Origin of the sequence: Pseudomonas sp. NPDC089918 (assembly GCF_050280605.1) — a bacterium.
Taxonomy (GTDB): domain Bacteria; phylum Pseudomonadota; class Gammaproteobacteria; order Pseudomonadales; family Pseudomonadaceae; genus Aquipseudomonas.
Genome location: NZ_JBNNVP010000001.1, coordinates 1 through 51,687, shown reverse-complemented (window position 1 = coordinate 51,687; position 51,687 = coordinate 1). Strand labels below are relative to the sequence as shown.

The 51,687-nt window shown below is 59.9% G+C and carries 40 protein-coding genes and 1 pseudogene; 19 read left to right on the top strand and 22 right to left on the bottom strand.

What is annotated here, in order from left to right; genetic code table 11:
• Nucleotides 1-176 precede the first annotated feature (176 nt).
• The gene (locus ACQKPC_RS00205; RefSeq protein ID WP_007896907.1) at nt 177-842 is read left to right on the top strand and encodes a LexA family protein; all 666 of its coding nucleotides are present in this window, start codon (nt 177-179) and stop codon (nt 840-842) included.
• Nucleotides 843-881: 39 nt separating this feature from the next.
• On the opposite strand, the gene ACQKPC_RS00200 is transcribed toward ACQKPC_RS00205, so the two are convergent.
• The 4 genes from ACQKPC_RS00200 to ACQKPC_RS00185 all read right to left on the bottom strand — a co-directional run bounded on the left by ACQKPC_RS00200 (nt 882) and on the right by ACQKPC_RS00185 (nt 6,561).
• On the bottom strand, nt 882-2,837 hold the full coding sequence (locus ACQKPC_RS00200) for an acetyl/propionyl/methylcrotonyl-CoA carboxylase subunit alpha (RefSeq protein ID WP_427622703.1): 1,956 nt from the start codon (nt 2,835-2,837) through the stop codon (nt 882-884).
• Nucleotides 2,837-3,652 (bottom strand): gamma-carboxygeranoyl-CoA hydratase, encoded by an 816-nt coding sequence (locus ACQKPC_RS00195; protein ID WP_063343081.1) that lies wholly within the window; start codon nt 3,650-3,652, stop codon nt 2,837-2,839. Before ACQKPC_RS00195 ends, ACQKPC_RS00200 begins: the two co-directional genes overlap by 1 nt.
• 125 nt (nt 3,653-3,777) lie before the next feature.
• A complete protein-coding gene (locus ACQKPC_RS00190) occupies nt 3,778-5,385 on the bottom strand; it encodes a carboxyl transferase domain-containing protein (RefSeq protein WP_008014290.1) in 1,608 nt (535 codons plus the stop codon).
• A 12-nt stretch (nt 5,386-5,397) separates the two neighbouring features.
• Nucleotides 5,398-6,561 carry an isovaleryl-CoA dehydrogenase gene (locus ACQKPC_RS00185; RefSeq protein WP_008014292.1) on the bottom strand — a complete coding sequence of 388 codons (1,164 nt, stop codon included), beginning with the start codon at nt 6,559-6,561 and terminating at the stop codon, nt 5,398-5,400.
• 330 nt (nt 6,562-6,891) lie between these two features.
• On the opposite strand from ACQKPC_RS00185, the gene ACQKPC_RS00180 reads away from it, so the two are divergent.
• Nucleotides 6,892-8,589 (top strand): AMP-binding protein, encoded by a 1,698-nt coding sequence (locus ACQKPC_RS00180; RefSeq protein ID WP_427622702.1) that lies wholly within the window; start codon nt 6,892-6,894, stop codon nt 8,587-8,589.
• Nucleotides 8,590-9,265: 676 nt separating this feature from the next.
• Here the strand turns inward: ACQKPC_RS00180 and ACQKPC_RS00175 are convergent.
• From ACQKPC_RS00175 to ACQKPC_RS00165, 3 genes are all read right to left on the bottom strand, one after another.
• Nucleotides 9,266-10,165: a hydroxymethylglutaryl-CoA lyase gene (locus ACQKPC_RS00175; RefSeq protein ID WP_427622701.1), complete on the bottom strand. Its 900-nt coding sequence runs from the start codon at nt 10,163-10,165 to the stop codon at nt 9,266-9,268.
• Between the two features lie 147 nt (nt 10,166-10,312).
• Entirely contained in the window at nt 10,313-10,714 is a 402-nt protein-coding gene (locus ACQKPC_RS00170) for a MerR family transcriptional regulator (protein WP_008068244.1), read from the bottom strand.
• Between the two features lie 206 nt (nt 10,715-10,920).
• On the bottom strand, nt 10,921-11,850 hold the full coding sequence (locus tag ACQKPC_RS00165; RefSeq protein WP_008068246.1) for a LysR family transcriptional regulator: 930 nt from the start codon (nt 11,848-11,850) through the stop codon (nt 10,921-10,923).
• Nucleotides 11,851-12,014: 164 nt separating this feature from the next.
• Between ACQKPC_RS00165 and ACQKPC_RS00160 the strand changes: the two genes are divergently transcribed.
• Complete coding sequence (locus ACQKPC_RS00160; protein ID WP_030130892.1) at nt 12,015-13,244, top strand: acyl-CoA dehydrogenase; 1,230 nt, start codon at nt 12,015-12,017, stop codon at nt 13,242-13,244.
• A 165-nt stretch (nt 13,245-13,409) separates the two neighbouring features.
• On the opposite strand, the gene ACQKPC_RS00155 is transcribed toward ACQKPC_RS00160, so the two are convergent.
• Both ACQKPC_RS00155 and xthA read right to left on the bottom strand, forming a co-directional pair.
• The gene (locus ACQKPC_RS00155) at nt 13,410-14,744 is read right to left on the bottom strand and encodes a substrate-binding domain-containing protein (RefSeq protein ID WP_427622700.1); all 1,335 of its coding nucleotides are present in this window, start codon (nt 14,742-14,744) and stop codon (nt 13,410-13,412) included.
• A gap of 195 nt (nt 14,745-14,939) precedes the next feature.
• A complete protein-coding gene (gene xthA / locus ACQKPC_RS00150; RefSeq protein WP_427622699.1) occupies nt 14,940-15,752 on the bottom strand; it encodes an exodeoxyribonuclease III in 813 nt (270 codons plus the stop codon).
• A gap of 329 nt (nt 15,753-16,081) precedes the next feature.
• Here xthA and ACQKPC_RS00145 point away from each other — a divergent pair, with 329 nt between their 5' ends.
• The 7 genes from ACQKPC_RS00145 (at nt 16,082) to ACQKPC_RS00115 (ending at nt 27,322) form a co-directional block, all read left to right on the top strand.
• The gene (locus ACQKPC_RS00145) at nt 16,082-16,732 is read left to right on the top strand and encodes a GNAT family N-acetyltransferase (protein ID WP_192342610.1); all 651 of its coding nucleotides are present in this window, start codon (nt 16,082-16,084) and stop codon (nt 16,730-16,732) included.
• A 64-nt stretch (nt 16,733-16,796) separates the two neighbouring features.
• Nucleotides 16,797-18,524 (top strand): autotransporter assembly complex protein TamA, encoded by a 1,728-nt coding sequence (locus ACQKPC_RS00140; RefSeq protein ID WP_427622698.1) that lies wholly within the window; start codon nt 16,797-16,799, stop codon nt 18,522-18,524.
• Nucleotides 18,521-22,195 carry a translocation/assembly module TamB domain-containing protein gene (locus tag ACQKPC_RS00135; RefSeq protein WP_427622697.1) on the top strand — a complete coding sequence of 1,225 codons (3,675 nt, stop codon included), beginning with the start codon at nt 18,521-18,523 and terminating at the stop codon, nt 22,193-22,195. The genes ACQKPC_RS00140 and ACQKPC_RS00135 overlap by 4 nt, the downstream gene beginning before the upstream one ends.
• A gap of 239 nt (nt 22,196-22,434) precedes the next feature.
• Nucleotides 22,435-22,914, top strand: a complete 480-nt coding sequence (locus ACQKPC_RS00130) for a MarR family winged helix-turn-helix transcriptional regulator (RefSeq protein WP_007896150.1) — start codon at nt 22,435-22,437, stop codon at nt 22,912-22,914.
• Nucleotides 22,904-24,373, top strand: coding sequence for an efflux transporter outer membrane subunit (locus ACQKPC_RS00125; protein WP_427622696.1), 1,470 nt, complete (start codon nt 22,904-22,906; stop codon nt 24,371-24,373). The genes ACQKPC_RS00130 and ACQKPC_RS00125 overlap by 11 nt, the downstream gene beginning before the upstream one ends.
• 15 nt (nt 24,374-24,388) lie before the next feature.
• Nucleotides 24,389-25,591 carry an efflux RND transporter periplasmic adaptor subunit gene (locus ACQKPC_RS00120; protein WP_427622695.1) on the top strand — a complete coding sequence of 401 codons (1,203 nt, stop codon included), beginning with the start codon at nt 24,389-24,391 and terminating at the stop codon, nt 25,589-25,591.
• Between the two features lie 201 nt (nt 25,592-25,792).
• Nucleotides 25,793-27,322 (top strand): DHA2 family efflux MFS transporter permease subunit, encoded by a 1,530-nt coding sequence (locus ACQKPC_RS00115; RefSeq protein WP_427622694.1) that lies wholly within the window; start codon nt 25,793-25,795, stop codon nt 27,320-27,322.
• Between the two features lie 126 nt (nt 27,323-27,448).
• Here the strand turns inward: ACQKPC_RS00115 and lpxH are convergent, their stop codons facing one another.
• Together lpxH and ACQKPC_RS00105 are read right to left on the bottom strand one after the other, a co-directional pair.
• On the bottom strand, nt 27,449-28,201 hold the full coding sequence (gene lpxH, locus ACQKPC_RS00110; protein ID WP_427622693.1) for a UDP-2,3-diacylglucosamine diphosphatase: 753 nt from the start codon (nt 28,199-28,201) through the stop codon (nt 27,449-27,451).
• Nucleotides 28,198-28,701, bottom strand: a complete 504-nt coding sequence (locus ACQKPC_RS00105; RefSeq protein WP_007896145.1) for a peptidylprolyl isomerase — start codon at nt 28,699-28,701, stop codon at nt 28,198-28,200. The genes lpxH and ACQKPC_RS00105 overlap by 4 nt, the downstream gene beginning before the upstream one ends.
• A 265-nt stretch (nt 28,702-28,966) precedes the next feature.
• On the opposite strand from ACQKPC_RS00105, the gene ACQKPC_RS00100 reads away from it, so the two are divergent.
• A complete protein-coding gene (locus tag ACQKPC_RS00100; RefSeq protein ID WP_427622692.1) occupies nt 28,967-30,664 on the top strand; it encodes a glutamine--tRNA ligase/YqeY domain fusion protein in 1,698 nt (565 codons plus the stop codon).
• Between the two features lie 18 nt (nt 30,665-30,682).
• Nucleotides 30,683-32,065 (top strand): cysteine--tRNA ligase, encoded by a 1,383-nt coding sequence (cysS, locus tag ACQKPC_RS00095; RefSeq protein WP_008014309.1) that lies wholly within the window; start codon nt 30,683-30,685, stop codon nt 32,063-32,065.
• Nucleotides 32,066-32,176: 111 nt separating this feature from the next.
• Here cysS and ACQKPC_RS00090 read toward each other — a convergent pair whose 3' ends face one another.
• The gene (locus ACQKPC_RS00090; protein ID WP_427622691.1) at nt 32,177-34,027 is read right to left on the bottom strand and encodes a sigma-54-dependent Fis family transcriptional regulator; all 1,851 of its coding nucleotides are present in this window, start codon (nt 34,025-34,027) and stop codon (nt 32,177-32,179) included.
• 455 nt (nt 34,028-34,482) lie between these two features.
• On the opposite strand from ACQKPC_RS00090, the gene ACQKPC_RS00085 reads away from it, so the two are divergent.
• Genes ACQKPC_RS00085 through ACQKPC_RS00060 form a run of 6 tightly spaced genes read left to right on the top strand, consistent with a single transcriptional unit; the run spans nt 34,483 to nt 40,420 of the window.
• On the top strand, nt 34,483-35,577 hold the full coding sequence (locus tag ACQKPC_RS00085) for an ABC transporter ATP-binding protein (RefSeq protein ID WP_030130905.1): 1,095 nt from the start codon (nt 34,483-34,485) through the stop codon (nt 35,575-35,577).
• Nucleotides 35,577-36,674 carry an ABC transporter ATP-binding protein gene (locus ACQKPC_RS00080; protein ID WP_427622690.1) on the top strand — a complete coding sequence of 366 codons (1,098 nt, stop codon included), beginning with the start codon at nt 35,577-35,579 and terminating at the stop codon, nt 36,672-36,674. Before ACQKPC_RS00085 ends, ACQKPC_RS00080 begins: the two co-directional genes overlap by 1 nt.
• Nucleotides 36,671-37,537 carry a carbohydrate ABC transporter permease gene (locus ACQKPC_RS00075; RefSeq protein WP_008068280.1) on the top strand — a complete coding sequence of 289 codons (867 nt, stop codon included), beginning with the start codon at nt 36,671-36,673 and terminating at the stop codon, nt 37,535-37,537. Before ACQKPC_RS00080 ends, ACQKPC_RS00075 begins: the two co-directional genes overlap by 4 nt.
• Before the next feature lie 8 nt (nt 37,538-37,545).
• Nucleotides 37,546-38,346, top strand: a complete 801-nt coding sequence (locus ACQKPC_RS00070; protein ID WP_007896138.1) for a carbohydrate ABC transporter permease — start codon at nt 37,546-37,548, stop codon at nt 38,344-38,346.
• A 10-nt stretch (nt 38,347-38,356) separates the two neighbouring features.
• Nucleotides 38,357-38,629 carry a DUF2160 domain-containing protein gene (locus tag ACQKPC_RS00065; RefSeq protein ID WP_032830117.1) on the top strand — a complete coding sequence of 91 codons (273 nt, stop codon included), beginning with the start codon at nt 38,357-38,359 and terminating at the stop codon, nt 38,627-38,629.
• Nucleotides 38,630-38,677: 48 nt separating this feature from the next.
• Nucleotides 38,678-40,420 (top strand): extracellular solute-binding protein, encoded by a 1,743-nt coding sequence (locus tag ACQKPC_RS00060; RefSeq protein WP_123496647.1) that lies wholly within the window; start codon nt 38,678-38,680, stop codon nt 40,418-40,420.
• A gap of 198 nt (nt 40,421-40,618) precedes the next feature.
• Here the strand turns inward: ACQKPC_RS00060 and ACQKPC_RS00055 are convergent, their stop codons facing one another.
• The 10 genes from ACQKPC_RS00055 to nuoG form a co-directional block, all read right to left on the bottom strand.
• A complete protein-coding gene (locus ACQKPC_RS00055; protein WP_217857158.1) occupies nt 40,619-40,933 on the bottom strand; it encodes a helix-turn-helix domain-containing protein in 315 nt (104 codons plus the stop codon).
• On the bottom strand, nt 40,923-41,273 hold the full coding sequence (locus ACQKPC_RS00050; RefSeq protein WP_427622875.1) for a toxin: 351 nt from the start codon (nt 41,271-41,273) through the stop codon (nt 40,923-40,925). Before ACQKPC_RS00050 ends, ACQKPC_RS00055 begins: the two co-directional genes overlap by 11 nt.
• Nucleotides 41,274-41,590: 317 nt before the next feature.
• Nucleotides 41,591-43,054, bottom strand: coding sequence for an NADH-quinone oxidoreductase subunit NuoN (nuoN, locus tag ACQKPC_RS00045; RefSeq protein ID WP_007905081.1), 1,464 nt, complete (start codon nt 43,052-43,054; stop codon nt 41,591-41,593).
• Nucleotides 43,055-43,061: 7 nt separating this feature from the next.
• Nucleotides 43,062-44,594: an NADH-quinone oxidoreductase subunit M gene (gene nuoM, locus ACQKPC_RS00040; protein ID WP_007905080.1), complete on the bottom strand. Its 1,533-nt coding sequence runs from the start codon at nt 44,592-44,594 to the stop codon at nt 43,062-43,064.
• 39 nt (nt 44,595-44,633) lie between these two features.
• On the bottom strand, nt 44,634-46,487 hold the full coding sequence (gene nuoL, locus ACQKPC_RS00035) for an NADH-quinone oxidoreductase subunit L (protein WP_007905078.1): 1,854 nt from the start codon (nt 46,485-46,487) through the stop codon (nt 44,634-44,636).
• Complete coding sequence (gene nuoK, locus ACQKPC_RS00030) at nt 46,484-46,792, bottom strand: NADH-quinone oxidoreductase subunit NuoK (protein WP_007905077.1); 309 nt, start codon at nt 46,790-46,792, stop codon at nt 46,484-46,486. Before nuoK ends, nuoL begins: the two co-directional genes overlap by 4 nt.
• Nucleotides 46,793-46,794: 2 nt before the next feature.
• Nucleotides 46,795-47,298, bottom strand: a complete 504-nt coding sequence (nuoJ, locus tag ACQKPC_RS00025; RefSeq protein ID WP_007905076.1) for an NADH-quinone oxidoreductase subunit J — start codon at nt 47,296-47,298, stop codon at nt 46,795-46,797.
• A gap of 9 nt (nt 47,299-47,307) precedes the next feature.
• The gene (nuoI, locus tag ACQKPC_RS00020; RefSeq protein ID WP_008014903.1) at nt 47,308-47,853 is read right to left on the bottom strand and encodes an NADH-quinone oxidoreductase subunit NuoI; all 546 of its coding nucleotides are present in this window, start codon (nt 47,851-47,853) and stop codon (nt 47,308-47,310) included.
• Between the two features lie 12 nt (nt 47,854-47,865).
• Entirely contained in the window at nt 47,866-48,873 is a 1,008-nt protein-coding gene (nuoH, locus tag ACQKPC_RS00015; protein WP_008014900.1) for an NADH-quinone oxidoreductase subunit NuoH, read from the bottom strand.
• The gene (gene nuoG, locus ACQKPC_RS00010) at nt 48,870-51,584 is read right to left on the bottom strand and encodes an NADH-quinone oxidoreductase subunit NuoG (RefSeq protein ID WP_427622689.1); all 2,715 of its coding nucleotides are present in this window, start codon (nt 51,582-51,584) and stop codon (nt 48,870-48,872) included. The genes nuoH and nuoG overlap by 4 nt, the downstream gene beginning before the upstream one ends.
• 24 nt (nt 51,585-51,608) lie before the next feature.
• On the opposite strand from nuoG, the pseudogene ACQKPC_RS00005 reads away from it, so the two are divergent.
• Nucleotides 51,609-51,687, top strand: a pseudogene (locus tag ACQKPC_RS00005) (hypothetical protein); the annotation flags it as partial.

Below are 51,687 nucleotides of genomic sequence, written 5' to 3'. Positions count from 1 at the left end.
GTGGTGTCGAATTGCATGTCGGGCAGGGTAATGCTGGGGATGGTCATGACGATGGCAAGCTCCGTGAGAGATTCAAATCCGTGAGCCCAGCTTAGCACGTACTGTATTTGTGTCTTGAATTTAAATACTACAATTTGTGTTTTGTTGGTCGGAGTACCCCACGTATCGTGCCGCACATGGATAAATGGATTGAATTGGTCAAGGCCAAAATGAGTGAACTCAAAGTCACTCAAGAAATACTCGCCGAGCGCATCGGAATGTCCCAGGGCGGCGTCGGCCATTGGCTGAATAAACGTCGTCAGCCCCGCATCCAAGAGATGAACCGTGTCTTGCAGGCGCTGGGGATGGACTATCTGGAAGTCGCGATGGTGATCAGGGAACCGCAGATCTCACAGGATGAGGAGATCTCTCTGACGCAAAAGTACAACCCGTACTTTCGCTACCCGGTCAGTGACTGGCGGGAAACCGGAGAGGTGCGCGATGGAGAACTATCGGCTTACGGCGCCTCATCGACTGTCAGCAAGCCGCGCTTCGAGTTGTCCGATTACCATGCCCAGGGCGCAGCGTTCTGGCTGGTGGTGGTTGGCGATGCGATGACCGCACCCACGGGTGTGAGCATTGCCGCGGACATGTTGATTCTGGTGGACCCGGCCATCGTGCCCGAGCCTGGCAAACTGGTGATCGCCCAATGGCCCGGCAGCGCCGAGGCGGTTTTTCGCAAACTGATCGAAGAGGGCGGGCAGCGTTATCTGGTCCCGCTCAATCCGACCTATCCGAAAGCCCTTTTCACCGAGGAATGCCGAATTATCGGCGTAGTGGTTCAGGCGACTGCCAAATTCTAATCAGATCGGTCCTCGCAACGCGTAGGACCGATCTTCATTTCACGCGTGTTCCAACTCCACCAACGCACTGCCTTCGCTGACCATCTCGCCTTCCTGGCAATACAACGCCTTGATAATCCCAGCGTGGGGCGCGCGAATGCTGTGCTCCATTTTCATCGCTTCCAGCACCACCAATTGCGCCCCGGCTTCGACCGTTTGCCCGGCCTCCACCAGCACTCGCACGATGCTGCCGTTCATAGGCGCGGTGAGCCCGCCCTGATGGCTGTGACTGGCTTCGACGGCACTGATCGGGTCATACGACTCGATGCGGCGCAGCTCACCGTCCCATTGCAGATACAGCGTATGGCCCCGGCGGATTGCCCGATGCTGGCGGCGCAAGCCGTTGTGTTCGGTCAGCAGATATTCATCCTTGAGCTGCGCGGTATGAGCGTCGACATCGCCCAGGGTCAGCGCCCGGTCTTGCTCTTCGCAACTCAAATGCAGGGTGATTTCTGTTGGCAGTCCGGCACGGAATCCGTTGCCGATACCCCAAGGCGAACTCAGGTCATCAGCGCGGGTCGTGCTCGACTGACTCTGGGCAAATGCCTGCGCGGCCGCTTGCCAGAACTCATCGCTGAGGTCTGAAGGTGCTGGCAGCAGTTGTTCCTGATAACGCGGAATAAAACCGGTATCCAGCTCCGCCGCGGCAAATGCAGGGTGGCCGATGATTCGGCGCAGGAAGTTGATGTTGGTTTTCAGCCCGCCGATGGCAAACTCATCAAGCATGCTCAGCAAACGCAGCCGTGCCTGTTCACGGTCTTCGCCCCAGGCAATCAGCTTGCCGAGCATCGGGTCGTAGAAGGGCGAAATCTCGTCGCCTTCTTCGACACCACTGTCGACGCGACGCCCCGGTCCTGCGGCGGATTCACGATACAACGCCAGACGCCCGGTGGCCGGTAGAAAATCGTTGCCCGGGTCTTCGGCATACAGCCGCACTTCAATCGCATGGCCGATCAGCGGCACCTGGTCTTGAGTCATCGGCAGCGCTTCACCGCGGGCCACGCGAATCTGCCAGGCCACCAGATCGAGGCCGGTGATCGCTTCGGTGACCGGGTGTTCAACTTGCAGGCGCGTGTTCATCTCCATGAAGAAGAACTCACCGCGCGCATCCAGCAAAAACTCCACGGTGCCGGCGCCGACGTAACCGATGGCCTGTGCCGAGCGCACGGCGGCTTCGCCCATGGCGCGACGCAGTTCCGGGCTCAGACCCGGAGCCGGGGCTTCTTCGACGACTTTCTGATGCCGACGCTGGATCGAGCAATCACGTTCGTTGAGGTATAGGCAGTTGCCATGCTGGTCGGCAAATACCTGGATTTCCACGTGGCGTGGTTTGAGCAGGTACTTCTCCACCAACATCCGCGAGTCGCCGAACGAGGACAGCGCTTCACGTTGCGCCGAGGCCAGGGCTTCGGCCAGTTGGCTGACGTCCTCGACGACTTTCATGCCTTTGCCACCGCCGCCCGCCGTGGCCTTGAGCAGCACCGGATAACCGATGCGTTCGCAGGCGTCGCGGAAGGTTTCGAGGTCTTGGGCTTCGCCGTGATAGCCGGGTACCAGTGGTACGCCTGCGGTTTCCATCAAGGCTTTGGCCGCGGACTTGCTGCCCATGGCGTCGATGGCCGAGGCGGGTGGGCCGAGGAAGATCAGGCCGGCCGCTTCGATCGCGCGGGCGAACCCGGCGTTCTCCGAAAGAAAGCCGTAGCCCGGATGAATCGCCTGGGCGCCGCTGGCTTTCGCAGCGGCGATCAGTTTGTCGATTTGCAGGTAACTGTCGGCGGCTTTGCTGCCGCCCAGGTCAACGCGGATATCGGCTTCGCGGCTGTGCCGGGCATCCCGGTCGGTGGCGCTGTGCACGGCCACGGTGGTCAGGCCCAGGGCTTTGGCGGTGCGCATCACCCGGCAAGCGATTTCGCCGCGGTTGGCCACCAGCAAGGTGGTGAGAACAGGTGCGCTCATCAACGCGGCTCCTTGAGGGTGGTTTCGGCTTGCCAGGCTGGCGAGCGTTTTTGCAGGAAGGCGCGCAGGCCTTCCTGGCCTTCTGGACTGACGCGGATTCGGGCGATGGCGTTCTCGGTGTAACGTCGCAGCGCCGGGGTCAGCGCGCCATGGCCGACTTCACGCAGCAAGTCCTTGCTGGCGCGCATGGCCGCCGGACTGTTGAGCAGCAGGTTGTCGATCCACTGATCGACTTTCTGTTCCAGTTCAGCCATCGGGTAACTCTCCGACAACAAGCCGATTTCCCGAGCCCGTTGCCCGCCGAAACGTTCTGCGGTCAACGCATAGCGCCGTGCCGCGCGCTCGCCGATGGCTTGCACCACGAACGGGCTGATGACCGCCGGTGCCAGGCCGATGCGCACTTCCGACAGGCAGAATTGCGCGTCGTCGGCGCCGATGGCCATGTCGCAGCAACTGATCAGGCCCAGCGCGCCGCCATAGGCTGCGCCTTGCACCACTGCCACGGTCGGGATTTTCAGCTTGGCGAGGTTGTACATCAACTCCGCCAGTTCCCGGGCGTCGTCGAGGTTGGTGTGGTAATCGAGCTCGGCCGATTGCTGCATCCAGGCCAGATCAGCGCCGGCGCTGAAGTGTTTGCCACGCCCGCGGATCAACAGAAAACGCAGGCTGGCATCGCTCGACACTTTGTCCAGCGCGAGGATCAGTTCGCGGATCATTTCGGCGTTGAAGGCGTTGTTTTTTTCTTCACGGCTGAGCCACAAGGTCGCAAAACCCCTTGGATCGCTCAGCAGTTCGAGGGTGTTGAAGTCGCTCATATTTGTCCGTCTCCACAACTCATGTGGGAGCGGGCTTGCTCGCGAATGCGATCACTGGTTTACGATTGCTTCGCAATCGAACGGGGGCAAGCCCCCTCGCCACACAAGCCCGCTCCCACAAAAAATCACATCCGGAACACGCCGAAGCGGCTCGGTTCGATTGGCGCATTCAGCGATGCCGACAAGGCCAGGGCCAACACGTCGCGGGTCTGCGCCGGGTCGATGACACCGTCGTCCCACAGTCGAGCGCTGGAATAATAGGGATGCCCCTGTTCTTCGTATTGATCGAGGATCGGTTGCTTGATCTCGGCTTCTTGCTCGGCGCTGAAACCATGGCCACTGCGCTCAGCCTGCTCACGCTTGACCTGCACCAGTACGCCCGCCGCCTGTTCGGCCCCCATCACGCCAATCCGCGCGTTCGGCCACATCCACAGGAAGCGCGGATCGTAAGCCCGACCGCACATGCCGTAGTTACCGGCGCCGAAGCTGCCGCCGATGATCACGGTGAATTTCGGCACCTTCGCGCAGGCCACGGCGGTCACCAGTTTCGCGCCGTGCTTGGCGATGCCGCCGGCTTCGTATTTCTGGCCGACCATGAAACCGGTGATGTTTTGCAGGAACAGCAACGGGATGCCGCGCTGGCAGGCCAGTTCGATGAAGTGCGCGCCTTTCTGCGCGGCTTCGGCGAACAGGATGCCGTTGTTGGCGAGGATCGCGATCGGGTAACCGTGCAGGTGGGCAAAGCCGCAGACCAACGTAGTGCCGAACAATGCCTTGAACTCATCGAACACCGAGCCATCCACCAGCCGCGCGATCACTTCGCGCACGTCGAACGGTTGCTTGGCGTCCGCCGACACCACGCCGTACAACTCGTCGCTGCTGTACAGCGGCGCGATCGGCGTGCGTTGTTGCAGTTCACCGAGCTTGCGCCAATTGAGGTTGGCGACGCTGCGCCGGGCCAAGGCGAGGGCGTGTTCATCGCTCTCTGCGTAATGGTCGGCGACACCGGAAATCTTGCAGTGCACATCGGCACCGCCGAGGTCTTCGGCGCTGACCACTTCGCCCGTCGCGGCTTTCACCAGCGGTGGGCCGGCGAGGAAAATCGTTGCCTGCTGACGAACCATGATCGCCTCGTCGGCCATCGCTGGTACATAAGCGCCACCGGCGGTGCAGGAGCCCATGACCACCGCAATCTGCGGAATGCCCATGGCGCTCATGTTGGCCTGGTTGAAGAAGATCCGCCCGAAGTGTTCGCGGTCCGGGAACACTTCATCCTGACGCGGCAAGTTGGCGCCGCCGGAGTCCACCAGATAAATGCAGGGCAGGCGATTCTGTTGGGCGATGGTTTGTGCGCGTAGGTGTTTTTTCACGGTCAGCGGGTAATACGAGCCGCCTTTCACGGTGGCATCGTTGGCGACGATCATGCATTCGACGCCTTCCACCCGGCCGATTCCGGCAATCACGCCAGCGGCGGGAACGTCTTCGCCGTACACCGCGTAGGCCGCCAATTGGCTGATTTCGAGAAATGGCGAACCCGGATCGAGCAGGCGATTGATCCGCTCACGGGGCAGCAGTTTGCCTCGCGATGTGTGGCGCTCTTGAGCCTTCGGGCCACCACCTTGCTGCACTTGCGCGAGCAGGGTGTGCAGGGCGTCGACCTGTTTGAGCATTGCCGCGCTATTGGCCGCGAACTCCGCCGAACGGGGGTTGAGCTGGGTATGCAGGATAGCCATGTGCAGCTCCGTTTAGCGGGTTTCGTTGAACAGTTCGCGACCGATGAGCATGCGACGGATCTCACTGGTGCCGGCGCCGATTTCGTACAGCTTGGCGTCACGCAGCAGACGACCGGCGGGGAATTCGTTGATGTAGCCGTTACCGCCGAGAATCTGGATCGCGTCCAGGGCCATTCGGGTCGCGCATTCGGCGCTGTAGAGGATGACGCCGGCGGCGTCCTTGCGCGCGGTTTCGCCGCGCTCGCACGCCTGGGCCACCGCATAGAGGTAGGCGCGACTGGCATTGAGTTGGGTGTACATGTCGGCGACTTTGCCCTGGATCAACTGGAATTCGCCGATGCTCTGGCCGAACTGTTTGCGGTCATGAATGTACGGAACGATCAAGTCCATGCAGGCCTGCATGATCCCGGTCGGGCCACCGGAAAGCACCACGCGCTCGTAGTCGAGGCCGCTCATCAGCACTTTCACGCCACCGTTGAGTACGCCGAGGATGTTTTCTTCCGGGACTTCGACGTCATCGAAAAACAGCTCGCAGGTGTTGGAACCGCGCATGCCGAGCTTGTCGAACTTGCTGCTGCGGCTGAAGCCTTTCCAGTCACGCTCGACGATGAACGCGGTGATGCCGTGCGGCCCTTTTTCCAGGTCGGTCTTGGCGTAGATCACGTAAGTGTTGGCGTCAGGGCCGTTGGTGATCCAGGTTTTGCTGCCGTTGAGTACGTAGTGGTCGCCACGTTTATCGGCGCGCAGTTTCATCGACACCACGTCGGAACCGGCATTCGGTTCACTCATGGCCAAGGCACCGATGTGCTCGCCGCTGATCAGTTTTGGCAGGTATTTGCTTTTCTGTTCGTGAGTGCCGTTGCGGTTGATCTGGTTGACGCAAAGGTTGGAGTGGGCGCCGTAGGACAGGGCGACCGAGGCCGAACCGCGGCTGATTTCTTCCATGGCGACGACGTGCGCCAGGTAACCCAGGCCCGCACCGCCGTACTCTTCCGGCACGGTGATACCCAGCAGGCCCATGTCGCCGAATTTGCGCCACAGGTCAGCGGGGAACAGGTTGTCGATGTCGATCTGAGCGGCGCGCGGGGCGATCTCTTTGGCGACGAAGGACTGAACCTGATCGCGCAGCATGTCGATGGTTTCACCGAGGGCAAAGTTCAGGGATGGGTAGCTCATGGGGCACCTTTTGGCTTTTTTGTAGGGTGGGGAGGGCAGTGATTCGGCTCTCACCTTTACGTTAACGTAAGCCTGTGTCGAATGGCTGTCAATGACCCTTTACGTTAACGTCAACTTGAGCGAGAGTAGAGCCAGTTCTGAAAGACCAGCGTCGCACTCTGTGGCGAGGGAGCTTGCTCCCGTTCGAGCGTGAAGCGGTCGCAAAGTCAGCATCCGAGGTGTGTCAGGCATCCCCCGATAGCTGATTTCACGACTGCTGCGCAGCCGAGCGCGAGCAAGCTCCCTCGCCACACAAGCCTCGCTCCTACAATAAAGACAATAGGGGTCGTCATGGATCAACCCAGTGCAAGCCCGCAGCGCAGCTATACCCGTGGTTCCCAGGATAAAGCCTTGCTGGCGATGACCATCGGGCAGGCGTTTGATAACACCGTCGCGCAACACCCGAACGGGGAGGCGCTGGTCGTGCGCCATCAACAACTGCGTTACACCTGGCAGCAGTTGGCAGAGACCGTCGACCTGCACGCCAGAGCATTTTTGGCGCTGGGCTTGCAGACCGGTGATCGGCTCGGTATCTGGGCGCCGAATTGTGCCCAGTGGTGCATCAGCCAGTTCGCCAGCGCGAAAATCGGCGTGATCCTGGTCAACATCAACCCGGCTTACCGCAGTTCCGAACTCGAATACGTGTTGAAGCAGTCCGGTTGCCAATGGCTGGTCTGTGCCGGTGCCTTCAAGACCTCCGACTATCACGGCATGCTGCAGGGGCTGGTACCGGAACTGGCGGAGCAATCCATCGGCCAGTTGCAGAGCGAACGCCTGCCGGAACTGCGCGGGGTGATCAGCCTGGATGCGCAACCGCCATCGGGTTTCCTGCCGTGGTCGCAGCTGACTGATCTGGCGGCCAGCGTGTCGGTCGAGCAATTGCGCGAACGCCAGGACAGTCTGCATTTCGATCAAGCGGTAAACATCCAATACACCTCCGGCACCACCGGTTTCCCCAAGGGCGCGACCCTCAGCCACTACAACATTCTCAACAACGGTTACATGGTCGGCGAAAGCCTGGGGCTGACGGCCGATGATCGGCTGGTAATTCCTGTGCCGCTGTATCACTGCTTCGGGATGGTCATGGGCAACCTCGGCTGCGTCACCCACGGCAGTACCATGATTTATCCCAACGACGCTTTCGATCCGTTGCTGACGCTGAGCACCGTCGCCGAAGAAAAAGCCACCGCGCTTTACGGCGTGCCGACCATGTTCATCGCCATGCTCGATCAGCCCAAGCGCGCTGAGTTTGATTTGTCGAGCCTGCGCACCGGGATCATGGCCGGGGCGACGTGTCCGATCGAGGTGATGCGCCGGGTTATCAATGAAATGCACATGAGCGAAGTGCAGATTGCCTACGGCATGACGGAAACCAGCCCCGTGTCTTTGCAGACCGGTCCGTCAGACGAGCTGGAATTGCGCGTCACCACCGTTGGCCGAACACAGCCGCAACTGGAAAGCAAAATCATCGACGAGGCGGGCAACCTGGTACCGCGCGGCACCATCGGTGAGCTGTGTACCCGGGGCTACAGCGTGATGCTCGGCTACTGGAACAACCCGCAAGGCACCGCCGAGGCTATCGATGAGGCGGGCTGGATGCACACCGGCGATCTGGCGAGCATGAACGACGAAGGCTACGTGTGCATTGCCGGGCGTAACAAAGACATGATCATCCGCGGTGGTGAGAATATTTACCCAAGGGAGCTGGAAGAGTTCTTCTTCACCCACCCGGCGGTCGCCGACGTGCAGGTGATCGGCATTCCTTGCTCCCGGTACGGCGAAGAGATCGTCGCCTGGATCAAGTTCCATCCCGGCCACAGCGCCACCGAGCAGGAGCTGCAAGCCTGGTGCAAGGAGCGCATTGCGCACTTCAAGACGCCGCGTTACTTCAAGTTCGTCGAGGAGTTTCCGATGACGGTGACCGGCAAGATCCAGAAGTTTCGGATGCGTGAGATCAGCGTCGAGGAGCTACGAGGTAATCACGCCTGACCACAATTCCTTGTGGGAGCGAGCCTGCTCGCGATGACGGCAGCACATCCAATATAGATGTCGACTGAACCACCGCTATCGCGAGCAGGCTCGCTCCCACAGGGGGGCAGTGGAAATGGCAAACACCAGAAAGCACAAAGGGGAGCCGAAGCTCCCCTTTAATTTTGTCGTTACGTGCTCTTTTTTTATTATTGAGGGGCGGTCTGTTGTTGTTTTTGGCAACCGTGGCCCTTTACCGCTGTTTTTGTCGATCCCCATCCGGGATCAAGAGCAAACGTATTTTTTTGAGCGCTGATCTACTTTTTCGCTAAGCGATCCAACCAGTTCGGGAGCTACCTGAAGGTAGTTTTATTGTTCTCTGCCCGGTTGCGGGTTACTTCGAAAAGCACCCTGAAAAGCACATCCTCTCCAAAAAAATCTGTTAGCTGCGTCTCTGCCGTGTTGTTCTTGTTATGTCAGAGTCGTTACGTCTTATTTTTATTGGTTTGCAGTTTTTATTCTTGTTATGCCATAGAGATAGCAGAAGCCGTGCCAACTTTTAAAAATCCTTTAAATTCAATGAGTTGAGTTTTTAGTAGGATTTTTCATCCGACCAAAACCCGACAATTTGTTTCCGTGTTACTCGCTTCCGCCCACGTTTCTGCACACCCGGTAACACCCTGACACATCCACGCTGTCACTGTGCGCTGCGAGCCTTGGCCACGCGCGAACCGGTAGGGCGCCCCAGCACCGCGCAAATCTGTTGGCCGGCCCGAATCAAGGCGTCCAGATCGACTCCGGTCTCGATACCCAGGCCGTTGAGCAGGTAAACCACGTCTTCGGTCGCGACATTGCCGCTGGCGCCCTTGGCGTACGGGCAGCCACCGAGGCCGGCGATGGAGCTGTCGAACACCGCGATGCCTTCCAGCAGGCTGGCGTAGATGTTGGCCATGGCCTGGCCGTAGGTATCGTGAAAGTGCCCGGCCAGTTTTTCACGTGGTACATCGGCCGATACCACTTCGAACATCTTGCGGGTCGCGCCAGCGGTGCCGGTGCCGATGGTGTCTCCCAGCGAAACCTCGTAGCAGCCCATCGCATAGAGCTCACGAGCAACCCGGGCGACTTGTTCCGGTGCGATGTCCCCTTCGTAAGGGCAGCCCAGCACGCAGGACACGTAACCGCGCACGCTGACGCCATGTTGTCTGGCGGCGTCCATGATCGGCACGAAGCGCTCGAGGCTCTCGCTGATCGAGCAATTGATGTTGCGCTGGGAAAACGATTCGGACGCTGCGGCAAACACGGCGACTTCCTTGACCCCGGCGGCGATGGCATCTTCAAAGCCCCGCAGGTTGGGGGCGAGGGCGCCATAGGTTACGCCCGGCTTGCGCTGGATCTGCGCGAAGACCTCGGCGGAGCCGGCCATTTGCGGCACCCATTTGGGCGAGACGAAACTGCCGACTTCTATATAACCCAGGCCTGCGGCGGTCAGTGCGTCGACCAGTTGCACCTTGTCTGCAACGCTGATGGGCTGGGCTTCGTTTTGCAGACCGTCGCGGGGGCCGACTTCGACCAGGCGTACGTGGGTGGGTAGGGACATGGCAATGGACCTGTGCTGATTGTCTGAATGTTCAGAGAACCCTGTGGGAGCGAGCCTGCTCGCGATGGCGGTAGCACATTCAACATTGATGTCGACTGACCCGGCGCTTTCGCGAGCAGGCTCGCTCCCACAGGGGATTGTGTAGACCTATTGGACGGCCTGCTGGCTCTTGATTGTCTGTTCCAGCGCCTGGGTACAGCGCTCTTCGGCCGTATCGAGTTCCAGTTTCATCTGTTCGATGTCCAGCAGTTGCTGTTCGAGTTGTTCCCGACGCTCGGCGATTTTCGCCAGCATGCTGTGCAGTTGCTTGGTGTTACCGCTGGAGGGGTCATAAAGCTCTATCAGCTCGCGGCATTCGGCCAGGGAAAAACCAATGCGCTTGCCCCGCAGAATAAGCTTCAGGCTTACCTTGTCACGGGGCGAATAAATGCGCTCCTGGCCGCGACGTTCGGGGCTGAGCAGGCCTTGCTCTTCATAGAAGCGAATAGCCCGGGTGGTGATGTCGAGCTCGCGGGCGAGGTCGGAAATGCTATAGGTCTGGCTGCTCATGGAAGCGCTCGAAAAAGGTCATGGCGCTAAGCTAATGGCAGGTTGACGTTTACGTCAAGGGGCAGAGGTTTCCACTGTTCTTGCTGGCCCCATCGCGAGCAGGCTCGCTCCCACAATAGATCTACGGTGAACACAACATTTGTGTAAAACAGAGATTCCCTGTGGGAGCGAGCCTGCTCGCGATGAGGGCGCTGCGGTCCAAAGCCCTACACCTTATCCAGCTTCTTCTCATGCGCCGTAACCTGCTGACACAACTCGATCATTTGCTCGCGCATCCAGCGGTTGGCCGGGTCCTGGTCAGTGCTTTCGTGCCAGTAAAGGTGAGTTTCCACCGGCGGAACTTCTTTGACCGGCAGGTTCACCGAGTACAAGTCATGGCGACGGGCGAAGCGTTCCGGCACGGTCATGACCATGTCGGTCTGCTGCAACACCTGGGACGCCATCAAGTAATGCTGGGAGCGCAGGGCAATCTTGCGCTGGATACCCATTTTGCCCAGGGCCAGATCGACATAACCCAGACCGCTGCGCCGGCTGGAGATATGGATGTGGGTCAGGGACAGATAATCATCGAGGGTGAATTTCTCTTTGCCCGCCAACGGATGGCCCTTGCGCATGGCGCACACGTAACGGTCCTCCATCAACTTGACGTGACGCACCTGCGGGTCGGTGTTGAGCGGCGCATCCACTGCAAAATCGAGACGCCCGGCCGCCAGTTCCTTGGTGGTCTCGCGACGTTTGGACAGGAAGCTTTCGATGATCACCGTCGGCGCCAGGCGTCGCAGGCGCTGGAACAGCGGCGGCAGGATCACCGCTTCAGTGAGGTCGGTCATGCTGATGCGGTAGGTCTTGACCGCCTGCAACGGGTTGAAGATACGGCTTTCCTGCACCGACACCCGCAGCAAAGAAAGGGCGTTACGCACCGGGCCGATGATGTTTTGCGCCATCGGCGTGGGCACCATGCCTTGGGCGGTACGCACGAAAAGCGGATCGTTGAAGGTCTCGCGCAGGCGGGCCAGAGCGTTCGAGACTGCCGGTTGAGTAATGCCGACAATTTGCCCGGCGCGCGTCAGGTTGGCTTCGGTGTAGATCGCGTCGAAGACGATGAAAAGGTTGAGGTCGACCTTGCTCAGATTCATTGCGCTGCGCTCTCTGCTCTTGTTTTAGGAAGGTAGCTCGATCAGTCGATCATATATCGGTGATGAATGTTAATACACGCCGAGAATAGGCTAGGTAAATTATCAACGCTGTTCTAGCATCGATTGCATGACCTGAACAACCTCCCTTTAGAAGGTAGCTGCCCATGGATTTCGCTTATTCGCCCAAAGTGCAAGAACTGCGTGAGCGCGTGACCGCGTTCATGGACACCTACGTTTATCCCGCTGAAGCGGTGTTCGAACGCCAGGTCGCCGAGGGCGATCGCTGGCAGCCGACAGCGATCATGGAAGAACTCAAACTCAAGGCCAAAGCTGAAGGCCTGTGGAATTTGTTTCTGCCTGAATCCGAACTCGGCGCCGGCCTGACCAACCTCGAATACGCGCCATTGGCGGAAATCATGGGCCGCTCGCTGCTGGGCCCTGAGCCGTTCAACTGCTCTGCGCCGGACACCGGCAACATGGAAGTGCTGGTGCGTTACGCCAATGAAGAACAGAAGCAACGCTGGCTCGAACCGCTGTTGCGCGGCGAGATCCGCTCCGCGTTCGCCATGACTGAGCCGGACGTGGCCTCGTCTGATGCCACCAACATGGCCGCCCGCGCTGTGCGTGATGGCGACGAATGGGTGATCAACGGCAAGAAATGGTGGACCTCTGGCGCCTGCGATCCACGCTGTAAGATCCTGATCTTCATGGGCCTGAGCAATCCGGATGCGCCGCGCCATGCGCAGCACTCGATGATTCTGGTGCCGGTGGATACCCCAGGCGTGAAGATTGTGCGTCCGCTGCCGGTGTTCGGTTACGACGATGCGCCTCACGGCCACGCCGAAGTACTGTTCGAAAACGTCCGGGTGCCGTACGAAAATGTCCTGTTGGGTGAAGGACGCGGCTTCGAAATTGCTCAGGGTCGCCTCGGCCCGGGCCGGATTCACCACTGCATGCGTTCGATCGGCATGGCCGAGCGTGCGTTGGAGCTGATGTGCAAACGTGCGGTCAACCGCACCGCGTTCGGCAAACCCCTGGCGCGGCTGGGCGGCAACATCGACAAAATCGCCGACTCGCGGATGGAGATCGACATGGCGCGCCTGCTGACGTTGAAAGCGGCGTACATGATGGACACCGTCGGCAACAAGGTGGCGAAGAGCGAAATCGCGCAGATCAAAGTCGTGGCGCCGAACGTGGCATTGCGGGTGATCGACCGGGCGATCCAGATCCATGGCGGGGCAGGGGTGTCCAACGATTTCCCGCTGGCCTACATGTATGCCATGCAACGCACCCTGCGCTTGGCCGACGGCCCGGACGAAGTGCACCGCGCGGCGATCGGCAAGTTCGAGATCGGCAAATATGTGCCGAAGGAAATGATGCGTAGCGGTCAATAAGACTGGTGGGCTCTTGTGGCGAGGGAGCTTGCTCCCGCTGGGGCGCGAAGCGGCCCTAAAATACGGCAATCCGATTGTTTCAGATGTATCGGGTCGCCTGGTTTTACGACTGCTTCGCAGCCGAGCGGGAGCAAGCTCCCTCGCCACAGTTGTTCGCACTCCGTTTCAATACACCCAAACCTCAACCCGCCGATTCTTGATCCGCCCCTCATCCCCAAGGTTGGTCGCCACCGGCATCTCTGCGCCGAAACCACGAATCTCGCGAAACACCACGCCGCTTTTCACCAGCTCTCGCCGCACCGCCATGGCCCGCAGTTTCGACAGCAGATCGGCCCGCGCCGGGTCGCTCTTGGCGTCGCCAAACCCTACCAGCGTCACTTGCCGATTGGTTTTGTCGTGCTGCTTTATATAGTCGAGCACCCGCGACAGGTCTTGTCGGGCCTTGTTGTCCAGCGTCGCGCTACCTTCTTCAAAACGAAAGTTCACCGTCAGCCGCTGGGCATGACGGCTGAGTGCCTGATAACCCTCGGGCATCAACACATTCGGCGTGACCGCCATGGCCTGAACAGTCTGTGCGATAAAGCCATTGGCTGCGACGATCGCCTGGCCTTTGCTGCTTTGCGCGAACTTCACCAAGGCCTTGGCCCAGGGATTTTTCCCATTCGGCGGCAGGTAAAAGAACAGCCGACGGGATAGCGGGTAATCTTCCGTCGCGATCAGGCTATTGACCGGCAGCATGGCCTGGGAGTCGCCATCGACAATCGCTACGGCTTTGGCCTGGCGCACATAAGGCAAGCCGATGAAGCCGATGCCTTGCGGGTCGAGACTGACGGCATCCGACAATTGCTCGCTGGATTCGAAGCGTTTCGCGTTGCTGCTCAGGGTTTTCCCACGCGGGCTGAGGACCAGTTCCTTGAGCGTGTCATAGGTGCCCGATTGATCATCCCGCGCGTACAGATGGATCGTCCCACCGCTGCTGCCGAGTGCTTCCCAGGTTTTCGCTTCGCCGCTGAAGATTCGCGCCAGTTGTTCGGTGTTGAGTTGCTTCAGCGGATTGTGCGGATGAAGGATGATTGCCAGCCCGTCGATGGCGATGACTTGCTCGGCAATCGGGCTTTTCAGGTCACCCAGCAGCTCAAGATCCAGCCGTTCGTTGTCCTTGATCGGGCGCGACGAAGCCGCGAGATCGGCAGAGGTGATTCTCAGGGCTTTGAACCCGGTGCTGGAACCATGGGCCGCGACTTCCACCTCGACTCGGCGTCCCTGAACGGTTTCGCCGACGATGCGTTGTTCGTTGGCTTTGTCCGGGGCTTCGCGGTGAACCTTGAGCAGGCCCTGTTCACGCATCAAGCCCTCGACCAGCGCCGGGCCCAATGCTGCGCCAATGGTGTTGGAGCCTTGAATGCGCAACACCGGCCCACGTTCGGACGTCGGCAAGTCGCCGGCCGACGCCGGCAGCACAGCGCCGAGCAGTAACAGGAACAACACGCGCAGCGTCATGCCGGTACCTAATGAAGCCAAAGAAAGTGCCGGGAGAATAAGTCAGTAAGGTTTCTGAACGATGACAGTGATCGTTCCCACGCTCTGCGTGGGAACGCCGCCGGGGACGCTCCGCGTTCCGCTCTTGATGTGACGCAGAGCGTCACGGGATGCATTCCCACGCAGAGCGTGGGAATGATCAGCAACGCCGCCGGATCAGCTCAACTCAAGCCAGATCGGTGCGTGGTCGGAGGGTTTTTCCATCCCGCGCAAGTCGTAATCCACGCCGGCATCCTTCACGCGCGGCAACAATCCATGGGATGCCATAATCAAGTCAATCCGCAGCCCACGCTTGGGTTCATCTTCAAAACCGCGGCTGCGGTAGTCGAACCAGCTGAAACGGTCGGCAACGTCCGGGTTCAGGTGACGGAAGCTGTCCACCAGGCCCCAATTCTTCAAGCGGGCCATCCATTCGCGTTCTTCCGGCAGGAAGCTGCATTTGCCGGTTTTCAGCCAGCGTTTCATGTTGTCCGGGCCGATGCCGATGTCGCAGTCTTCCGGGGAAATGTTCACATCGCCCATCACCACAATCGGCTGGTCGTTGCTGAACTGGCTTTCCAGCAACTGCTGCAAATCGTTGTAGAAACGTTCCTTGGCCGGGAATTTGGTGGGGTGATCGCGGCTTTCGCCCTGTGGGAAATAGCCGTTCATGATGGTTACCGGCACGCCATTGGCGTCGGCGAACGTGCCCCAGATGAAGCGCCGCTGAGCGTCGTCTTCATCGGTAGCGAAACCTTTGTACAGCGCAATTGGCTCCTGGCGCGAGAGCAGGGCCACGCCGTAGTGGCCTTTTTGCCCATGGAAATGCACGTGATAACCCAGTGCCTGAACCTCGGCCAGGGGAAACTGGTCGTCGTGAACCTTGGTTTCCTGCAGGCCGATCACGTCCGGTTGATGTTTCTCAATCAGCGCCGCCAGCTGATGCGGGCGAGCGCGCAGCCCGTTGATGTTGAAGGAGACGATCTTCATGGTCGGCAGTCCTGGCAAAAGTGCGATGCTAGCTGACATGTAGGAATGGGGCCAGCCTTGGGGTGAGGCGATTCGTTGTGTTCTGTCAGAGATGTGTTGGCAGATCGGGCCTCTTCGCGGGCAAGCCCGCTCCCACAGTATCCGTGTCGCACACAAGATCTGTGAACGCCACTGAAACTGTGGGAGCGGGCTTGCCCGCGAAGGCGTCAGCCCGGTCGATGAAGATCCCGGCTTGGTCTATACCTGTGTGGGGAACTGTGAAGCCACCCAAAGGCTCGTACCAATAAGAACGCGGCCTTCTGAGCCGCGCCCAGGGGAGAACTACCGTTATGCCCGAAACCTCAACCGTCATCGCCGATATTCACATGCTCGACAGCGGCTATTCCCGCGAAGCACGCTCCTTGTTGTATCAGGCGTACCGGCACGAGCCGACGTTCGGCTACCTGTTCGAAGCCGAACGCCCCGGTTATGAACAGCGAGTACGGGCCACGGTGCGCGAACTGGTCAAGCAACACTTTCTTCAGGAGTTGCCAGCCATCGGCCTGCTAGTGAATGACCGCTTGATCGGCATCGCCCTGATCGCACCGCCACAACGCCGCCTGGGCATTACCGAAAGCTGGGCCTGGCGTCTGCGGATGGTACTCAGCACCGGGTTTCGCTGTACCCGACGCTACCTCGATTACCACGCCGCCGTGATGGCGTGCGTGCCGTCCGACTCGGTGCACGTTTTGCCATTACTGGGGGTTCATCCGCAATTCCAGGGCAAGCACTTCGGCGAACAATTGCTGCAAGCGGTCCATAACTGGTGCGCGGTCGATGAGCACTCACAGGGTGTGATCCTCGACACCGGGAATCCTCGTTATCTGGAGTTCTATAAGCGACAGGGCTATGAGGAAATCGGCGAAGTAGCAGTAGGACCGATTCTTGAACACGTGTTTTTCCACGCGAATCCGCAGGTGTTACAAACGGCAACGGCATAACAGTAGAACTTTCACGGCAGGTCAGGCTCTATCAGGCCCCCAGGCTCGTGATAGCATCCGCGCTATGAAGTTTTCCGGAAGATTTACCAGTGGCGTGCTGATGCTGATCTCCAGCTGCGCGGCGCTGGCGCAAAGTGAATTGGATGTACGGATCAAACCATCCAACGATGAACTGAAAGCCAATATAGAAGGCTATATCGGTAGCCTCGGCGATCGCGATGAAGAAGCCTTGCTGCGCTTCAGTCGCGGCGCCGAAGAACAGGCGCGCAAAGCCGCCCAGGCCTTGGGTTATTACCAGCCGCAAATCGACAGCGACGTGAAGGGCGGCAAGACGCCGCGCCTGGTGTTGAATATCGACCCTGGCGAGCCGATCCATTTGCGCAACGTCACGGTGCGCATCGACGGTCCGGCAGCCTCGTTCAAATCCTTTCGGGTACCGAAAAGCGATCTGCTCAAACCCGGTGCGGTGCTTAACCATGGCCGTTATGAGGACGCCAAGCGGCTGATCCAGAACCAGGCCTCGCGCTACGGCTTTTTCAGTGGGCGCTTCACCCGCCAGAAACTGTTGGTGGACCCGCGCGCCGGCGTCGCCGACATCGAACTGATCTACGACAGCGGCCCGCGCTATGCGCTGGGCAAGGTCAGTTTTGAAGGCGACACGCCGTTCGACGAAGACCTGCTGCAACGCATGGTGCCGTTCAAGGCCGGTGCGCCCTATGACTCTGAACTGATCGCCGAACTCAATCAGGCGCTGCAATCGAGCGGTTATTTCGAGGGCGTGCGTGTGGACGCGGCGCCGACCGCGTCCAAGGACGACGTGATCCCGGTGGCGGTCAAACTGGAAACCCGCAAGCCACGGACCATGGGCCTCGGTCTGGGCTTTTCCACGGACGTCGGTCCACGGGCCAAAGCCAACTGGACTCGGCATTGGGTCAATCCTCAAGGGCACAGTTACGGCTGGGAGGCGGAGATTTCGGCGCCACGGCAGAACGTCGGGCTGTTTTATGACGTTCCTCTGGATCCGCCATTGACCGACAAACTGCGCTTTGCCGGTGGTTATCAATATGAAGAAATCGCTGGCACCGACACCCTTAGCAAACTGCTGACCCTCGGCCCCGAATGGCACAGCAAGTTGCCCAGCGGCTGGCAGCGGGTGGTATCACTCAAATGGCAGCGCGAGGAATACCAACTCGGTGACGATTCGGGGCTTAGCACCCTGCTAATGCCCGGCGTGAGCTATTCCTACCTCAAAAGCGACAACCGCATCGATCCGCACAACGGCTATCGCCTGCAATTCGAAACCAAGGTCGCCAAGGAAGGGTTGGGTTCGGACACCAACCTGGTCTACGGTACGGCGCTGGTCAAAGGCCTGACCACGGTCTTCGACAAACACCGTTTGCTCGGTCGGGTGCAGGTCGGCGGCAGCGCCACCAACGGCTACAAATCGGTGCCGCCGTCCTTGCGCTTCTTCGCCGGTGGCGATCAGAGCGTGCGCGGTTACGACTACCAGAGCCTGTCCCCGGAAAACTCCGATGGCGACCGTATCGGTGGCCGCTACATGGTGGCCGGCAGCGTCGAGTATCAATACTCCATCGCCGAAAAATGGCGGGTCGCGACCTTCATCGACCAGGGCAACTCCTTCAACACACTTGAACTGCCGAACCTCAAGACCGGGGTCGGTATTGGTGTGCGCTGGGTCTCACCGGTGGGGCCGATTCGCCTCGACCTGGCCCACGCGATGGACGACGACGGCGGCATTCGATTGCACTTTTCCATGGGGCCTGAGCTGTGAAGCGTGGTTTGAAAATAACGCTGCTGGCGATTCCGGCACTGCTGATGCTGATCGTGCTGACACTGGTCACCGTGCTGGGCACTCCGACGGGCAGTCGCTGGGCGCTCGGGTTTGTGCCGGGTTTGACCGTGGAGAATTTCCAGGGCCGTTTGGGTGGGCAGTGGAGCGCCGATCATCTGGTGTGGCAGCCGGACAGCAGCCGGGTTGAGCTGAACAAAGCGATTTTCGCCTGGTCGCCGCTGTGCCTGATGCGCATGACGTTGTGCATCGAGCAATTGCAGGCGGAGCAGGTCAGCCTGCAATTCCCGCCGGGCGTGGAAGAGGAAAGCAGCGGGCCGATCAGTCTCCCGGACTTGAAATTGCCGCTGGCCATCGAATTGGGCGACGTCAAAATCGGCCGCCTGCTGTTCAACGGCAGTGAAGAACTCAAGGGCCTGCAACTGGCAGCGCACTGGACCGAGAAGGGTTTGCAGATCGACTCGGTGCACTTGCAGCGTGATGAATTGAGCCTGAACCTGTCCGGCCTGTTGCAACCGAGCGGTAACTGGCCGCTGAACGCTGAAGGCAAACTGACCCTGCCGTCGCCGGGTACCGAACCATGGGCACTGGCCTTGAAGGTCGATGGCGATCTACTGAAAACCCTGAATCTGAAAGCCGACAGCAGTGGCTACCTGAACGGCCAACTCACTGGCGAGCTGCAACCGCTGGCGGAAAACCTCCCGGCCAAAGTGCGCATCACCGCCGACGGCTTCAAGGCCAGCACCGATCTACCGGACACCCTGCAACTCAATCAACTGGAACTCACCGGCGACGGCGACCTGAAAAACGGTTACCAATTGCTCGGCAAAGCCACGTTACCCGCAGAGCAAGGCCCGGTTGCGCTGTTGCTGCAAGGCAAGGTCGACGCCAAGGGCGCGCAGATCGCCGGTCTTGATTTGACGGCCAACGACAAACAAAGCCTCAAGCTCACCGGGCAAGTGGACTGGAGCAAAGGCCTGAGTGCTGAAGCGAAAATCGACTGGCTGGATTTCCCGTGGCGCCGTCTCTATCCGCTGATCGACGAGCCGCAAGTGGCGCTGCGCAGCTTCAACGGTGAGGTCTCTTATACCGACGGCAACTACATCGGTAACTTCAAGGCTGCACTGGATGGCCCGGCGGGGGCGTTCAGTCTGAACAGCCCGTTCAGCGGTGATCTGAGCAAAATCCACCTGCCGCAATTCAAGCTTGAAGCCGGGCAGGGCAAGGCTGAAGGGCACCTGAACCTGCAGTTTGCCGACGGTATCGCCTGGGATACGGCGCTGGACCTCTCGGCAATCAACCCGGCGTACTGGCTCGCGGAGCTACCGGGCACGTTGGCCGGTCCCTTGCGCAGCAAAGGTGAGATGAAGAACGAAACGCTCAGCCTGACCGCCGACCTGGACCTGAAAGGCAAGCTGCGCGGGCAACCGGCGGTGTTGCAAGCCAAGGCCGATGGCGCCGGCGAGCAGTGGAACCTCAATACCTTGCAGATTCGCCTCGGCGACAACAGCATCAACGGCAAAGGCAGCCTGCAACAGAAACTTGCCGGGCAGATCGACATTAAAATGCCGCGCCTGGCCCAACTCTGGCCGCAACTACGTGGTCAGCTCAATGGCCAGGTCGATGTCGCCGGCACACTCAAGGCGCCACAAGGCAAGCTCGGTCTGCAAGGTACGCAACTGGCCTTCGAAGACAATCGCCTGCAAAGCCTCAATCTGGACGCCACCCTCGACAGCGCCCAGCGGGCGAAAATCGACCTCAAGGGCAGCGGCATTCAGACCGGCGACACGTCACTGGGCACATTGACCGCCAGCGGTCAGGGTGACATCAAAAACCAGAAACTGGCCCTCGACCTGCAAGGACCAAAGCTGAAGTTGGCGCTTGGTCTCGACGGTGCGCTGGACAAGGGCAATTGGCGCGGGCGTCTGGCCAGTGGCGATATCCAGGCCGGCGGTCAGGACTGGAAACTGCAAAATCCGGCGAAGCTTGAGCGACTGGCGGACGGCAAGATCAACTTCGGCGCCCATTGCTGGATGTCCGGCCCGGCTAGCCTGTGCGGCGAAGACCAGCGCTTGATGCCCGAGCCAAAACTGCGTTACCACCTCAAGCAGTTCCCCATCGACAGCCTCGCGCAGTGGTTGCCGAAGGATTTTGCCTGGAAGGGCAAGCTCAACGCCGACCTGCAACTGGACTTGCCGGCCAGCGGCCCGAACGGCCTGGTCAGCATCGACGCCAGTGGCGGCACGTTGCGTATGCGCGAGAAGGAACAATGGCTGGACTTCCCGTACCAGACCCTGAAACTCACCAGCAAACTCACGCCAAAACGCATCGATACCGACCTCAACTTTGTCGGTGGCAAGCTCGGTGAACTGATGGTTCAGGCGCAGATCAATCCGCTACCGAAGAACAAACCGTTGACCGGTTCATTCCGCCTCAGTGGTCTGGACTTGTCGGTGGCGCGTCCGTTTGTGCCGATGGTCGAGAAACTCACCGGGCATTTGAGCGGCAGCGGCACATTGTCCGGCGGACTGCTGGCGCCGCTGGTCAATGGCAACCTTGAGCTGCGCGACGGTGAAATCTCCGGGCCTGAGTTGCCGATGGCGCTCGAAGCCTTGCAACTTCAAGCCGTGATTGCCGGCGAAACCGTGCAACTGAACGGCGGCTGGAAAAGCGGCAAGAGCGGGCAGGGCAGCCTCAATGGCAACATCGCCTGGGGGCAGGCGCTGGTGGTGGACCTGGCGCTCAAGGGCTCGCAGTTGCCGGTCACTGTCGAGCCCTACGCCGCGCTGGAAGTCGCGCCGGACCTGAAGATTTCCATGAAGGACGACAGACTGGCAATCGTCGGCAAAGTGCTGGTGCCCAAGGGCGAAATCACCGTGCGCGAGCTGCCGCCGTCCACGGTCAAGGTCTCCGATGACACGGTGATCGTCGGTCAGCAGACCGAAGAGGGCAAACCGCCAATGGCCATGGCGATGGACATCGATGTGGTGGTGGGGCAGGACAAACTCAGCTTTGCCGGGTTCGGCCTGACCGCCAACCTGCAAGGTCAGGTGCACATCGGCGACAACATGGACACCCGTGGCGAGCTGTGGCTCAACGACGGACGTTACCGCGCCTACGGTCAGCGACTGACGGTGCGCCGGGCGCGTCTGTTGTTTGCAGGTCCCATCGATCAGCCGTACCTCGACATCGAAGCGATTCGCCAGACCGACGACGTGATCGCCGGCATTCGCCTGAGTGGCAGCGCCGAGCAGCCGACCACGCAGATCTTTTCCGAACCGGCGATGAGTCAGGAGCAGGCATTGTCCTATCTGGTGCTGGGGCGTCCGCTGAGCACCACCGGTGAAGACAACAACATGCTCGCCCAGGCCGCCCTCGGGTTGGGCTTGATGGGCAGCTCCGGCGTGACCAGCGGCTTGGCCAAGGATCTGGGCATTCAGGACTTCCAGCTCGACACCCAAGGCAGCGGCACCAGCACCGCCGTGGTGGCCAGCGGCAACATCTCGGAAAAACTCAGCCTGCGTTATGGCGTCGGGGTGTTCGAACCGGCCAACACCATCGCCTTGCGCTACAAACTGAGCAAAAAGGTCTACCTCGAAGCCGCCAGCGGCGTGGCCAGTTCGCTGGACATCTTCTACAAGCGGGATTTCTAACCCCCAACCTGATCATTCCCACGCTCCGCGTGGGAATGCAGCCCGGGACGCTCCGCGTCCCTTCCCAAGCCGAACGCAGAGCGTCCGTTGAGGCATTCCCACGCAGAGCGTGGGAACGATCAGCGGTGCACCATTTATCAACTAAATAGAAAGCAACCTAACTATTGCGTTGACATTCTCTGCCTAGGCAGTAATATCTCGACATACATTCTCTGCCTAGGCAGCTAATCGGTGGTCAGATGAAACATTTCACCTCATACGATTTCCATAATTGCCATCTCGGCCTTTTGCTCGGGCGCGCCGCGCTGCTCAAGGACCGGATCATCGACACACACATGGAACCCCACGGCATCACCGCCGCGCAGTTCAAAGTGCTGATCATCATGGCCCAGTTCGGCGTCGATACCCCGGCCGAGCTGTGCCGTCACCTGTCGCTGGACAGCGGTTCGATGACCCGCATGCTCGATCGTCTGGAACAGAAAGGTTTCCTCGCCCGCCAACGCTCTGAGGCAGATCGGCGTCAGGTTCAGCTGGTGCTGACCGAACAGGGCCAACAGCTGACCGACCAGCTGCCGCAGATCGGCGCCGACGCGATGAATGAACTGGCCGGCGCCATCACCCCGGAAGAATTGAAAACCCTGGAACAGATCCTGAAGAAAATTCTGGTAGCCGCGGGTGACTCGATCACCCTGCTGCGGGTAGGTGGCCATGAACAGTAAAAGCCTGCGCAGCGGACTGAGCCTGGTGCTGTTGGCCATGAGCCTCGCCGGTTGCGCCAGTTACAGCGGCCTGACCACCGAAGGTGTCAGCCTCGATGCGAAAAATCTAAAGGCCGGGCAATCCCTCAACGGCGTGACTCTGTCGCCCGCGGCGTGGCCGAAAAGCGACTGGTGGAAAAGCCTTGGCGATCCGCAGCTCGACGGCCTGATCCGCGAAGCCCTACACGACAGCCCCGACATGCAAATCGCCGACGCCCGGGCCCATCAGGCCAGTGCTGCCGCGTATGCCGCCGACGCCGCGCGGATGCCGACCCTCGATGCCAGCGCCGGCGTCAGCCGTTCGCGTCTGGCTCGCGATCAGGACCCGAGCGGGCAGGGCGGCACCTATTCCACCGTGCGTAATCTCGGTGCGAGTTTCAATTACAACTTCGACCTTTGGGGCGGCCAGCGCGATGCCTGGGAAGCCGCATTGGGCCAGGCCCGTGCCGCCGAAGTCGATCAGCAGGCCGCGCAGCTGACCTTGTCCGCCGATGTCGCCCGCGCCTACAGCGATCTGGGGCAGGCGCACATCATCCATGACCTGGCCAGCGAAGACCTCAAGCGCACCCAACAAATGCTCGACCTCAGCCAGCGTCGCCTGAGCTCGGGGATCGACAGCCAGTACCAGTTCCAGCAGACCGAAAGCCTGGAAGCCAGCGCCGAAGCCAGCCTGATCGACGCCGAGAAACGCCTGCAAAGCGCGAAAATCGCCTTGGCGGTGCTGCTGGGCAAAGGCCCGGATCGCGGCAATGAAATCGCCCGACCGAAAGTTCTCCAGGCCAGCGCCGTGGCGTTGCCGTCGGTGCTGCCGGCGGAGTTGCTCGGTCGTCGCCCGGACCTGGTGGCGGCACGCTGGCGGGTTGAAGCCGCGAGCAAAAACATCGCGGCGGGCAAGACTCAGTTTTACCCCAACCTCAACCTGAGCGCGGCGGCCGGTGTCGAATCATTGCTGGGCGATGCGATGTTCGGTTCGGCGAGTCGTTTCTTCAACGTCGCGCCGACGATCTCGGTGCCGATTTTCGACGGTGGCCGCCTGCGTGCCGACCTCGATTCCCGCGACGCCGATTACGACCTCGCGGTGGCGCAGTACAACAAAAGCCTGGTGAAAGCCCTGGGTGATGTCAGCGACACCATCAATCAGTTACGCGATATCGGCCGGCAAATCGGCGCCCAGCAGCACGCCACCGACATTGCCCAGGATTCTTACAACACCGTGGTCCAGCGCTACGGTTCCGGCATCGGTAACTACCTGGATGTGCTCAGCATCGAGCAGCAATTGCTCCAGGCCCAGCGTCAACTGGCCAACCTGAATGCCGAGCAGATCGACCTGTCGATTCAACTGATGCAAGCGCTGGGCGGCGGCTTCCAGGGCGAAACCCTGACCGCAGCCAACGCAACCCCAGCCACGCAGCACAACTAATTCAAGGGACCCGTCATGGCCACTGTCGATACATCCCAAGCCTCTGACAACGCTCAAGACACGAGCAATCCACGCAAGCGCAAAGTGATGCTGTTTGCACTGACCATCGTGGTGATCCTCGCCGGGCTCGGCGTGTGGGGTTATCAAGAGTTTTACGGTCGCTGGAATGAAAGCACCGACGACGCCTATGTGAACGGCAACGTGGTGGAAATCACCCCGCTGGTCACTGGCACCGTGGTCAGCATCGGCGCCGATGATGGCGACCTGGTTCACGAAGGCCAGGTATTGGTCAACTTTGACCCGAACGACGCCGAAGTCGGTCTGCAAAGTGCCCAGGCCAATCTGGCCCGCACCGTGCGCCAGGTGCGCGGTTTGTACAGCAATGTCGACGGCATGAAAGCCCAGGTCAATGCGCAACAGGCCGAAGTGCAAAAGGCCCAGGACAACTTCAATCGGCGGAAAAACCTCGCCGCCGGCGGGGCGATTTCCCAGGAAGAACTGTCCCACGCCCGTGATGACCTGACCTCGGCGCAGAACGCCCTGGCCAACGCCAAACAACAACTCATGACCACCAGCGCGCTGGTCGATGACACCGTGGTGTCGTCGCACCCGGACGTGATGTCCGCCGCCGCGCAATTGCGTCAGGCGTACCTGACCCATGCCCGTAGCACCTTGATCGCGCCGGTCACCGGTTACGTTGCCAAACGCAGCGTGCAACTGGGCCAGCGGGTCCAGCCGGGCACCGCGCTGATGGCGGTGATCCCGTTGGATCAACTGTGGATCGACGCCAACTTCAAGGAAACCCAGCTGCGTGACATGCGCATCGGTCAGCCGGTGGACATCGAGGCCGACCTCTACGGCAGCGACGTCAAATACAGCGGCACCATCGACAGCCTCGGCGCCGGGACCGGCAGCGCGTTTGCCTTGCTGCCGGCGCAGAACGCCACCGGTAACTGGATCAAGATCGTCCAGCGGGTGCCGGTGCGGATTCACATCAATGCCGAAGAGCTGGCCAGGCACCCATTGCGGGTCGGCCTGTCGACTCAGGTCGACGTGAACCTGCGTGACCAGAGTGGTCCGGTGCTGGCCCAACAGTCGCCGCAAAAGGCTTCGTTCAGCACCGGCATCTACGACCGTCAGTTGGCCGAGGCCGATGCGATGATCACCCAGTTGATCCATGACAACAGCGCCGCGGTCAGCAAAACCGCGAACCGCTGATTGGTCATCACACCGACCCTGTGGGAGTGAGCTTTTGTGGTGAGGGAGCTTGCTCCCGCTGGGTCGCGAAGCGACCCCAAAAACTCTGCGACTGCTTCGCAGCCGAGCGGGAGCAAGCTCCCTCGCCACAAAGGCTCGCTCCCACAAGGTCAGCTGCGTCTGTAACAGGCGCAGCGCCAATCAGGTTTCAAAGGATTTGCGATGAGCAATAACGCGTCTTTCACGCCGCCCAGCCTGCTGCTCAGCACCATCGGCCTGTCGCTGGCGACCTTCATGCAGGTGCTCGACACCACCATTGCCAACGTGGCCTTGCCGACGATTTCCGGCAACCTGGGCGTGAGTTCGGAGCAGGGCACCTGGGTCATCACCTCGTTTGCCGTGAGCAACGCCATTGCGCTGCCGCTGACCGGTTGGCTCAGCCGGCGTTTTGGTGAGGTGAAGCTGTTTCTCTGGGCGACAATGCTGTTCGTGCTGGCCTCGTTTCTCTGTGGCATCTCAACCTCGATGCCAGAGCTGATCGGCTTTCGGGTGCTTCAAGGCCTGGTGGCCGGTCCCTTGTACCCGATGACCCAGACGCTGCTGATTGCAGTCTATCCGCCCGCCAGGCGAGGCATGGCCCTGGCGTTGCTGGCGATGGTCACGGTGGTGGCGCCGATTGCAGGGCCGATCCTCGGCGGCTGGATTACTGACAGCTACAGCTGGCCGTGGATTTTCTTTATCAACGTACCGATCGGAGTTTTCGCAGTGATGGTGGTGCGCCAGCAACTCAAGGCGCGTCCGGTGGTGACCAGTTACCAGCCAATGGATTACGTCGGTTTGATCACCTTGATCATCGGTGTCGGCGCGTTGCAGGTGATCCTCGACAAGGGCAATGATCTGGACTGGTTCGAATCGAACTTCATCATCGTCGGCGCGGCTATTTCAGTGATTGCGCTGGCGGTGTTCGTGATCTGGGAAATGACTGACAAACACCCGGTGGTCAACCTGCGGCTGTTCGCTTACCGCAACTTCCGTATCGGCACCATCGTGCTGGTGGGCGGTTATGCCGGGTTTTTCGGCATCAACCTGATCCTGCCACAATGGCTGCAAACCCAAATGGGCTACACCGCCACCTGGGCCGGATTGGCGGTGGCGCCGATCGGTATTTTGCCGGTGCTGCTGTCGCCGTTTGTCGGCAAGTACGCGCACAAGTTTGACCTCCGACTATTGGCCGGTGGCGCGTTCCTGTGCATCGGCTTGAGTTGCTTCATGCGCGCCGGGTTTACCAACGAAGTGGACTTCCAGCACATCGCTTTGGTGCAGTTGTTCATGGGCATCGGGGTGGCGCTGTTCTTCATGCCGACCCTGAGCATTTTGATGTCGGACTTGCCACCGAGCCAGATTGCCGACGGCGCAGGCCTTGCGACCTTCCTGCGGACCCTGGGCGGTAGTTTTGCGGCATCGTTGACCACCTGGATCTGGATTCGCCGCGCCGATCAACACCATGCATATTTGAGTGAAAGCATTACCACGTATGAGCCGGCGACCCGGGAGGCGTTGAACACGCTCGGCGGGGCGGGTAACCCAGCCTACGCGCAGCTGGATCATGTGCTGACCAGCCAGGCGTACATGCTCTCCACCGTGGATTACTTCACGTTGCTCGGGTGGGCGTTCATGGGGTTGATTCTGCTGGTGTGGCTGGCGAAACCGCCATTTGCGGCGAAAGCGGGCCCGGCTGCCTCCGGTCATTGAGCCCAGAAGATCGTTCCCACGCTCCGCGTGGGAATGCAGCCCGGGACGCTCCGCGTCCCATTCAAAGCCGAACGCAGAGCGTCCGTTGAGGCATTCCCACGCAGAGCGTGGGAATGATCGGGTCGATTAGGCAGAAGGGGCTGCCAGTTGTGGCGGCGGGGTGAAATCAAACGGCGCCAACGCAAACCCTTGCTCATCCACCTGCAACGCCCAACCCTGACGATCCCAATCCCCCAACACAATGCGTTTGGCTGCTTGCTCGCCAATCTGCAACTTGTGGATGGCCGGGCGATGGGTGTGGCCGTGGATCAAGGTCTTCACGCCGTACTGCTGCATGACCCGCGGCACTTCTTCCGGCGTGACATCGACAATGTCATTAGCCTTCATCCGCGTTTGCGCGCGGCTTTCGCTGCGCAGCTTGCGCGCCAGTTTATGGCGAGTGCGCAAGGGCAGATTTCGCAGGATGAACCGGGTGATCGGGTTGCGCAGGTAGCGCCGCAGCTTCATATACGCTTCGTCGCGGGTGCAGAGGCTGTCGCCGTGCATCAATAGCACTGGCTCGCCGTAGAACTGCACGACACTCGGGTCTTTCAACAACGTGCAGCCGGCCTGTTTGCAGAAAGCCTGGCCGAGCATGAAGTCGCGATTGCCGTGCATCAGAAAAATGGCCGTGCCGCTGTCGCTGAGGTCGCGCAGGGCCTGGCAGATGGAACGCTGGAACGGCGTCATGGCATCGTCGCCAATCCACGCCTCGAAAAAGTCGCCCAGAATGTACAACGCACTCGCTGAGCGGGCACGTCTAGCGAGCAAATCCAGAAACGCCCGGGTAATGTCCGGGCGCTCCTCTTCCAGATGCAAGTCTGAAATCAGCAGTATCACTCAATGATCTCGGCTTTCTCGATGATCACGTCTTCTGCTGGTACGTCCTGGTGGCCGGCTTTGGAAGTCGTGGCCACGCCTTTGATCTTGTCGACCACGTCGGTGCCTTCGACTACTTTGGCGAATACGGCGTAGCCCCAGCCCTGAGTGGTTTTGCCACTGTGGTTGAGGAAGCTGTTGTCAGCCACGTTGATGAAGAACTGGGCGGAAGCCGAATGCGGCTCCATGGTGCGGGCCATGGCCACGCTATATTTCACGTTCGGCAGGCCGTTGTCGGCTTCGTTCTGGATGCTTGGGCGCTTGTCTTTCTTTTCTTTCATGCCTGGCTCGAAACCGCCGCCCTGGATCATGAAGTTGCCGATGACACGGTGGAAAACGGTGTTTTCGTAGTGACCGGCTTTGACGTATTCGATGAAGTTGGCCACGGTGATCGGGGCTTTCTCAGCGTTCAGTTCCAGGACGATGTCGCCATGGTTGGTGGTCAGTTTGACTTGGGTCATGATCGGTACTCTTTTTTCTATGAATTCGTGGGTTTCGGGGCGTTCAGGCCCTCAACCAGTCCGGCCAGTGTCGGCCAAGGCAGGCAGTTTAGCGTGCCGGGCGCGAATTTCGAGGCTGTTTTTCATTGGCAACCGATTAAATGCAACCGATTGCCGGCCTGCTCTGTCAGCCACTTGACAGCATCGGCTATGATAAGCCCCTTTGATTTATAACAGCCGCTTTGATTTGGCCAACTGGCCGCGCACTTGTACGTTCAAGGATCCTATGAGCAAGCCCACTGTCGACCCTACCTCGAATTCCAAGACTGGCCCTGCCGTGCCGGTCAATTTCCTGCGCCCGATCATCCAGGCGGACCTGGACTCGGGTAAGCACACGCAGATCGTCACCCGTTTCCCGCCTGAGCCCAACGGCTACCTGCACATCGGTCACGCCAAGTCGATCTGTGTGAACTTCGGTCTGGCCCAGGAATTCGGCGGCGTCACGCACCTGCGTTTCGACGACACCAACCCGGCCAAGGAAGACCAGGAATACATCGACGCAATCGAAAGCGACGTCAAATGGCTGGGCTTCGAATGGTCCGGTGAAGTGCGCTATGCCTCGCAGTATTTCGACCAGTTGCACGACTGGGCGGTAGAGCTGATCAAGGCCGGCAAGGCCTACGTCGACGACCTGACCCCCGAGCAAGCCAAGGAATACCGTGGCAGCCTGACCGAACCGGGCAAGAACAGCCCGTTCCGTGACCGCTCGGTTGAAGAAAACCTCGACCTGTTCGCCCGCATGAAGGCTGGCGAGTTCAAGGACGGCGCACGCGTGCTGCGGGCCAAGATCGACATGGCCTCGCCGAACATGAACCTGCGCGACCCGATCATGTATCGCATCCGTCATGCCCATCACCACCAGACCGGCGACAAGTGGTGCATCTACCCGAACTACGACTTCACCCACGGCCAGTCGGACGCCCTCGAAGGCATCACCCACTCGATCTGCACCCTGGAGTTCGAAAGCCATCGTCCGCTGTACGAATGGTTCCTCGAGAACCTGCCAGTACCGGCGAAACCGCGTCAGTACGAGTTCAGCCGCCTGAACCTGAACTACACCATCACCAGCAAGCGCAAGCTCAAGCAACTGGTCGATGAAAAGCACGTTCATGGCTGGGACGATCCGCGCATGTCCACGCTGTCGGGTTTCCGTCGCCGTGGCTACACGCCGAAATCGATCCGCAACTTCTGCGAAATGATCGGCACCAACCGTTCCGACGGCGTGGTCGACTTCGGCATGCTCGAATTCAGCATCCGTGACGACCTCGACCACAGCGCCCCGCGTGCCATGTGCGTGCTGCGTCCGCTGAAAGTCGTGATCACCAACTACCCGGAAGGCCAGGTCGAAAACCTCGAATTGGCGTGCCACCCGAAAGAAGACATGGGCGTGCGCGTTCTGCCGTTCGCCCGTGAGCTCTACATCGACCGTGAAGACTTCATGGAAGAGCCGCCAAAAGGCTACAAGCGCCTGGAGCCGAACGGCGAAGTGCGCCTGCGCGGCAGCTACGTGATCCGTGCCGACGAAGCGATCAAGGACGCCGATGGCAACATCGTCGAATTGCGTTGCTCGTACGATCCGGAAACCCTGGGCAAGAACCCTGAAGGCCGCAAGGTCAAAGGCGTGGTGCATTGGGTGCCGGCTGCGGCCAGCGTCGAATGCGAAGTGCGTCTGTACGATCGCCTGTTCCGTTCGGCCAACCCTGAAAAGGCCGAAGACAGCGCCAGTTTCCTGGACAACATCAACCCTGACTCGCTGCAAGTTCTCACTGGTTGTCGTGCCGAGCCTTCGCTGGGCAATGCACAGCCGGAAGACCGTTTCCAGTTCGAGCGCGAAGGTTACTTCGTCGCGGATATCAAGGACTCGAAACCGGGCGCTCCGGTATTCAACCGTACCGTGACCTTGCGTGATTCGTGGGGCCAGTGATTCAAGGAACAACATAAAGTGCTAACGATCTACAACACGCTCACCAAGAGCAAAGAAGTTTTCAAGCCGCTGGATGGCAACAATGTGCGCATGTACGTCTGCGGGATGACCGTGTACGACTACTGCCACATTGGCCACGGCCGCAGCATGGTCGCGTTCGACCTGGTGACCCGCTGGTTGCGTTTCAGCGGTTATAACCTGACGTATGTGCGCAACATCACCGATATTGAAGACAAGATCATCAATCGGGCCAAGGAGAACGGCGAGCCGTTCGATGTGTTGACCGAACGCATGATCACCGCGATGCACGAGGACGAGGCGCGCCTCAATATCCTCAAGCCGGACATGGAGCCGCGGGCCACCGATCATATCGCTGGCATGCAGAGCATGATCCAGACCTTGATAGACAAGGGCTACGCCTACGCACCGGGCAATGGCGACGTGTACTACCGCGTCGCCAAGTTCATGGGTTACGGCAAGCTGTCGCGCAAGAAGATCGAAGACCTGCGCATCGGCGCACGGATCGAAGTCGACGAGTCGAAACAGGACCCACTGGACTTCGTGCTGTGGAAAGGCGCCAAGCCGGGCGAGCCGAGCTGGCCTTCGCCGTGGGGCGACGGACGTCCGGGTTGGCACATCGAGTGCTCAGTGATGTCGACTTGCTGCCTCGGCGAGACCTTCGACATTCATGGCGGCGGCAGTGACCTCGAGTTCCCGCACCACGAAAACGAAATCGCCCAGAGCGAAGCGGCCACCGGCAAGACCTACGCCAACGCGTGGATGCATTGCGGCATGATTCGCATCAATGGCGAGAAGATGTCCAAGTCCTTGAACAACTTCTTCACCATTCGCGACGTGCTGGAAAAGTACCACCCGGAAGTCGTGCGTTACCTGCTGGTATCCAGCCACTACCGCAGCGCGATCAACTATTCGGAAGACAACCTCAAGGACGCCAAAGGCGCGCTCGAGCGTTTCTACCACGCGTTGAAAGGCCTGCCGAACGTGGCACCGGCTGGTGGCGAAGCCTTTGTCGAACGTTTCACTCAGGTGATGAACGACGACTTCGGTACCCCGGAAGCCTGTGCGGTGCTGTTCGAGATGGTCCGCGAGATCAACCGTCTGCGCGAGAGCGATCTCGATGCAGCGGCCGGTCTGGCGGCTCGTTTGAAAGAATTGGCGAGCGTGCTGGGTGTGTTGCAGCTTGAAGCCGATGACTTCCTGCAGGCCGGTGCCGAAGGGCGGGTCGATGCGGCTGAGGTTGATGCACTGATCCAGGCGCGGCTGACGGCTCGTGCCAACAAGGACTGGGCCGAATCCGACCGCATCCGCGACCAGCTCACCGCCATGGGCGTGGTGCTGGAAGACGGCAAGGGCGGGACGACCTGGCGATTGGCTGACTGATGATCGTTCCCACGCTCCGCGTGGGAATGCCTCAACGGACGCTCCGCGTTCGGCTTTTGAAAGGGACGCGGAGCGTCCCGGGCTGCGTTCCCACGCGGAGCGTGGGAACGATCAGTCGCCTGACTGGCGCAATCGCTTGTAAAGGGTGTTGCGACTAACCCCGAGCCTGCGGGCTAAATGGGAAATATTCCCCCCAGCCGCCTGCAACTGCCGATTCAATTCCTCGGCATCATTGAGGTCGACGGTTATCGGCTCCGGCGAATCCACTGGCTCCATCTCCAGGTCGACAAAAAAATCATCCGGCAAATGCTCCGGCCGCACCGGTTGTTCCTCGGCCATGGCCAGCGCTACCTGCATCACACTGCTGACCTGACGCAAATTCCCCGGCCACGGATGACGGCTGAACAGCTCCATCACTTCACGGCTCAAGCCAGCCCATTGGCTCGGTTCGCGGTGCTGTTCCCACAGCCGTTTGAACAGCGCCTCTTTATCGCTACGCTCCCTGAGCGGCGGCAGTTCCAGGGTCAAACCGCCGATGCGGTAATACAAATCCTCACGAAACCGCCCCAGCTGAACCTGTTCGCGCAACGAGCGGTTGGTCGCTGAAATGATCCGAATGTCCACCGGGAACAACTCGCTGCTGCCCACCGGTTGCACGCAACGCTCTTGCAATACCCGCAACAGCCGGGCTTGGGTCGGCAGCGGCATGTCGCCGATTTCATCGAGGAACAGGGTGCCTTTGTCGGCCTTGCGGATCAGCCCGATGCTGCCTTTCTGATTGGCACCGGTGAACGCGCCTTTCTCATAGCCAAACAGCTCGGACTCCACCAGTTCGGCGGGGATCGCGGCACAGTTCACGGCAATGAAAGGCTGTTTGCTGCGTGAACTGGCCTGATGCAGGGCTTTGACGAAGACTTCCTTACCGACCCCGGTTTCCCCATGGATCAACAGCGGAATGTCTTTTTCCAGCAAGCGCTCGGCCTGGCGCACGGCTTTTTCCACGCGGCTGTCGCCAAAATGCAGGGTGTTGAGGCTGATCGCGGCGGGCGCTGGCGCCGTGGGTTCAGCACGCTCAGGTTCAGAAAACAGACGAGCCCGAATCGGCGTCTGTTTCGGTCGTTTCAACAGGCACTGGAAACGGTTGCGCCCCGAGGCTTGCAGGGCAAACGGCAGGCCGTCCGGCTGGTTCAGCAGTTCCAGCAATGAGACTTTGAACAGGCTTTCGACGCTGACTCGCGACAGGCTGATGCCCAGCAGGTTGTCGGCCCGGCGATTGGCCGACAGCACCTGACCGGTCTCATCGAAGATCAGCAACCCGGCCCATTGGCTGTCGAGGTTGTTCAGTCCGGTGTTGAAGGTCAGCTGGAAATGCTGGCCATGGAACAGGTTGAGGATCAGCCGGTTCTCCACGGTCTGGCTCATCATCTTGACCATGCCCAAGGTGTGGGACGGCGGCAGGTAGCTGTCGCTGGACACATCCAGCACCGCGATCACCTTGCGCTCGGCATCGAAAATCGGCGCGGCGGAACCGGTCATGAAGCGGTTGGCCTTGAGAAAATGTTCATCGTGTTCGATGTGCACCGCCTGCTCGCAGGCCAATGCAGTGCCGATCGCATTGGTCCCGCTGCAACGCTCCATCCAGCTGGCGCCGGCGCTGAAGCCGCGGGTCAGGCTCGGCTCGATGAAACGTTGGGTACCCCAGGACGTCAGCACCTGGCCCTGATTGTCGGCGAGCATGATCAGGCAGTTGGAGTTGCTGAGGATGTTCTCGTAATACGGCAGGACTTCCTGGTGAGTGGTTTGCACCAGTGAGTGCTGGCTCTCCAGCAACTGGGCGATGCCATCGGCCGGCAGTTGATCGAACGCTGGTGCGCTCTGATGATCGAGCCCGAACGCGCGGCAGCGAGACCAGGAGTCCTGGATGATGGCGTCGTGGGAGAGCGGCGGGGCAGGTGCGGCCATGGCAGTCGATCTCTGAGCAAGCTTTTATTGTTTTTATGGGTTTTGCAAAACGTTCAGCGCGCCACAGAGCTTCTTTGGGCCACCGCGATATCACGCCGAAAACAATACCTGTAGGAGCTGCCGCAGGCTGCGATCTTTTGATCTTCGGCGTTTGTACAGACGCTAAAAGTCAAAAGATCGCAGCCTTCGGCAGCTCCTACAGTGGCCGCGTTCATCACGAGATGAATGCGGTGGATCACGCAAAAAGCATCTGTAGAGTGTTGTTCACATTTGTTCATTGTCAATCTTTTAACTGTTCAATTGTTCAGTCGCGGTTGTTCATTTCTGTTCAGCAACGAACGCGGTTTTTCCTCCGTTTGAAGGATTTCCAAGCCAGATCAACCGCTTGGAATTTCTGGCACGAATGTCGCTGTAGTGCTCCGGTCGCTTGACTCCAATAATAAAAAGGCCGAGCCATGTCACTAATCCTGGAGCACGTCAGCCGTACCGTCGAGGGTCAAACCTGGATCGACGATGCGTGCCTTAACTTCGAACCCGGATCGTTCAACGTTTTGCTCGGTCGCACGCTGTCCGGCAAAACCAGCCTCATGCGCCTGATGGCAGGTCTGGACAAGCCCGACAGCGGTCGCATCCTGATGAACGGCGTCGACGTCACTCAACGCCCGGTGCGTTTGCGCAACGTGTCGATGGTCTATCAGCAGTTCATCAATTACCCGACCATGACGGTGTTCGAGAACATCGCCTCGCCGCTGCGTCAGTCCGGCGTTTCCAACGAGCTGATCCAGAGCAAAGTGCTGGAAACCGCGAAGATGCTGCGCATCGAGAAATTCCTCCAGCGTTATCCTTTGGAGCTCTCCGGTGGCCAGCAACAGCGCACGGCCATGGCCCGGGCGCTGGTCAAGGATGCCGAGCTGATTCTGTTCGACGAGCCACTGGTCAACCTCGACTACAAGCTGCGCGAAGAGCTACGCCAGGAAATGCGCGAGCTGTTCAAGGCCCGGCACACCATTGCGATTTACGCCACCACGGAACCCAACGAAGCCCTGGCGCTGGGCGGTACAACCACGATTCTTCACGAAGGTCGGGTGATTCAAAGCGGCAAGTCCTCCGAGGTGTATCACCAGCCACAAACCGTGCTGGCGGCGGAATTGTTCTCCGAACCGCCGATCAACCTGATGCCGGGGCGTATCGCCGGTAACGAAGTCAGTTTCGCCAATTTTGTGCACTTTCCGTTGAACGTCGATCTGCGGCCGGTGGGCGAGGGCGAGTTCCGTTTCGGCGTGCGCCCCAGCCACATTTCGCTGGTGCCGAGCAACGACGACGATCTGGAGTTGGCGGTGACCGTCGAGGTGGCCGAGATCAGCGGTTCGGAAACCTTCCTGCACGTGCGCAACGAGTATTTCCTGCTGGTGCTGCACTTGCCGGGTGTTCACGAATACGACGTCGACGCGCCGATTCGCATCTATATCCCGACCCATAAACTGTTTGTGTTCGATATGCAGGGGCGGCTGGTTCAGGCGCCCGGTCGGCGCATTGCGAGGGTTGCCTGATGGCCGAAATCCGTTTGCAGAACCTTGCCCACAGCTACACTCCTACGCCGACTGGCCCTGAGGATTACGCGATCCGCGAGATGGACCACGTCTGGGAGCAGGGCGGCGCGTATGCGCTGCTCGGGCCTTCGGGGTGCGGCAAGTCGACCTTGCTCAACATCATTTCCGGGTTACTCAGCCCGTCCCAGGGCCAAGTACTGTTCGACAGTAAAGTGGTTAACGAACTGACCCCGGAAAAGCGCAACATCGCCCAGGTTTTCCAGTTTCCGGTGGTCTACGACACCATGACGGTGTTCGATAACCTGGCCTTCCCGTTGCGCAATCAGGGCATGGCGGAAGCGAAAATTCACACCAAGGTGCAGGAAATCGCTGAAGTCCTCGATCTCCAGGCACTGCTGTACAAAAAGGCGCGCAACCTTACCGCCGATGAAAAACAGAAAGTCTCCATGGGCCGTGGACTGGTGCGCGATGACGTGTCGGCAATCCTCTTCGATGAACCGCTGACGGTGATCGACCCGCACCTGAAATGGAAACTGCGGCGCAAGCTCAAGCAGATCCACGAGCAGTTCAACATCACCATGGTCTACGTCACCCACGATCAGCTCGAAGCTTCGACCTTCGCTGACAAGATCGCAGTGATGTATGGCGGCCAAATCGTGCAGTTCGGCACGCCACGGGAATTGTTCGAGCGACCGAGCCACACCTTTGTCGGTTATTTCATTGGCAGCCCGGGGATGAACCTGATCGAGGTCCAGCCACAAGCCGGCGGTGTTGGTTTTGCCGGGACTCATTTGCCGTTGTCCGACGCGATGCAGAAACGAATCGCCGAGTCCGAATGGAAAACCCTGAAGGTCGGCATTCGTCCGGAGTTCGTCCATGTGTGGGACGAACCCTTTGATGACGCGATGCAGGCACAGGTCGTACACGTTGAAGACCTGGGGACCTACAAGATCATGACCCTGAACCTCGACGGCGCTCCGCTGAAAGTACGCCTGGCCGAAGACAAACCGGTGCCCGAAGGCACGGCATACATCAGTTTTCCGGCGCAATGGCTGATGGTCTATGCCGATGATTACCTGTTGGAGGTGCTGCCATGAACAAGGTGCAGAACAACAAGGCCTGGTGGCTGGTGTTGCCGGTATTTCTGCTGGTGGCGTTCAGTGCGGTGATCCCGATGATGACCGTGGTCAACTACTCGGTGCAGGACATCTTCGACCAGTCCAGCCGCTACTTCGTCGGCGCCGACTGGTACAAGCAAGTGCTGCTCGACCCTCGTTTGCATGACTCGCTGCTGCGCCAGTTCATCTACTCCGGTTGCGTGTTATTGATCGAAATTCCGTTGGGCATCGCCATCGCCCTGACCATGCCGACCAAGGGCCGCTGGTCGTCGGTTGTGCTGATTATTCTGGCGATTCCGCTGCTGATCCCGTGGAACGTGGTCGGCACCATCTGGCAGATTTTCGGCCGCGCGGACATTGGTCTGCTCGGCGCCAGCCTCAAGGCCATGGGCCTTAACTACAACTATGCATCCAACACCATGGACGCCTGGGTCACGGTGTTGGTGATGGACGTCTGGCACTGGACGTCGCTGGTTGCGCTGTTGTGTTTCTCCGGTTTACGGGCGATTCCAGACGTGTATTACCAGGCGGCGCGGATTGATCGAGCGTCGGCCTGGGCGGTTTTCCGACACATCCAGTTGCCCAAGCTCAAGAGCGTGCTGCTGATCGCGGTGATGCTGCGGTTCATGGACAGCTTCATGATCTACACCGAGCCGTTTGTGTTGACCGGTGGTGGCCCGGGGAATGCCACGACCTTCCTGAGTCAGACTCTGACCCAAATGGCCGTAGGGCAATTCGACCTCGGCCCGGCGGCTGCATTCTCGCTGGTGTACTTCCTGATCATTCTGTTGGTGTCGTGGCTGTTCTACACCGCCATGACTCACTCTGACGCCAATCGGTGAGGCCCGCCATGAGCAAGAGAAAGCTGATTCCACTGCTGATCTACATCCTGTTCCTGCTGGTGCCGATCTACTGGCTGCTGAACATGTCCTTCAAGAGCAACACCGAAATCCTCGGCGGTCTGACCCTGTTTCCCCAGGATTTCACCTTCGCCAACTACAAGGTGATCTTCACTGACCCGAGCTGGTACACCGGTTATCTCAACTCGCTGTACTACGTGAGCCTGAACACGGTGATTTCCTTGAGCGTGGCGCTGCCGGCGGCGTATGCGTTTTCACGCTATCGTTTCCTCGGTGACAAGCACCTGTTTTTCTGGCTACTGACTAACCGCATGGCGCCACCGGCAGTTTTCCTGCTGCCGTTCTTCCAGTTGTATTCCTCGATCGGGCTGTTCGACACCCACATCGCGGTTGCGCTGGCTCACTGCCTGTTCAACGTGCCGTTGGCGGTGTGGATTCTTGAAGGCTTCATGTCCGGCGTTCCCAAGGAAATTGACGAAACCGCCTACATCGACGGCTACAGTTTCCCCAAGTTCTTCGTGAAGATCTTCGTCCCGCTGATCGGCTCCGGGATCGGCGTCACGGCGTTTTTCTGCTTCATGTTTTCCTGGGTCGAGCTGTTGCTGGCGCGAACCCTGACCTCAGTGAACGCCAAACCCATCGCGGCGGTGATGACCCGCACGGTCTCGGCGTCCGGCATCGACTGGGGCGTGCTGGCGGCAGCGGGGGTGTTGACTATCCTGCCGGGCATGTTGGTGATCTGGTTTGTTCGCAACCACGTGGCCAAGGGCTTTGCCCTGGGCCGGGTATGAGGAACTGATGATGGAATGGATGAGTTGGACTGGCCCCACGGCGGCGTTCTTCAGCGTCATTGCCTTGATCCTGACGGGCATGACGACCTGGGAATTGCGTTCGCCGAGCATCCCTCGACGTGGTTTTTTGCCGATTGCCACTACCCGTGGCGATCGGCTGTTTATCGGTCTTCTCGGCAGCGCCTACCTGCATTTGCTGGTAATCGGCGTCACCGACTGGAGCATCTGGGTAGCGTTCGCGTTGTCCCTGGTGTGGCTGTTGGCTGTGATGCGTTGGGGCTAGTCGAAATCGATCGGCATGCATGTCCCGAAACCTAAACAGGAGGTCTCTATGTTCGACAAAAACAATAAGCTGCGACATAGCGTTTCATTGGCAGCCATGCTGGCACTCAGCGGGTTGAGCGCTGCGGCCTGGGCCGATGCCTATGAAGACGCTGCCAAGAAATGGATTGGCAGCGAGTTCAAACCGTCCACCCTGACCGAAGCCCAGCAACTCGAAGAGCTGAAGTGGTTCATCAAGGCGTCCGAGCCGTTTCGCGGGATGAGCATCAAGGTGGTTTCGGAAACCATCGCGACCCACGAATATGAATCCAAAACGCTGGCGAAGGCCTTTACCGAGATCACCGGGATCAAGCTGACCCACGACTTGCTGCAAGAAGGCGACGTGGTGGAAAAACTGCAGACCCAGATGCAATCGGACAAGAACATCTATGACGGTTGGGTCAATGACTCGGACCTGATCGGTACGCACTTTCGCTACGGCAAGACCGAATCGATTACCGACCTGATGGCCAACGAAGGCAAGGCCTACACCTCGCCAACGCTGGACATCAAAGACTTCATCGGTATCTCGTTCACCACCGCGCCGGACGGCAAAGTCTATCAACTGCCCGACCAGCAGTTCGCCAACCTCTACTGGTTTCGCGCCGACTGGTTCGAGCGGGCGGATCTGAAAGCGAAATTCAAAGAAAAATACGGTTATGAACTGGGCGTACCGGTGAACTGGTCGGCCTATGAAGACATCGCCAAATTCTTCAGCGAAGACGTCAAGGAAATCGACGGCAAACGCGTCTACGGCCACATGGACTACGGCAAGAAAGACCCATCCCTCGGCTGGCGCTTCACCGATGCCTGGTTCTCCATGGCGGGTGCTGGCGATAAAGGCATACCCAACGGTTTGCCGGTGGACGAGTGGGGTATCCGCGTCGAGGATTGTCATCCGGTCGGCTCCAGCGTGACCCGCGGCGGCGACACCAACGGCCCGGCGGCGGTGTATGCGACCACCAAGTACGTAGACTGGATGAAAAAATACGCGCCACCGGAAGCGGCGGGCATGACCTTCTCCGAGTCTGGGCCGGTGCCGTCCCAGGGCAACATCGCCCAGCAGATCTTCTGGTACACCGCGTTTACCGCCGACATGACCAAACCGGGCCTGCCGGTGATGAACGCCGACGGCACGCCGAAATGGCGCATGGCACCCTCGCCAAAAGGTCCGTACTGGGAGGAGGGCATGAAGCTCGGTTATCAGGACGCCGGTTCCTGGACCTTCCTCAAGTCCACGCCTGAAAAGCAAAAACTCGCGGCCTGGCTGTACGCGCAGTTCGTGACGTCGAAAACCGTATCGTTGAAGAAAACCATTGTCGGTCTGACCCCGATCCGCGAATCGGATATCAACTCGCAAGCCATGACCGACCTGGCGCCGAAACTCGGTGGCCTGGTGGAGTTCTATCGCAGCCCGGCCCGCGTGCAATGGACCCCGACCGGGACCAACGTGCCGGACTATCCGCGTTTGGCGCAACTGTGGTGGAGCCACATCGCCGAAGCCGCCAGTGGCGAGAAAACGCCGCAACAGGCACTGGACGGTCTGGCCAAGGATCAGGACGCGATCATGACCCGTCTGGAACGTTCCAAGGTACAACCGACCTGCGGGCCGAAAATGAATCCGGAGCGGGATGCGCAGTACTGGTTCGATCAACCGGGTGCGCCGAAAGCGAAACTGGCGAACGAGAAGCCTAAAGGCGAAACCGTGAGCTATGCCGAACTGCTGAAATCGTGGGAGGCGGCGCGTAAGTAAGCGTCTGTAATGTGAAAGGCGAACGGCACCGTAAGGTGCCGTTTTTGTTTGTGCCTGTTCCACCGCCATCGCGGGCAAGCCCGCTCCCACAGTGGATAGGGAATGGTCATAAAATCTGCTACTAGCGCGAAACCTGTGGGAGCGGCGGTGCGGCGACCCGACTTGCCCGCGATGGCGTCATCGGACACAACAGTGGATTCAGGTCAGCGCCGCCAGTTGTTGAACCGTCTCCGGAAAGCGCTCAACCAGCCGGATCAGTGTTGTCGCCTGAGCATTAGGTTTCGCCCGCCCTTGCTCCCAGTTCTCCAGCGTCCGGGTGTTGGTGCGCAAGTACATCGCGAATACCGAACGGGAAAGGTTGAGCTGTTGGCGTATGGCTACCACTTCTTCGGCAGTGATTGGCACCAGTTTTGGCAGTTTGACCTTGTGGGTTCGCAGCGTGACCTTGCCTTGGCGCTCGTCGGCCAAGGCTTCAAGGCCTTCCATCAGTTCGGCAAAAATGTCACGTTTCATAGTGGGATCTCGTGTTGATTTCGCTATCTAGAGTTTGTCTGAAAAGTTTCTTCTGGGAAGGCGACAAGTCGTCTTGCTCGTTTTTGCCATATATGGTGAACAGCCAGAATTGATCAAAACCCGACCACCAGTAATAAATCACCCTTAGTCCACTGCGCTTGCCTTTACCTCGTCGCTGGTCGGAGAAACGGACCTTTCGCAACCCGCCCATACCTTCCACCAGGTCGCCAGTTTCCGGGTTTTTCAGCAGCTCCAGTTGAAAGCTGCGAAACAGTTCGTCGTCCAGGTAGTCATTTCGATGCTTTTGAAATGCGGGTAATTCGATAAAAAGAGCGTCCATGTTCTGTACGTTACCTGCGTATATTTCTATCACAAGAATCGAATAGGTCAAGGCTTCTGTGCCTGCCAATTCGGTCAAGTCATTACGTTAAAGTCGCAGGCAGGATCGGGATGTAGGACGCGGCTGATTCATCCGCGAGGCGATTCTGGATATCGGGGAGGAGAGGGGATTCAACATCAAAAGATCGCAGCCTTCGGCAGCTCCTACACGCTTGTAGGCGCCGCCGAAGGCTGCGATCTTTTGATGTTGAATCCCCAAACGCAAAAACGGCACCCGAAGGTGCCGTTTCTGTTTTCTACCGAGTATCGCTTACGCGATCAACCTGCCAACCCCGATTGCTGAACCAGGTTCAGCAGCGGCTGTGGATACAGGCCGAGGAAGAACGCCAGTACAGCAATCGCCAGCAGCATCACGCCGCCTGCACGTTGTTCCCAGTGCAGTTGCGCGTCGTGGCGACGCAGGTTCGGTTCCATCAGGTACAAGGTGACCATCACACGCAGGTAGTAGAAGACGCCGATGGCGCTGCCCAATACCAGGGAGCCGACCAGCCACCATTGGTGCGATTCGACACCGGTAGCGATGATGTAGAACTTGCCGATGAAGCCCGCGGTCAGCGGGATACCGGCCAGGGACAGCATCATCACGGTCAGGACGGCGGTCAGGTACGGACGGCGCCAGAACAGGCCGCGGTATTCGTACAGGGCATCCGCGTCACGGCCGTTGTACGGCGAGGACATCAGGGTGATCACACCGAATGCGCCGAGGCTGGTGATCACGTAGGTGACCAGGTACACGCCGATGGCTTCCACGGCCAGGCCTTTGCTCGCCACCAGGGCGATCAGCAGGTAGCCGAAGTGGGCGATGGACGAGTAACCCAGCAGACGTTTGAGGTTGCTTTGGGTCAGTGCCAGCAGGTTACCGAACAGGATCGATGCGATGGCGATGATGGTCAGTACGTCGCTCAGCACACCGCTGCTCGCCGCTGGCGAGATCTGGAACAGACGCACCATCACCGCGAACACAGCGACTTTTGACGCGGTGGCCAGGAACGCTGCCACCGGTGCCGGAGCACCTTCGTAAACGTCCGGGGTCCAGAGGTGGAACGGTACCAGCGACAACTTGAACGCCAGGCCGATCAGCATCATGCCCAGGCCCAATTGAGCCAGAGAGCTTGGCAGACCGGTGGCCGCCAGGGCCTGACCGATGCCGTTGAAGCTCAGGCTGCCAGCGTCGGCGTAGAGCAGGGCCATGCCGAACAACAGGAACGCGGAACCGGCGGCCGACAGCACCATGTACTTGATACCGGCTTCCAGCGAACGCTTGTTGAAGAAGGCATACGCCACCAGACCGTAGACCGGTACCGAGAGCAGTTCCAGACCGACGAACAACCCGGCCAGGTGCTGCGCGCTGACCAGCACCAGGCCACCGGCGGCGGACATCAGGATCAGCAGGTAAAGTTCTTCACGGTTGCCCGGGTAGCCCGAACCGCCATCGCCCAGGTAGGCGTGGGCGAGGGTTACACAGGCGAGGGTGGCGACCAGGATCAGCGCCATGTACAGGCAGGCGAAGGTGTCGATCTGCAGCAATGGCGTCACGGCCAATGGCGCGACTTTCAGGGCTGGCAGGATTGATAGCAACGCCAGGTTCAGGCCTGCCACCGACAGCAGGAAGGTCTGTGAGTGGTTGCGGCGCCATGCGATAGCCAGCATCACCACGATGATCGTGGCGCTGGTGATCAACAACGGCGCAAGCGCGATAAAGTGTTGAGTCGTGAATTCCATAGCGCTCTTACCGGGCCGAAGCGAGTTGAGTGAAGGCGGTGCCGAGCCACTGCTGCACGCCATGCATCGTCGCGGCAGAGGTATCGAGGAACGGTTGCGGGTACACGCCGATGTAGATCAGCAGCGCCGCAAGCCCAACCACCATGATCAGTTCGCGACCGTCCATGCCATGCAGCACAGCGTCCGATTTCGACGGGCCGAAGAAGGCACGGTGGACCATGATCAGCGAGTAGACCGAACCGAACACCAGGCCGGACGTCGCAATCACAGTGATCCATGGGGCGCTGGCGAAGGTGCCGATCAGGATCAGGAACTCACCGACAAAGTTACCGGTCGCCGGCAAGCCCAGGGACGCGGCGGCGAAGAACAGGCTGAGAGCCGGCAGGTAGGCAATCTTCGACCACAGGCCACCCATCTCACGCATATCGCGGGTGTGGGTACGCTCGTACAGCTGACCGGAGAGGATAAAGAGTGCCGCGGCCGACAGACCGTGCGCCAGCATCTGCATCACTGCGCCCTGCAGCGCCAGTTGGCTGCCGGAGTAGATGCCGATCAACACGAAGCCCATGTGGGAAACGGACGAGAAGGCGATCAGACGCTTGATGTCGGTTTGTGCGAAAGCCAGGAACGCACCGTAGAAGATCCCGATCAGACCCAGGGTCATCGCGAACGGCGCGAACTCGGCCGAGGCGTTCGGGAACAGCGGCAGGGCGAAACGCAGCAGGCCATAGGCCGCAGTCTTCAACAAGATACCGGCCAGGTCCACGGAACCCGCGGTCGGTGCCTGGGCGTGAGCGTCAGGCAACCAGGAGTGGAACGGTACGACTGGCAGCTTGACCGCGAAGGCGATGAAGAAACCGAGCATCAGGATGTACTCGGTGGTCGTCGACATCTTGGTTTTCAACAGATCGGCGTAGTTGAAGGTAATCACGCCAGTGTCGTTGAAGTTGACCAGTACCAGCCCCAGGATCGCCACCAACATGATCAGGCCGGAAGCCTGAGTGAAGATGAAGAACTTGGTTGCCGCGTAGATCCGGGTTTTCTTGCCGTCCGAAGAACTGTGACCCCAGAGCGCGATGAGGAAGTACATCGGCACCAGCATCATTTCCCAGAAGAAGAAGAACATGAACAGGTCGAGGGCGAGGAACACGCCAACGACACCGCCCAGGATCCACATCAGGTTCAGGTGGAAGAAGCCCACATGACGCTGGATCTCTTTCCACGAGCAGAGTACCGAGAGGACACCCAGCAGGCCGGTCAGCAGGATCATCAACAGCGACAGGCCGTCGAGGGCCAGGTGCACGTTGATGCCGAAGCGCTGGATCCAGACGTGCTTGAACTCAATCGCCCAGGTCGGATCGGCGCCAGGCGCCGGTGCAAATGAATAGTCACCGTTGGCCCACAGCCAGAGGCCAAGGGAGAGCAACAGGGACATGGTGATCAGCGCAATCCAGCGGGGGAGGGTGGCGCCGAAGCGCTCACCCATCCAGCACAGCAGGCCGCCGATGAAGGGGATCAGGATTAGCCAGGGCAGAATCATGACGGGCTCGTTTCCTTTCGCAAGTTCGCAAGGTTCATATCAGACCGCTACCAGCACGACGGCGCCGATTACCAGCACGGCACCAGCAGCCATCGAGGCGGCATACCAACGCAATTGACCGGTCTCGGTGCGGCTCAGGGCGGTGTGACCGCCTTTGGCCATACGCGGGATCAGACCGATGGTCTGGTCGAGCGGGTCTTTGCGCAGAATGTGGCTGATCGCAAGGTAAGGCTTGACGAACAGTTTGTCGTAGATCCAGTCGAAGCCCCAGGCAGCGAACCACCAGGCCGAAAGGAAGCGGCCGACGCCGCTGTTGGCGATGGCGGTGACGAAGCGGCGCTTGCCGAGGAACAGCAGCGCGGCCAGCAGGATACCGGCCAGGGCGATGGCACCCGAGGCGATTTCCAGACTGTGCTTGGCTTCGCCGCCGGCATGGCCGACGCTTTGTGGCAGTACACCGTGCAGCGGCGGAACGATCATTGCGCCGACGAACGTCGACAGTACGATCAGCACCGACAGTGGCAGCCAGTGAGCAATGCCGTGACCGGCATGCGCTTCGGTCTTCGCTTCACCGTGGAACGCGATGAAGATCAGGCGGAAGGTGTACAGCGAGGTCATGAAGGCACCGACCAGACCGGCATAAAGCAGACCCTGGTTACCGCTGGCGAACGCTTCCCAAAGGATTTCATCCTTGGAGTAGAAGCCCGCAGTCACCAGAGGCAAGGCCGCCAGGGCCGCGCCGCCGACGATGAAGCTGGCGTAGGCCAGTGGCAGTTTCTTCCACAGACCGCCCATCTTGAAGATGTTCTGCTCGTGGTGGCAGGCAACGATTACCGAACCGGACGCAAGGAACAGCAGCGCCTTGAAGAAGGCGTGGGTCATCAGGTGGAAGATCGCGCCGTCCCACGCACCTACGCCGAGTGCCAGGAACATGTAGCCGATCTGGCTCATGGTCGAGTAGGCGAGGATACGTTTGATGTCGGTCTGCACCAGTGCGGCAAAACCTGCCAGCACCAGCGTCACACCACCCACGACACCCACCAGGTGCAGGATATCCGGCGCCAGGGCGAACAGACCGTGGGTACGGGCAATCAGGTAGACACCGGCGGTCACCATGGTCGCGGCGTGGATCAGTGCCGAAACCGGGGTAGGGCCGGCCATCGCATCCGCCAGCCAGGTTTGCAGTGGCAGTTGCGCGGATTTACCGACAGCGCCGCCCAGCAGCATCAGGGTCGCCAGAACGATCCAGAAGTCGCCGGCCTTGAAGTGCTCAGGCGCCTTGACCAGCAGTTCCTGGATGTTCAGCGTGCCCAACTGTTGGAACAGGATGAACAGGCCGATGGCCATGAACACATCGCCGACGCGGGTCACGATGAAGGCTTTGAGTGCCGCGTTACCGTTGTTGCGGTTGCTGTAGTAGAAACCGATCAACAGGTACGAGCACAGGCCCACGCCTTCCCAGCCGAAGTACACGAACAACAGGTTATCGGCCAGGACCAGGAACAGCATGCTGGCGATAAACAGGTTGGTGTAGGCGAAGAAGCGCGAGTAACCGGCTTCACCGCGCATGTACCAGGATGCGAACAGGTGGATCAGGAAGCCGACGCCGACCACCACACCCAGCATGGTCAGGGACAGACCATCCAGGTACAGGGCGAAGTTAGGCGTGAAGCCTTCCACCGCCATCCACTGCCACAACACCTGGGTGTAGTGACCGCCTTCAGGTGGCGCAACGTTGAACTGCCAGATTATGTAAGCAGTGACGATTGCCGAAAGGCCAATGGAGCCGACGCCGATCAGCGCCGAAAGGTTTTCCGAGAGGCGTCCACGGGAGAACGCCAGCAGCAGGAAACCAATGAGAGGGAATACGAAAGTCAGATAGAGAAGGTTCATCCGCGCATCTCGCTGGCAGCGTCAATATCGAGAGTGTGGAAGCGGCGATACAGCTGCAACAGAATCGCGAGGCCAATACTGGCCTCGGCGGCTGCCAGGCTGATCACCAGGATGAACATGATCTGTCCATCCGGTTGACCCCAGCGGCTACCGGCAACGATGAACGCCAAAGCGGAGGCATTCATCATGACCTCCAGGCTCATCAGCACGAAGAGAATGTTGCGCCGGACCATCAGGCCGACCAGACCGAGGCAGAACAGGATGCCGGCGACCGCCAGACCATGCTCCAAAGGGATAGCAGGCATCGTCATTGCTCCTTGGCTTCGTTGCGGCCCAAGTGGAACGCCGTGACGGCTGCGGCGAGCAGCAGCATCGAGGCGAGTTCGACCACCAGCAGATACGGACCGAACAGGCTGATGCCCACGGCCTTGGCGTCTACGGTGGTGTGGCCGATGGCCTGCCCGCTGGCATCGCTGAACAGCACATACAACAGTTCAACCAGCAGCAGGGTGCCGAGGGCGACGGGGCCCAGCCAGATACCGGGCTTGAGCCAGACGCGCTCTTGCTGAACCGAGGCCGGGCCCAGGTTCAGCATCATCACCACGAACACGAACAGCACCATGATGGCGCCAGCGTAGGCGATCACTTCCAGTACACCGGCAAACGGTGCGCCGAGGGCGAAGAACGTCATGGCCACGGCGATCAGCGAAATGATCAGGTAGAGCAGGGCGTGCACGGGGTTGGTGTTGGTGATCACGCGAAGCGTGGACACAACAGCGATACCCGATGCGAAATAGAAAGCGAATTCCATCTTTCTTCCTTAAGGCAGCAAGCTCTTCACGTTGATCGGCTGGGCTTCATTCTGCGCGGCGCCTTTGGGCTTACCGGCAATCGCCATACCTGCAACACGATAGAAGTTGTAATCAGGGTTTTTGCCGGGGCCGGAGATCAGCAGATCTTCTTTCTCGTACACCAGGTCCTGACGTTTGAACTCGGCCATCTCGAAATCCGGTGTCAGCTGGATCGCGGTGGTCGGGCAGGCTTCCTCGCAGAGGCCGCAGAAAATGCAGCGCGAGAAGTTGATGCGGAAGAAGTCCGGGTACCAGCGACCGTCTTCGGTTTCAGCTTTCTGCAGCGAGATGCAACCGACCGGGCACGCCACGGCGCACAGGTTACAGGCTACACAACGCTCTTCACCGTCAGGGTCGCGGGTCAGGACGATACGGCCACGGAAGCGCGGCGGCAGGTACACGGCTTCTTCCGGGTACTGCAGCGTGTCGCGCTTGCGGAAGGCGTGGCCGAAGATCATCACCAGGCTGCGAAGCTGGGTGAAGAAGCCATGCACGATGTCAAAAATGTACTTCATGATTCTCTATCCTCACTGAGCCGCGACGGCGGGCGTGTTGAGCAACACGACCGCAGCGGTCACCAGCATGTTGACGAGGGTCAGCGGCAGGCAGAACTTCCAGCTGAAATCCATCACTTGGTCATACCGTGGACGCGGAATCGAGGCGCGCAACAGGATGAAGAACATGATGAAGAACGCGGTTTTCAGTGCAAACCAGATGAACGGGATCTGCGGCAGAATGCCGAACGGACCGTGCCAGCCACCGAAGAACAACGTCACCAGCAGCGCCGAAATCAGCACGATGCCGATGTACTCACCGACGAAGAACATGCCCCATTTCATGCCGGCGTATTCAATGTGGTAACCGTCGGCCAGTTCCTGTTCCGCTTCCGGCTGGTCGAACGGGTGACGGTGAGTCACGGCGACGCCAGCGATGAAGAAGGTCAGGAAACCGAAGATCTGCGGAATGACGAACCACAGGTTCTGCGCCTGGTATTCAACGATGTCGCGCATGTTGAACGAGCCAACCTGGATCACGATGCCCATCAGCGACAGGCCCATGAACACTTCGTACGACACGGTTTGCGCCGAGGCCCGCAAGCTGCCCAACAGGGCGAACTTGTTGTTACTCGACCAACCGGCGAACAGCACCGCGTAGACCGACAGACCGGCCATGGCGAAGAAGAACAGGATGCCGATGTTGATGTCCGCCACACCCCAGGTCGGGGTGATCGGGATGATCGCGAAGGCAATCAGCAAGGCGCTCATGGCCACGACCGGCGCCAAGGTGAAGATCACTTTGTCGGCGAACGGCGGGGTCCAGTCTTCCTTGAAGAACATCTTGATCATGTCGGCGGCGATCTGGAACGCGCCGAACGGGCCGACGCGGTTCGGACCGTAACGGTCCTGCCAGAGGGCGAGCAGACGACGCTCGACCCAGCTCAGCAGCGCGCCGCACACCACCACGGCGAGCAGAATCACGATGGCCTTGAGGACCGCGATGATTACGTCGATCACTTCAGGAGTGAACCAGGTCATAGCGCTGCCTCCTGCAGACCGTCAACGGATTTGCCGAAGATCGCTGGCGGAATGCCGGCAATACCGGCCGGCAATGCGACCAGACCGGCACCCAGCTCTTCGTTGATACGCAGCGGCAGACGCAGGGTCTGGCCGGCCACGTTCAGGCTCAGCAGGGCACCGTCATTGACACCCAGACGATCGGCTTCGGACTTGGCCAGCGACACGTAAGCGGCTGGAATGCGTTCTTGAACCGGCGCGGCTTTGGAAGAGTTCTCTTCGCTGCCGAACAGGTGGAAGAACGGCACGACCTGCCAGGTGCCCGGAGCCGGGTTGAACGCGCGCGGAACACTGGCGAACCAGTTCAGCGAATCACCGGTGCTTTCGATCAGGCGAGTGCCCGGGTCGCCAGCGCGGATGTGACCACCGACTTCGTCCTGGAACTTGTTCCAGGCTTGCGGCGAGTTCCAGCCCGGAGACCAGGCGAATGGTACTTGCTGACGCGGTTCGACCGAGCCCGAGTAACCTTCCATGGAGAACGAGAACGCGGTGTCGTTGTCCTGGGAAGTACGCGGTTCGTGCACGCTGATATCGGCGCGCATGGCGGTCCGGCCGCTGTAACGCAGCGGTTCGCGAGCCAGTTTCAGGCCTTTGATGCGGAACGCGGCGGACGGTGCGGCATCGACGATGCGCGCCAGTTGCGGTTTGCTCGCAGCAACGGCAGCGGTGACGTGGTCCAGTTGGGTCCAGTCGATTGGCTGGTTCAGCAGGGTCGAACGCAGGGCATGCAGCCAGCGCCAGCCTTCGTGAACCAGAATGCTTGCGTCGAGGTAAGTCGGGTCGAAGACCTGGAAGAAACGCTGGGCGCGGCCTTCCTGGCTGACCAGCGTACCGTCGCCTTCAGCGAAGCTGGCAGCTGGCAGCACCAGGTGCGCGCGATCGCTGGTGGCGGTCTTCTGATGGTCCGCCACGATTACCACTTTCGCGGCGTTCAGGGCAGCATCGACACGGGCTTTGTCGGTACGGGTGTACAGATCGTTTTCCAGCACGACGATGGCGTCCGCCTTGCCGTCGATCACCGCTTGCAGGGCTGCGTCGACCGAGTCACCACCGAGCATGGCCAGGCCGAGGCTGTTGGCCTCTGGCACGATCAGGCTGATGGAGCCGTTCTTCTCGCGCAGCTTCAGGGCCTTGGCGATGTTCGCCGCGGCTTCGATCAGCGCCTTGGAACCCAGTGAGGTACCGGCAATGATCAACGGACGCTTGGCAGCGAGCAGGGCGCTGGCGATGCGCTGAGCCAATTCGAGGGCTTCAGCGTCCAGGCCTTCAACGGCCGGCGCGCTGGCATCGAGGGCGTGAGCCACGGCGAAACCGATGCGGGCCAGGTCGTCGGGAGCTGCGTGAACGCATTCTTCAGCCACGTCGTCGAGTTTGGTTTCAGCCAGGCTGGCGATGAACAGCGGGTTCAGCGCGTTCTGACCGATGTTCTTCACCGCGGCATCGAGCCACGGCTGAACACGCATGGCGTCGGCCATGTCTTCGGCCTTGCCCTTGACCGATTGACGCAGGGCCAGGGCCATGCGCGCAGCAGTCTGGGTCAGGTCTTCGCCGAGGACGAAAATCGCATCGTGATCTTCGATGTCGCGCATGTTCGGGATCGGCAGCGGGCTGTCTTTGAGCACCTGCACAACCAGACGAATGCGCTCAAGTTCAGCGGCTTCGATACCGGAGTAGAAGTGCTCGGCACCGACCAGTTCCAGCAACGCGTAGTTGCTTTCGAGGCTGGCGCGCGGCGAACCGATACCGACGATGTTGCGACCGCGCAGCAGGTCAGCGGCTTTATCCAGTGCTTCGTCGAGGCTCAGCTTGGCGCCGTTGGCCAGCAGTGGCTGACGCGGGCGGTCTTCGCGGTTGACGTAGCCATAGCCGAAACGGCCACGGTCGCACAGGAAGTACTGGTTCACCGAACCGTTGAAACGGTTTTCGATGCGACGCAGTTCGCCGTAACGCTCGCCCGGGGAAATGTTGCAACCGCTGGAGCAGCCATGGCAGATGCTCGGCGAGAACTGCATGTCCCACTTACGGTTGTAGCGCTCGGAGTGAGTCTTGTCGGTGAACACACCAGTCGGGCAGACCTCGGTGAGGTTGCCGGAGAACTCGCTTTCGAGGGTGCCGTCTTCAACGCGACCGAAGTACACGTTGTCGTGGGCGCCGAATACGCCGAGGTCGGTGCCGCCAGCGTAGTCTTTATAGAAGCGCACGCAGCGATAGCAGGCGATGCAGCGGTTCATTTCGTGGGAAATGAACGGGCCCAGTTGCTGGTTCTGGTGAGTGCGCTTGGTGAAGCGATAACGGCGCTCGTTGTGGCCGGTCATCACCGTCATGTCTTGCAGGTGGCAGTGACCGCCTTCCTCACAGACCGGGCAGTCGTGAGGGTGGTTGGTCATCAACCATTCAACGACGCTCGCGCGAAACACTTTCGCTTCTTCGTCGTCGATGGAGATCCAGCTGCCGTCGGTGGCGGGGGTCATGCAGGACATGACGATCCGACCACGCTTGTCGTTCTCGTCGGTGTACTGCTTGACCGCGCACTGGCGGCAAGCGCCAACGCTGCCAAGGGCTGGGTGCCAGCAGAAATAAGGGATATCGAGGCCTAGCGACAGACACGCCTGTAACAGGTTGTCTGCCCCATCGACTTCGAGCTCTTTGCCGTCTACGTGGATAGTGGCCATGGTTCAAAGTTCTTCGTTGGCCCGGTGACCATTTCCCACGGTGGCTACGCCAAGACCCAGCCATTGGCTGCGTACCAGGCTCAGCGTCGTGGCGGTAAAGGCA

Coding starts and splice junctions, on each gene's coding strand:
- ACQKPC_RS00085 (WP_030130905.1), top strand. CDS start 34,483: ATGTCACTAATCCTGGAGCACGTCAGCCGTACCGTCGAGGGTCAAACC.
- ACQKPC_RS00130 (WP_007896150.1), top strand. CDS start 22,435: ATGAAACATTTCACCTCATACGATTTCCATAATTGCCATCTCGGCCTT.
- nuoG (WP_427622689.1), bottom strand. CDS start 51,584: ATGGCCACTATCCACGTAGACGGCAAAGAGCTCGAAGTCGATGGGGCA.
- nuoH (WP_008014900.1), bottom strand. CDS start 48,873: ATGACCTGGTTCACTCCTGAAGTGATCGACGTAATCATCGCGGTCCTC.
- ACQKPC_RS00115 (WP_427622694.1), top strand. CDS start 25,793: ATGAGCAATAACGCGTCTTTCACGCCGCCCAGCCTGCTGCTCAGCACC.
- nuoI (WP_008014903.1), bottom strand. CDS start 47,853: ATGAAGTACATTTTTGACATCGTGCATGGCTTCTTCACCCAGCTTCGC.
- ACQKPC_RS00180 (WP_427622702.1), top strand. CDS start 6,892: ATGGATCAACCCAGTGCAAGCCCGCAGCGCAGCTATACCCGTGGTTCC.
- xthA (WP_427622699.1), bottom strand. CDS start 15,752: ATGAAGATCGTCTCCTTCAACATCAACGGGCTGCGCGCTCGCCCGCAT.
- ACQKPC_RS00060 (WP_123496647.1), top strand. CDS start 38,678: ATGTTCGACAAAAACAATAAGCTGCGACATAGCGTTTCATTGGCAGCC.
- ACQKPC_RS00170 (WP_008068244.1), bottom strand. CDS start 10,714: ATGAGCAGCCAGACCTATAGCATTTCCGACCTCGCCCGCGAGCTCGAC.
- ACQKPC_RS00080 (WP_427622690.1), top strand. CDS start 35,577: ATGGCCGAAATCCGTTTGCAGAACCTTGCCCACAGCTACACTCCTACG.
- nuoK (WP_007905077.1), bottom strand. CDS start 46,792: ATGCCTGCTATCCCTTTGGAGCATGGTCTGGCGGTCGCCGGCATCCTG.
- nuoJ (WP_007905076.1), bottom strand. CDS start 47,298: ATGGAATTCGCTTTCTATTTCGCATCGGGTATCGCTGTTGTGTCCACG.
- ACQKPC_RS00175 (WP_427622701.1), bottom strand. CDS start 10,165: ATGTCCCTACCCACCCACGTACGCCTGGTCGAAGTCGGCCCCCGCGAC.
- ACQKPC_RS00155 (WP_427622700.1), bottom strand. CDS start 14,744: ATGACGCTGCGCGTGTTGTTCCTGTTACTGCTCGGCGCTGTGCTGCCG.
- ACQKPC_RS00125 (WP_427622696.1), top strand. CDS start 22,904: ATGAACAGTAAAAGCCTGCGCAGCGGACTGAGCCTGGTGCTGTTGGCC.
- ACQKPC_RS00090 (WP_427622691.1), bottom strand. CDS start 34,027: ATGGCCGCACCTGCCCCGCCGCTCTCCCACGACGCCATCATCCAGGAC.
- ACQKPC_RS00190 (WP_008014290.1), bottom strand. CDS start 5,385: ATGGCTATCCTGCATACCCAGCTCAACCCCCGTTCGGCGGAGTTCGCG.
- ACQKPC_RS00145 (WP_192342610.1), top strand. CDS start 16,082: ATGCCCGAAACCTCAACCGTCATCGCCGATATTCACATGCTCGACAGC.
- ACQKPC_RS00075 (WP_008068280.1), top strand. CDS start 36,671: ATGAACAAGGTGCAGAACAACAAGGCCTGGTGGCTGGTGTTGCCGGTA.
- ACQKPC_RS00100 (WP_427622692.1), top strand. CDS start 28,967: ATGAGCAAGCCCACTGTCGACCCTACCTCGAATTCCAAGACTGGCCCT.
- ACQKPC_RS00070 (WP_007896138.1), top strand. CDS start 37,546: ATGAGCAAGAGAAAGCTGATTCCACTGCTGATCTACATCCTGTTCCTG.
- nuoL (WP_007905078.1), bottom strand. CDS start 46,487: ATGAACCTTCTCTATCTGACTTTCGTATTCCCTCTCATTGGTTTCCTG.
- ACQKPC_RS00140 (WP_427622698.1), top strand. CDS start 16,797: ATGAAGTTTTCCGGAAGATTTACCAGTGGCGTGCTGATGCTGATCTCC.
- ACQKPC_RS00200 (WP_427622703.1), bottom strand. CDS start 2,837: ATGAGCGCACCTGTTCTCACCACCTTGCTGGTGGCCAACCGCGGCGAA.
- ACQKPC_RS00160 (WP_030130892.1), top strand. CDS start 12,015: ATGGATTTCGCTTATTCGCCCAAAGTGCAAGAACTGCGTGAGCGCGTG.
- ACQKPC_RS00055 (WP_217857158.1), bottom strand. CDS start 40,933: ATGAAACGTGACATTTTTGCCGAACTGATGGAAGGCCTTGAAGCCTTG.
- nuoN (WP_007905081.1), bottom strand. CDS start 43,054: ATGGAATTCACGACTCAACACTTTATCGCGCTTGCGCCGTTGTTGATC.
- ACQKPC_RS00120 (WP_427622695.1), top strand. CDS start 24,389: ATGGCCACTGTCGATACATCCCAAGCCTCTGACAACGCTCAAGACACG.
- ACQKPC_RS00105 (WP_007896145.1), bottom strand. CDS start 28,701: ATGACCCAAGTCAAACTGACCACCAACCATGGCGACATCGTCCTGGAA.
- ACQKPC_RS00195 (WP_063343081.1), bottom strand. CDS start 3,652: ATGAGCGACTTCAACACCCTCGAACTGCTGAGCGATCCAAGGGGTTTT.
- ACQKPC_RS00205 (WP_007896907.1), top strand. CDS start 177: ATGGATAAATGGATTGAATTGGTCAAGGCCAAAATGAGTGAACTCAAA.
- ACQKPC_RS00050 (WP_427622875.1), bottom strand. CDS start 41,273: ATGGACGCTCTTTTTATCGAATTACCCGCATTTCAAAAGCATCGAAAT.
- ACQKPC_RS00065 (WP_032830117.1), top strand. CDS start 38,357: ATGGAATGGATGAGTTGGACTGGCCCCACGGCGGCGTTCTTCAGCGTC.
- ACQKPC_RS00165 (WP_008068246.1), bottom strand. CDS start 11,850: ATGAATCTGAGCAAGGTCGACCTCAACCTTTTCATCGTCTTCGACGCG.
- nuoM (WP_007905080.1), bottom strand. CDS start 44,594: ATGATTCTGCCCTGGCTAATCCTGATCCCCTTCATCGGCGGCCTGCTG.
- ACQKPC_RS00185 (WP_008014292.1), bottom strand. CDS start 6,561: ATGAGCTACCCATCCCTGAACTTTGCCCTCGGTGAAACCATCGACATG.